Consider the following 57,108-nt stretch of genomic DNA (forward strand, 5'->3'; position numbering starts at 1 on the left):
AGAAAGCAAAGCCGTGGAATTCCTGCACACCGGCATTACATTCCTGGAACCGTACATCCAGCAATATGGGCTCTATGCGATCTTCGTTATCATATATCTGGAATCCTTCGGCGCGCCGCTTCCCGGTGAAAGTGCGCTCGTCGCTTCGTCGCTTCTCGCGGTGCGTGGCGATCTCTCGGTAACCGACCTGTTTTTCACCGTCTGGATTGCCGCCGTGCTTGGCGACGGCACCGGCTATGCAATCGGCCACTTTGGCGGACGCCCCCTGCTGCGGCGATATGGCTGGCTCGTCAAACTCACCCCCGAACGTCTGGAAAAGCTGGAAGACCTTTTCCGTCGCCGTGGGCCGATCATCGTTGTCGGCGCACGCTTTGTCGTTGTCCTGCGGCAATTGAATGGACTGGTTGCCGGCTCGGTCGGGATGCCGTGGCACAGTTTCTTTCTGGCAAACCTCGTTGGGGCCGCTCTATGGGCGACCGTCTGGAGCTTTGGTCCCTACTATTTCGGCGGATTATTCCACACGTTCTGGCGCTAGATCACTTTTGCGGTACGTATTTTCGCCAGTCGTGCTCCTCGTGGAAACCCAGCACTTCGCGCGTCTTGCGATTGGAAAGCGGTGCTTCAAATTCGCCGAGCTCGCGCCTGATAGGCGTGTCGGGACAATATTTCTCGAGGAATTCCCGCGTTGGGAGGTTCGCGGTGATCGTGTCGTTGACGGCGTTGAATACCTGGAAGCCAAGGCCATCCTTGCGGATCGCCAGATCGACGATCTGTCCGAGGTCGCGCGCATCGATATAGCTCCAAGCATTGCGCTTGCGCGACATCGGGTCGGCGAGGAAAGCCGGAAAACGGTCGTACTCGTGCGGTTCGATGACATTGCCGATGCGCAGAGCGTAGATATCGGCGCCATAGCGCATGACAAAGGCGCGCGCGGTCTTCTCGTTCAGCACCTTGGAGAGCCCGTAGCTGTCCATCGGGTCGGTATCGTAGTCTTCCTCGAGCGGGAAATGATGGAAATCCTTGTCGCCTTCGGCAAAGCAGACGCCATAGGTCGTCTCGCTCGACGCGACGATGATCTTCTTGATCCCGAGCTTCACCGCGGCCTCGATGACATTATAGGTTCCGATCGTATTGATGCGGAACGTCTCGTTGTCCGGCCTGATCAACACGCGCGGCACCGCTGCAAAATGCACGACCGCATCGATCGGCGCCGGACCCTTGCCGGTCTCGAAACCCTCGAAACCAAAGTGGCTGGAGAGTACGTCGAACATCTGGCCGCTGTCGGCGATGTCGGCATTGATGGTGTTGACGCCGGGATAGTCGAGCGGGGCGAGATCGACATTCAGGACCTCGTAACCCTTGTCGACGAGATAAGGAACCACGTGACGGCCGGCTTTACCGGTACCGCCTGTGAATACGATCCGCTTCGTCATTTTTGCATTCTCCTTAGGACTCAATCATTCACTCTGGCGGAATTTGCGAATCCGGTCGAACAGCACCGCGAACAGGATGGCGCCGCCAATGAAACAGCCTTGCCAGAAGGCATTGATGCCAAGCAATCCAAGACTGTTACGGATCACTTCGATCAACGCCGCCCCGACGATTGCCCCGAGGGCCGTGCCAACGCCGCCCGCGAGAGCCGCGCCGCCGATGACGGCTGCGGCAATAACCTGCAACTCGAGGCCGGTGCCGATATTGGTGGTGATCGCACCAAGCCAGCCGGTCTGGATAATCCCGGCAATACCTGCCGAAAGCGACGAGATCATATAGACCGCCACCTTGATCTGGCGAACCGGCACGCCGGTAAGGATTGCCGCATGCTCGTTGCCGCCAATGGCATAAATGTACCGTCCGAATCTCGTCCAACGCAAGATAAAGCCGGTAAGCAAGGCCAGCACGACCATGTAGACCACGGGGTTGGCGATACCGAAGAACCATGCACCGCCGCCAAGTGCCAGGAGTTTGTCGTGGTCCGGCCCGAACTGGAAAACAACCGTATTGCCGGAAGCGACCATGGCGAGACTGCGTGCGATCGACAGCGTCGCGAGCGTTACAACGAATGACGGCATGCCTATATAGGCGATAAGCAGACCATGACATGCGCCGATGACGAGAGCTGTAGCGATGGAAGCTGCTATACCGACCTCGATACTGTAACCGGCATGCATGACGACGCCGAGTATCATGCTGCAAAGGCAAAGCACCGAGCCAACGGACAGATCGATGCCGCCTGTGATGATGACCAGCGTCATACCAAGCGCGATGATCGCGACGAAGGTGACGTTGCGGGTGATGTTGTAGAGGTTTTTGGAGGTCGCGAAGGAATCAGTCGCGAACGACAAAAAGATGCACGCAAGAATGACGGCGACCAAAACCCAGAAAGTCTGGCTGCTCAGTTTTTCCGCAAGCCAGCTCTGCTGCTTGTGCGCAATGGTCTGGTCAAGTGTAATTGCCATGGTCGACCTTCTATTTCTTAATTCGCCGACATGCCGGCTACGCAACCTGTTCGATGGCGCCGGTGATGAGGCCGGTGACTTCTTCGGGCGAACTCGCCGCAATCCGCTTGTCGGCAACCTTGCGCCCTCGCCGCATGACGATGACCCGGTCGGCGACATCGAAAACATCCGGCATGCGGTGGCTGATGAGCACAACGGCAATACCCTGATCGCGCAGGTGGCGTATCAAATTCAGCACCTCGGCAACCTGACGCACGGAGATCGCCGCCGTCGGTTCGTCCATGAGCACGATCTTCGCCTCGGAAAGCCTCGTCCTTGCAATCGCCACCGCCTGCCGCTGCCCGCCGGACATCTGCTTGACGAGATCCCGAGGGCGGGTTTCGGATTTCAGCTCGGCGAAAATCTGTCCGGCGCGTTTGTACATCGACGCGTAGTCGAGGATGCGGAAAGGCCCGATGCCACGGCGAATCTCGCGACCAAGGAACACATTTGCAGCAGCGGTGAGGTTATCGCAGAGCGCCAGATCCTGGTGAACGATCTCGATGCCATGACGGCGCGCTTCGACCGGCTTGTTGAGGACCAACTCGGCGCCATCCATGCGCATGGTGCCATGGCTCGGGCTGAAATTGCCTGCGATCATTTTGACGAGCGTCGATTTACCCGCCCCATTGTCGCCCATGAGGCCAACGACTTCGCCGGCCTCGATGGAGAATGAAACATCATTGACGGCTTGAATGGCGCCGAAATGTTTTGAAATGTTGGTGAGTTCCAGAACTGCCACCAGCCGTATGCCTCCCGTGCATGTTGCTCGCACCGCCAAACGTTCCCTTGGAACACGAGGCTTTTTGCGATCCCGCCCTCCCCTCCCAGGAAGAGCCGTGAGGGGCATTTACGCAAACGCGGCGCGGGGCGTCAATCGACTTTCGGCCGATTCCGGTCACCATCTACACCAAAAGTCGTTTTATATGATAAATACCCATTGACGGACGAACTTTGCCAATATTAGCTGGTGCCCGGAGGAATGCCTTTGTCTGTAACGCAGCGGATAAAGTTGGAGGGGGTTCGGGATAAAGCAGGTTTAGCACCCGCGGTCGCTCATCCGATCAGCGGTTGAAGACTGAATGGCGGGCATTTCATGTCCGTTTTGTTTCCAGGGAGGAATAAATGAGAAAGTCACTATTGTTAGTCGCCGCGGCCGCTCTTGCACTTGGTGCGGGACCTGCTCTGGCAAAAAAACAGCTCGTCATCGTCGTTAAAGGTCTCGACAATCCGTTTTTCGAGGCAATCAATCAAGGTTGCCAGAAGTGGAACAGCGAGAATGCGAGTTCGGAGTATGAATGTTTCTACACCGGTCCCGCATCGACATCGGATGAAGCCGGCGAAGCGCAGATCGTCCAGGACATGCTCGGCAAGGCCGATACGGCCGCGATCGCGATCTCGCCTTCGAACGCCAAGCTGATTGCCCAGACGATCAAGACGGCCAATCCATCGGTCCCAGTGATGACGCTGGACGCTGATCTTGCCGCTGAAGATGCTGCGTTGCGCAAGACCTATCTCGGCACAGACAACTATCTGATGGGCTTCAAGATTGGCGAATACATCAAGAAGGGCAAGCCAAACGGCGGTACGATATGCACGATCGAGGGCAATACCGGCGCCGATAATATCCTTCGCCGGGCGCAAGGCATGCGCGACGCGCTGACTGGTCAGAAGGGCTTGGCCGCACTCAAGGGCGAAGGTGGCTGGACGGAAGTTCCGGGCTGCCCTGTCTTCACCAATGACGACGGCGCCAAGGGCGTTCAGGCTATGACGGACATCCTTGCGGCCAATCCGAAGCTCGACGCCTTCGGGATCATGGGCGGCTGGCCGCTGTTCGGCGCGCCACAGCCTTACCGTGACCTGTTTGGTCCCTACAAGGAAAAGATCGCCAGCAATGAGTTCGTCATCGGCGCCGCCGATACGATCGGCGATGAGGTGGCCATTGCCGGCGAAGGCCTGGTTACCGCACTCGTTGGTCAGCGGCCTTTCGAAATGGGCTATAAGGCACCTTCCGTCATGATCGATCTGATCGAAGGCAAGCCCGTTGAAGATCCAGTCTTTACCGGTCTCGACGAATGCACCAAGGATACGGTTGCGACCTGCATCCAGAAGTAAGTTTAACAATTGGGAGCGCCCGACATCAGGGCGCTTCCAAACACTAGAGCAAGGGACCTTGGCTCAGGGCCTCATCGAAGAATGTCGTCAGCCGCTTCCAGTGCCTCTCACCGCCCACGGCGTTGTAAACGCCATGATCCGGCACCGCCCAGCCATGCGCCATGCCGACATAATTCTCGATGATGTGATCGACTTCGGCGGTTCTCAACGCTTCGGCGAGACGTGCCGATTGCTCCGGCGGAAAGCTGCCGTCAACTCCTGCCACGCCCACATAGACACGGCCCTTGATCCCGCCTGCCAAACGATGCGGGCTGTCTTCGGCGTCGCTGGCGAGATTGCCACCATGAAAGCTCGCCGCTGCCGCGACCCTTTCCGGAAAGGCGCCTGCAGCGGTAACGGCTCGCCCACCGCCCATGCAATAACCGACGGTACCAATGGGTCCGGTCACGCCGGCTGCCACCAGCGTATCGAGAAACGAAGCCGTATCGCGTCTGGTCATTTCCTGGCTTGTGCCGCGGACCATGATCATGATCTGTGCTTTGGCAGTTTCGTCGGAAAACGCCGTTCCGGTAGAGGGGCCATAGGTTCCGAACCGATAGAAGAGATCTGGCAGAAGAACCACATAGCCGAGATCCGCAAGACGTTGAGCCATGCCATCCAGTGCAGGCCTCGGACCCATCGCATCCATGTAGAACACCACACCGCGCCCGGCACTGCTTATCTTTGATACCGCCGCCGAGGGATCAGCGCGAAAGATAGCGGCTTTGGCCGTGCCGTCGGCCGTCTTGATTTCAATGCTCTGTTTCATGGATCTGTCCTGTCGTTACGGTTCGGACGCATGCAATGATGCGAGGCGCCGGCTTCTCAATACCGAGCATCGACAGCCGGGCACAAACACATCACTTGAATGCATGGCATTCAGGAATTGTTTTCAGAAATATTATCAGTGTTTGGAGAATGCATCTATCAAGGCGTCGCAGGTCTGCTTGAGCCTCTGTTGCGGGCCTTCGATACCGATGCTCTGACCACAGACCCGCGCGCCCTCGACCAGAAGTACGAGAGCCTGAGCGAGCTGTTCGTATTGCTGAACGCCCGCCATTCGGCAAAGTTCGACCAAATGCTGCACATGCGCTTTTTTAGCGTCCATGATGACTTTTTGGGCGGGGTGACCGGCCTCTTTTATTTCAACCGCCGCATTGACGAGATCGCAGCCGCGCAAATCATTGAAGATACGCTGGGCAGCTTCATCGACCCAACCCCGCAATTGCTTTGCCGGGTCGCCGGGATAGGCGTTCTCCAGATCGGTCCAGATACGTTCCTTTTCGCTCGACACCTGTTTCAGGCACTCGCAAACCAGATCGTCCTTGCAGCCAAAGTGACGATAGAGCGTCATCTTGTTGGAGCCGGCAGCCTCGGCAATGGCATCGACACCGACGCCTTTGATCCCGTGTTGGCGAAACAGCTCTATGGCGCTCTTCACGATCCGCTCACGAGGACGTTCCAGCGTGGTCACGAGCTTGTCAGAATTATCTGCTATTGCTTCCAAAGGGGTACTTGACATTGATGTTACCGCTTAGTAACTATTGGGACGTTACTGACCGGTAACACACATTGAATGCCGAAGTCAATTCACTCGTTCGCCACCCTGCCCGTAACCCCCAACGCCGTAATTTTGATCCAATACAGTTTTACTGGTCATCGAGAAGGAGACCAATATGTCCCAGTTTTATTCCGACCTCACCCAGTCACAAGTCCTTTCGGACCCGCTGATCAACGCTGTGATGCGTGCCGATCGCGTCAGCCGAAAAGAGCTCGAGCTCCTTATGACGACAGTCGCGACCAAGAATTTCAGTCATGAGACGGCCAGCGAATGGCGCCGTCCGCTACCAGCTTTCGTCTCGGCGCAGCCGCTGAAAGGCAGCACGGACCTTTCGAGTAAAATGTGCCAAGGGTCCGCCTGCTAACGAGTGATCAAGACGCGATAAAAACTGCGGCTCTTCCCGGAAGAGCCGCAGTTTTTCTTTAAACTCCACCTGAAAATCCACTGGCGCCGGTTGTTTTCTCGTCGATCAGTTGCAGGCGTTCCGCCATTCGAGCGGCTTGCGGACGGTGAATGTCAGAGATGGCAAGCGGCGGTGTGTCCGTAGCTGATCGGCTGGCTCATGCCACAGCATCTAGCGACGAAAACTGACCACGGATGACCTCGCATCACAACAGGAACGGTGTTTTAGGATAATATTCCCTTGCAAAGCGGTGGACCGTTAGAAATCTGAATGTTACGTTTCGTTGTGGGAGGATAGTCCGCATCCGATGAGGAGGCCGGATACGCAAGTTGGAGAGAATTCGATGAGCAGAACTATCCTGAACGCCGTGGGTGTACCGTTGTACTATAGCGGAAGCTCAACGGCATGGTTTTCCGCAACTGGATCCGGTCCCGAACTTCACGGAACGAATGGCAATGATTCCCTGTGGGGAGACGCCGCCGTCAACGTCACCATGATGGGCGGGATGGGCGACGACATTTACTATCGCTATTCAAGCATCAATCGTGTGTTTGAGGCAGCCGACCAAGGTGTTGATACCGTAAACACATGGATGAGTACCACGCTGCGGGAAAATTTTGAAAACCTGACAGTCACAGGCGATGGGCGTTACGCCTTTGGCAACGATGCCGATAACATAATTACAGGTGGCTCCGGCAGCCAGACCATCGATGGTCGCGAAGGGAACGACGTTCTGACCGGCGCCGGTGGTGCCGATACCTTCATCGTGACGAAGGGCAACGGGAGCGATCTGCTCACCGATTTCGGTTCCAACGATGTAGTGCGCCTCGATGGTTACGGGCTGACCTCTTTCGAGCAGGTTCGCAACAGCCTCACCCAGGAAGGGGACGATCTCAGGCTTTCTCTTGGAACAGGTGAAAGTCTGGTTTTTAACGACACAACCGCGGACGAACTCCGGGCGGACCAGTTTGAACTGAGTCTTGATCGTTCCACTTTGACCCGCACGTTTTCCGACGATTTCAATTCGCTCCAGCTTCATGACGGGGATACCGGTACATGGGAGGCGAAATATTGGTGGGCGCCCGAACAGGGAGGAACGCTGTCAGGCAACGGCGAGCTTCAATGGTATGTCAACCCTTCCTACCAGCCCACAGCCTCGGTCAATCCATTTTCCGTGCACGATGGTGTCTTGACCATCACCGCGGAACAGACGCCGGAGGCGATAAAATCCGAAGTCGATGGTTACGACTATACGTCTGGAATGCTGACGACTCATCCCTCCTTTGCCCAGACCTACGGCTATTTCGAAATCCGCGCCGACATGCCGGACGATCAGGGTACATGGCCTGCCTTCTGGCTGCTTCCAGAAGACGGTTCCTGGCCCCCTGAACTCGACGTCGTGGAAATGACCGGACAGGATCCGAACACCATCCACGCCACCGTCCATTCGAACGAGACTGGCGAACAGACTTCGGAGACAACTGCCGTGAAGGTCGGCGATACCGACGGATTTCACGACTACGGCGTGTTATGGCAGGAAGATGAGATTGTCTGGTATTTCGATGATGTTGCCGTCGCGCATGCGGATACCCCATCAGACATGCACGATCCGATGTACATGCTCGTCAACCTCGCCGTCGGAGGCATAGCGGGCACGCCAACGGACGGTCTGGCGGATGGTTCTGAAATGAAAATCGATTACATCAGGGCCTATTCCCTCGAAGACCTGGGTGTTGACGCGGGCACCGATGCGCTGTCCTCACAAACTTCCGACTGGCATATTTAAGGCGCGCGTGTTGGTCCGCTCTACGCTTTATGCATCGATTTCGCGCTTCAGCGGATGCCATTTGTGGTTCTCAGTGCTGCACATGGTGGCGTCCGTTAGTTGCAATGGTGTTTCGCTCGCCGCATGACGTGAAGCTGACACGGATTCTGCAAACAAACCGGAATTGCCGTAACCTCCTTGTATTGTTGCAATCAGGACGGCACAGAGCGCGACACTGACGATATACTTGTGGCCGAGATCGTTCGTCTTCTCGATTCGGTCGTGGACATATTCAGGAACACGATCAGTCTCTTGCATGGTCAACTCCTGTTTGCTCCGGATGATGTCTGAACCGGCAGCCCGGGCAATACTTTGTCCAGGGTGACCGGAAACTCGCGAACGCGCACTCCGGTGGCATTGAAGATCGCGTTGGCAACGGCAGCGCCTGCACCGCAAACGCCCAATTCTCCTATTCCCTTGCTTCCGAAGACATTTGTATTGCCATCGGGCTCCTCCAGAAAAACCACGTCAAGATCAGGAACATCCGCATTTACCGGGACATGGTATTCAGCGAGATCGTGATTGACGAAGTGACCGTATCTCGGGTCAAGAACGCTCTCTTCCATGAGCGCAGCACCGATGCCCCAAACCATGCCGCCGATAATTTGCGAACGCGCTGTTTTGGGATTGAGGATGCGACCTGCACCAATAACACTGAGCATGCGGCGGACCCGCATTTCAGCGGTATCCATATCGACTTCTATCTCGACGAAATGTGCACCATAGGCATGCTGGGAATAGTTTCGGTAGTTCTCACCGGCTGCCTCTACCGCGCCTTGGGCATCCAGTCCTTGCGGCGCTACACGATTCATGAGGTTGGCAAGGTTTTCCGAACGATCCCCTATTCTGATTTCTCCGTTCGTGAACTCGGTTCGATCGGGATTCGAGCCATAAAACGGCGATCCCCTCACCTCTTGTGAAACCTTCGCTATTTTTTGCTTCAACGCTTCGCAGGCATTGTGGACGGCGGAGCCGGCGCTTGCCGCTCCCCACGACCCGCCGGATCCCGCGGTGCGCGGAAAATGGCTGTCGCCGAGTTGAACCTCGATTGCGGAAAGGGGAAGGCCAAGACTGGTGGCTGCGATCTGTGCCAGAATGGTGTAGGTGCCCGTGCCGATATCGGTCATATCGAGCTGAACTTTCACCCGGCCGGTCCCGTCGATGCCTATCCGGGCTGCCGCCGCCCCAAGGTAGTTGGGCCGGATCGCAGCCGCCATGCCATGGCCGATCAGCTTGCGTCCTTCTCGCACCGTACCCGGCTTCGCCTGTCTTTGCTCCCATCCAAAGCGACGCGCGCCCTCTTGCATACAGGCGACAAGGTTGCGTGTGGAAAACGGAACGTTGCGCTCCGGATCTACCTCGGGCTCATTGCGGATACGCAATTCGATCGGATCAATACCGATCTGATAAGCCAACTCGTCCATGGCACATTCAAATGCGAGCATGCCTGGCGCTTCGCCTGGCGACCGCATCCACTCACCGCGGTTTGTGTCCAGACCAACCAAACGATGCCTCGTGATCCGGTTTGGAGCCGCATAGAGGGATCGCGCAAACACCGCAGTCTGTTCGCAGTATTCTTCGAAGCGGGAGGTCGCCGAACAGACATCATGGGCGATACCGGTGAGCTTGCCATCGCGGTCGGCGCTCAGCCGGACCGACTGGATCATTTTTGCGCGGTGACCCGCATTTGCAAACATCTGTTGCCGCGTCAGCGCAATCTTGACCGGGCGTTGAAGTTCCCTGGCGGCGAGCGCAGCAAGAATAGTATCGGCATGCACGATCAATTTCGAGCCAAATCCGCCTCCGATGAAGCGACTGACGAGATGCACCTTGTCCGGCGGGATTTGCAACGTGTTGGCGATAGCAGCCTGGAAATTCGCAAGGGTCTGGGCACTCGTGTAAATTGTCACTTCATCGCCGGACCAGGCCGCGAGTGTGGCATGCGGTTCCATCGGATTGTGATGCTCGTAGGGTGTCGTATAGATTGCATCGACCTTGAAGTCGCTAGCAGCAAACGCTGCCTCGAAGTCGCCTACAAGCGAGTCCGTTTGAAAACCGGCATTGGTACGCTGTGGCGCATAGGCATCCGCAAGGTGCCTGCTCAGATCATACGCACCGCGCTCGTCTTCGTAGTCGATCGCAATAAGTCCGGCAGCACCTCGCGCCGCCTCAAACGTTTCTGCCACGACCAGGGCAATTGGTTCGTCATAGTAGCGAACGCGGTCCGTCGAGAGGACGGGTCGAGGACGGGTAAAGACCTCACGCACCGCTGGCGTGACAGCCGGACCAAATACAGGTTGTGCCGGTGCATTCGTATGCGTCATCACACGGATGACACCCGGCATTGCCTCGGCCTTTGTCGTATCGATCGCAGAGATACGGCCACGCGCGATGCCAGCCCCCAGAATGTAACCATAGGCAACCGGATTATCTGCCCTATGCTCATAAGCGTAGACCGCTTGCCCCGTTACCTTCAGCGCGCCGTCGACACGATCGACCGGCTGGCCAATCCAGTTTCCGGTGTCTGCTATTGGTGTTGAATTGGACATGATCTTCCTCATCCGCGCTGTGAAGCAGCAGCAAGCGCCTGTTGTATCGTCCGCTTTGCCAAGGGGATTTTAAAGTCGTTGCCGCCACGACCAATGGCATTTGCCAAGGCGATGTCTGCAGCCCGTTCGAACATTTCGGTCGAAACCTTCTCGCCGAGCAGGATTGCTTCGGCTTCGGGAACGCGCCATGGTTTGGCCGCGACGCCGCCTAACGCAAATCGCGCCCCTGCAATCGTATCGCCTGCCACATGGACAATTGCTGCAACCGATACGAGTGCAAATGCATAGGATGCCCGGTCACGAACCTTGCGGTAGAGCTGCCGCCCGGGCTGGACCGGCGGCAGGATAACCGCCGTTATCATTTCCCCAAGCTTGAGCTGTGTTTCGATATCGGGCGTTGTTCCGGGCAGTCGGTGTAGATCGCCGATAGGGATTTGTCTTGTAACGCCTTCGGTGTCCATCGTCTCCACAGATGCATCGAGCACCGTCATGGCAACCGCCATATCCGACGGATGCACGGCAATACAGGCGTCGCTTGATCCAAGCACCGCGTGCATACGGTTGAAGCCGTGCAGCGCTGCACACCCGGAACCAGGCTTGCGCTTGTTGCAAGGCATATTGCGATCATAGAAGTAGTAACAACGCGTCCTCTGCAGCAGGTTGCCACCCGTCGACGCTTTGTTGCGGATTTGCGCAGAAGCGCCCGCAAGCAGTGCCTGTGCCAGAACCGGATAGTTAGATCTTATGCGTGGATCAGCGGCGAGCGTGCTGTTGCGCACTTGTGCACCGATGCGCAGGCCGCCTTCTGCTGTTTCTTCAATTGCGTTAAAGGGCAAATGGTTGATGTCGATCAGATGGGCCGGCCGTTCGATTTCCAGCTTCATGAGGTCGAGCAAATTCGTGCCGCCACTAATGAATTTGGCGTTGGGTGTGCCAGCAGCACCTGCCAATGCATCGCGGAGTTCGCCTGCCCTTTGATAGGTGAAAGGTTTCATGTTTCAAACCTCTCCGGCCGCGTCGCGGATCGCAGCGACAATATTGGGGTATGCGGAACAACGACAGATATTTCCGCTCATGCGCTCGCGTATCTCCGCATCGGTCAAGGAGACGCTCGGGCTGGAAAGTGTTTCGCTGACATGGCTTGGCCAGCCGGCTGCCGCTTCTTGCAGCATGCCGACAGCCGAGCAAATCTGGCCGGGTGTGCAGTAACCGCACTGAAATCCGTCATGTTCAATGAACGCAGCTTGCATGGGATGGAGATCGGCGCCTTTCGCAAGACCCTCGATGGTCGTGATCGTGTCACCGTCATGCATGACGGCCAGCGTGAGACAGGAATTGATCCGTTGGCCGTCGACCAGTACGGTGCATGCTCCGCACTGTCCATGATCGCAACCTTTCTTGGAGCCGGTCAGATCAAGATGATTGCGCAACGCATCGAGCAAGGTCGTGCGGGGATCGACGACAACAGAATAGTTGCGCAAGTTGACGTTCAGGGTGAATTCCGCCGGGTCAACGACCCTTGTGCCGGCATCGTCATCGTGGTCCCTGGCGGTCGGCATTTGTTGGCCCGCCGCTGGTAATCCCGTCGCGAGGAAGAATCCAGCTGCTGCACCGGATTCCAGAACGACTCGGCGTGTCGGACCCGTTTTTTGAGACTCTTCATTCATTGCTTGCACTCCTGGAGATGACAACGATCAAGGGAACCGTGCCGGCGAAACATGGCCCGCCGGCACGAGCTTCTCGACATCGGAGTTCAGGACCAAATCATCAGCCCGGCTGCTGCTTCGTATCGGAGCTTGATGGCGTTTGCGGAGCCTGCTCTGTCTGCGTATTGGCGGAGTTGAGCTTCTGGCACGCAAGCGCAGTTCCAGCTGAGAACGCAATACCCACTGTTGCGATGGCAGCGATCAGATATTTGTTCATGACAATCTCGCTTTCTGTTGAGTTGATGGGACTTCTCCCATTGACATCAGACAGCGTATTTGCGGGTTGTCGCAGAGTTGTGCCGTACCAAGGGCAGAGTTGTCGCAAAGTATCGCAGGATTGCGTGACGGGACATTTCGCTACAAATTACCAGCATCAACACGACGGCCAGGTAGCCGACCCGATATGACTTGACAAACTTTGATACAATTTTCCGGATACCGAAAAACTACTTCGAGTGATATTTCACGCGTGTGCATTAAAGTCAGGGATGTGCCCGATGGAATCCGTACCCCATATCGCAGTCGTCGACGATCACCGGGATATCCGCGATCTTGTTGGCAAATATCTCACTCAGCAAGGATATCGCATCAGCGTGGCTGAAAGCGGGTCTGCACTGAGACGACTGCTCGAACGCAACGCCCCGGACCTTATCATTCTTGATATAATGATGCCCGGGGAAGACGGCTTGTCCGTTTGCCGGCAGTTGCGGCGTTCGACGGAGCTGCCGATTATTTTCCTGACTGCCATGGCCGACGACACCGACCGCATTATTGGTCTGGAGCTTGGAGCCGACGACTATCTCATCAAGCCCTTTAATCCACGTGAGCTGCTCGCGCGGATCAGGGCAGTCTTGCGGCGGGTCAACAGCCTGCCGCCACAGCGCGAAATGCCCAAGGCAAAGACGATCAGTTTCGAGCGCTGGAGCCTGGATGTCGGACGCCGGGAACTACTTGGAGGGGACGGCGTCGGCGTCCCGCTCAGTACGGCGGAATTTCGGCTACTAAAGGCCTTTCTCGAACATCCCGGAATGGTGCTCAGCCGCGATCAGCTCATGGACCTGACCGTCGGTCGCAGTGCCGATTCATTTGACCGGAGCATAGACAACCAGGTCAGCCGGTTACGCAAGAAAGTCGAGGTCGATCCCAAGAATCCTTCAATTATCAAGACACACTGGGGCGGTGGCTACAGTCTTTGCGCAGAGGTGGAGCGGGCATGAAACGGTGGTGGAAGCGCAGTCTTGCCGCACAATTCATAGGCTTGATGCTGCTCGCGCTCGCGCTTTCCCAGGCACTCAGTTTCTTCGTGTCGTGGGACGAGCGGGGTAAAGCACTGCAGGCGGCCGCGAAGGCAGAGTTTTTCAGCCGAACGGCTTCCCTTGCGACGCTGCTCGAAACCATACCAACGACGTTTCGCAACGATGTCCTGGATGCAAGCGGCACAGGCTACAGCCGGTTCTGGATATCCTCTCAAGCTCCGGTGGACGCAAACGCGTGGCGGCGCGAGGCATGGGCGCAATTGTCAAAACCCATGCCAAATCTAAAAGCCTTGAAGTTCAAAATGCCCGGAGCAGCGACATCAACCGCCGCAGAAACCGCGCGTCCCGAACCCTCGCCCTTCCAGGCGCTGGCTGCGCAATCCGATTCATGGACCAAGCTTGGTCCGCATGTCTGGACGATACCGCAGCCAGCAAAATTCATCTATCTCGGCCATTCAAACGGAATGGGGCTAACCGTTGAATTGAGCGATGGCACCTGGCTGAACACGGCCTACGCCAAATCGGTTCCAAATTCCATTTGGAATGTCCAGACCCTGTCGTCCCTTGCTATAACAGCTGCAATTCTTTCGCTGATCGGTGTCATCGTGGCCAGGCAGATCGCAAGTCCGATGCGCCGACTTGCCATGGCAGCCGAAGCTCTGGGGCGAGGCGAAAGTATACAACCGCTTCCGGAAGCGGGACCTGACGATATCCGCCAGACTGCTGAAGCATTCAATCGTATGCAAGGCCGTTTGCATCGTTTTGTCGAGGACCGGACCCGGATGCTGGCCGCCATTGGTCATGATATGCGAACGCCGCTTACATCACTCCGTCTGAGGGCGGAATTTGTCACGGAACCGGACGTGCAGCAGAAGATGCTTGCGACCATAGACGAGATACAAACGATGACGGAAGCGGCCCTGGCGTTTGCGCGCGAGGAAGGCACGGTTGAAAACACACGTGCCATGAATATTTCCGCCCTGGTCGAGAGCATTTGCGACGACATGGCGGAGCTCGGTCAAGACGTCAAGTTCCTTGAAGGCGAGAAGATCGTTTACCGATGCCGGCCCGACGCTCTGCGGCGTGCCTTCCGCAACTTAATCGAAAATGCTGTCCGCTACGGCGAAAGGGCGCGCGTCAGCGTCGAAAAGCGGCACGAGGGCATCAACATCACTATCGAGGACGATGGACCAGGCATACCTGAAACCGCATTCGAAGACGTATTCGCTCCGTTTTTCCGCCTGGAGCAATCCCGCAACCGGGAAACCGGCGGGGTCGGTCTAGGCTTGTCGATTGCCCGGGCAATCATTCACCACCACGGGGGGGAAATCGCTCTTCACAATGGCGGTAGCGGATTCAGAGTGGTTGTCGCACTTCCCGCTGCTCCACGAATTTCCTGAAATATATGTATCGAAATGTAGCAAGGTACCCAATCGTTGCGGGTAGGGTCAAAAACGGGTGTCTTCCGGCAAACCTCTGCGACATCTCGGGCGCAATATAAATCTTATGAAAGTCTCTTGCGCGTTCACAAACGAGGATGTCAAAATGTTAGGCGTCGAAAATCTCGCTAGCCACAGCAATTATCCGATCGCTTTCGAAATGGGTGCCAACCGCGATGCGAAACTGGTTTTCGCTTCTGTGGTTTTTGCAGATATCAAAGGCTTCACACGTTTTTGCCAGGCCGTCGATTTACCCTCGGCATTCCACACTCTTTCAGCATTTCATCGGCGAATGACACAGGTCGTCTCAGAATTTTCTGCGACAGTAATCACGAATACAGGCGACGAAGTCATGGCGGCGTGGTGCGGCACACCCTCCTTTGTATCCTCGAAGGCGCTCCGATGCGGATTTGCTATGCTTGAGTCAGTGGAGGCCTGGAACCGCGAAGATAGTTCCTTGAGACCGGATCTGAATATTGGTGTGGGCATTCACGCTGGACCAGTCGTTCTGGGCCAGATCCCGGGTTTGTCAGAAAGTCGAATGAGCGTGTTCGGCGATACGGTAAATACTGCCAGCCGCCTCGAGCAGATGACGAGAGCCTATTCGACTGATCTGATCGCCTCCGACGAATTGGTGCGGCTGGCATCCGCAACCGCATCAGCAGAAAATGGAGCCAATCGCCTTCATTCAGCGATAACCGCAAAGGTTCGCGATCGGGCCGGATTGCTTTCAATCCGCATCTCTAGGTGAGGTCCACGTCGCCTCACGCTAAAGTCGCGGAAGCTAATCCACTGGAAGTTTACGTGCTGGCCAATCGCTTCGCGGTACCGGGTTGCCAATCCCGAAACTGAAGGAAACGACTTCCATCGCCGCCGCATCGACCTGGCATTTGAAGTCCAGATTGTACCAGTTGGACCTGTTTCGAAATGCCCCTTCCCGGGAACTCAATGTACCGCTCGCGATGGTTCGACCGGACGGGCTATACGCCAGCAAGTCGGCCTCAGGCCTTTGGTTGCGAACCTGTTGCATTGCCTCGCTGCCGCACAATTGCAAGATGCGCCGGTCTCGGGGCAGATTCCCTATAGCCTGTCTCACCCTCGGGTCCGACAAGGCATTAGGTGAAAACAGTTTCTTCGCTTGGGTAAGTCTAAGCGGCTTTTGCCTGCTGCTTTTCGGCTCCGCCGGCTTCTTCTGTGCAGGTGCCTTCTCACTTTGCGCTGCTGCCGCTTTTGCATCCGCTACTTGTTGCGCCGTAGGAGCTTCGTCCTTGCGCGGTACATCGCCCCTATCCGTCACGGGAAGATCAAGCTTGGGCAGGTCCGTCTTGGTGCTCGAGGCTGCCTTCTCTGCAGGCGGCTCCGTCTCCGGCTTTGCCGGAGATGCATCCTGCAGCGTTGAATTGGCGCTTTTAGGCGCATCCTGCTCCTCGGGAGTTGGCTGGGGCTCAGTCACCTTCTCGTCGGTTTTGGCCATAGCGGATTCGAATGCCTGGGCCGCCGCGGGCGGAGATGGCGGCGGCGCCGGTTGCGGCTTGCTCTCGGCTGGCTTGTCTCGCGTCTTCTCTGGCGGCTTGGGAGGCGGGGGCGGTACAACCTCTACCTTGATATTCTCTTCCGGTGGCTTCGGCAGCGCCTCGGCCAAGCGGAACAGCAACAGAAATGCCACCGACAGATGCAAGGCAACAGACGCCAGTGCGCCCCATCCGCTCCACGGCTTCTTATAGTGTTGCATTGCTCAGACGATACCGGACCCGCATTTATAAAACCTAGGCTTTAGGAGGGTCGGCAACAAGGGGCCATAATCCAATAGTCGAAATGCCGGCGGCGCAATGCGCCACCGGCAAATCAATCAGACGCTGGCGTATGCGAAGACCTCATTGGCTCCGCGATAGATCATCTCCAGTGACACGTAGAGAATGATCAGAAGACCAACATAGGCGATCCAGCGGTGACGCTGGAGCAAACGCGCAATGAAGCTTGCAGCAATACCCATGAGCGCGATCGACAGGATCAAGCCAAAGACAAGGATTTCAATGTGGTCACGCGCCGCGCCGGCCACAGCCAGCACATTGTCGAGCGACATCGAAACGTCGGCGATGACGATCTGCCATGCGGCTTGAGCGAAAGTCTTGCGCGGAGCACCCGCGGCAACTTGCCCGTCACCATCAATATCCCCTCGTAAAAGCGCCTCGTTGGCCGCGGTCTCCTCGGCATGGCTGGTGCGAAGCTCCCGCCACATTTTCCAGCAAACCCAAAGCAGGAGGATACCGCCCGCAAGCAAGAGACCGATGATCTGCAGCAGCTGGGTGGTGGCGATCGCAAAAATGATACGAAGCACCGTGGCTGCGATAATACCGAGAAGAATGGCTTTGGCGCGCTGATCCTTTGGCAGACCAGCGGCGGCAAGGCCGATGACGATTGCGTTGTCGCCAGCCAGGACCAGATCCATCATGATGACCTGGAGAAGGGCTGAAAGTGCGCTGGCACTGAGAAGTTCGCTCATGTGGTACCCGTTTTCCATAATTGGGGGCGCCCAAATTCCGTGAAATATCCGAAATCACAAAGCAACGGCAATCTGCACTTTCATTTGGAATGCGGACTGAACTGTGAAAAATTACGGTCGATTGTATTCCAGGAACACCAGGCCATCCAAGTTGAACACTCAGTCCGACATCGCAGCTCCAAGAACTGCCAGAGGGGCCCGGCCTGATGCCTCATTCCTATTCGAATCGCGCCGCGAACTCAAGGGGGCAATATCCGGAATCGAAATGTGGCCGAGGTTTGATCCGACTCACACGCAGTATTGCCGCGGCGCAATGAGCGACTTTTCGTCCGCTGGACCGGCACGGACGATGCCGATAGCTTCTGCCTGCAATCGAGAGGGAAGCACATGACTGATATTTGGTTTCGTACGGGTGAAGCAACGGTTCTGGCTGCGGAGGGTCAGGTGACCGACGCCATGCCGGAGGTTGTCATCGGCTCGGTCAGGGGTCCGGTCGGGCAGGCATTTGCGTCGATGATGGGGCAGGTCAAGGGTCACACACGTATGTTCGTGGTGCGGGATCTCAACCAGGCGGTACGGCCGGCCACGATGATGACTACAAAGGTCACAATCAAGAACATGGTATATGCGGAACTGCTTGGCGGGGTCGTACAGGCGGCGATGGGCGATGCGATCGTCGACTGTCTCATCGAAGATATTCTTCCCCGCGATCAAGCCGATGAGCTCTGCATGATCATTACCGTCTGGCTCGATCCTCGCTGCGCCGATGACGAAAATCTCGACCACAAGGACCTTTACCGCACCAACTACGAAGCGACGAAGCTCGCAATTTCCCGGGCGATGACGGGGAGGCCCACGGTCGAAGAATTGATCGCCAACCGCAAGACCGTCAAACATTACGCGCTTGAAGGCATCATCGATTATTGATCGCCTGTTCGCATGCGGCAAATCCCGAACGGGTTCTGTTAATAGGTCACCGTCACGACGATTGTATCGCTGTAGAGGCCGGGCGTCGGTGTAGTCTGAGGCGGAATGCGTGCATAGACAGGCAGGTTTTGCGTCACACCAGTCCCGGTACCGCCAAGCGTATTGGTGCCCGAAGTATCTCCCCAAGGCAAGGCGCGTGCCACGTCCCGGTAAAGACCATAGGTGACGAATTCGGCACCTTTGGTCATGCGTCTTGCTGTCGGTCCAGCATTCGCACCGCCTGGACCAAGCGCCACGACATACGGTGTGTTCGGTGAACAGTTGACCGACACCTGACCATTCTGGTCGATATTGGCGCTCAATACGCCGCGATTGCCGAAATCGATATTCTGCGCCGACACCAGGCAATCTTTTACGGTTTGCAGGCTGACGGTAAAGTTGGTGGTTCCTGATGCCCCGGAGAGACTGGCGCATCCTGCCCCGTCGTCAAAACGATAACGGAACGTCGTCTGGGCGCCGGAAAAGTTCGATGAATAGCTCCCGACCGGCGCCGTTGCCTGATTGGGGAAGATTTGCCCATACATTGTAACAGTTGTCGACCCGGATCCTAGCAGCGCGGGTATATCGACAAAAAACTGCGGGGGTCTGGCGGGAAACGCCCACGTCCATGATCCCCAGACGGTTTGCCGGGCCGGATCCTGGTAGAGTTGATAGTTGAGCGCTATCGGGCCGGTCATCAATCGCGCCGCTGAAGTTGCGCCGCCGGTGCCTGCATTGAGGTTGGGACAAATCAGGACGCGGCGAAATAGACCGAGTGCCGCCGAACAGTTTGCCGTGAGGCTCGTTGTCCCGTTGATCGCGGCGCCGGATAATGGGCTTCCGGAAAATATCATATTGGAGGTACTGAATGTGCAGGACTGGGCGTGTATTTGTGTCGGCAACATCTGCAGGCAAATGAACAGCAGAAAACCGGTCAGCAAACGTTTCACGAGCAAACCACACTCTTGATCTTGACCTGCACCCCCTGCTTTGCCTGATACGGAAAACGCGCCCGGCAACTCTTGCCATCCTCAAGGTCGACAACAATGTCGTTCTGTGCTCCAAGCGCGGAAATATAGGCTTCGCCGTCATATCCGATCACAAATTCTTTGCCTGTCCTTTCCACATGGCCACGCAGGCCGGCTTCCAGGGCCTTACCGCTCGCATCAAGAAGCGTGACAAGCGCAGAAGCGGTCGTTTCTTCCACGTCGAAGTTAATAACGACGCCGCTGCGATCTGCGGGCACAACCACGTTGCGCGTCGAGCCGACGCTTGCGTCGACGGGCAGATTTTTCGGATCGATGGCCACGATATTCGGCTCATACGATCTGAGATTTGGCACCAGTATCCGTCCGCTCCGGTTTGTACGCCCAACCGGGCGGTTCTCGAATGAAACGTCGATATCCGGCGCGCCGACATCCACGACCGCGAAGGCATCGTCTATGCGGTTGGTGGCAAAGACGCCTCCTGAAGCGACGGCAATCGCCCCATCAACCTGCGCATTGGCGCGAACCGTATCGTTGAATTGCTGCACGCTACCTTCGATCCTTGCATAGCGCGCCCGGTAACTCGCGGACGCGGAACGGTCCGGGTTGCTGCCTTCGCTGGTTCTCAGGCGCCATCCATAGCTGCCCTCCTCCTGCCTTTCCGATTTCGCCACATCGATAAAACCCGCTGGTCCGTCGGCGGTCTGCTCGTAACCGGTCGAAACATTGATGTCATTGTCGAACGGGATGGTGAGCCCGGCAAAGACACCGAAACTCTCGCTGTCTTCCAAGTCTGTAAAGGCAGTGGCGTAGAATGAACTGCTCTTGAACAATGACTAGCTGAAGGATGCCCCGATGATCTTGCTGTCATCGCCTTTGTCGAGGTCGAGCTGCGTATAGGAGAAGTTCAGATTGCTGCGATCGAATGGTCCCGGCGTTGACAGGGTGACCTGCGCCAGCGACCGTGGTACGCGCGGGCTGAAGACGCTGACGCCGCTCGGATCAAAAATCGGATCGAGTTCATCGTCTGCAGACACAGAGGCGATGTCGTCGTAGCTACCAAAAGCCTGTTGCAAGCGCGCGAACAAGGTGTAGTTGCCATGCGTGACTTCCACAGACCCGTTGAGGATCATGCCGGCGTCGCCATCATGACTACTTCCAGCGGCAGCGACCGAGGCTACTCCATAGGCGCCTAGTGGAAACGCCGCCCCAATGCCGCCGTTGAGTAGATCCACCCCGCCTTCGAAATGCCCTTCCAGGGTCAGCCAATTGGTGAGACCATAACGGAAGGTGGCGACGCCCATCGGAGCACCGTCATAGTCGTTGGACTCGGTACCGTAGTTTCGGCGCGGAAAGCCGAGATCCGCAGAAAAATCGATCAGCCCTTTTTGCAGCAACAGGCTCGACGAATAAAATGGCAGCGTCGTTCGCGTCTCGCGCCCCAATGTATCCCGCAGGACAATCTGCGCCTCGCCCTGTCCGGAAAAAACTGGAAAGTTTGTCACCTCGAATGGTCCGGAAGGCACTGCCCCGCTATAGGTCCTGACATTCTGCGTATAGACCTCAAGCGTCGAGGGCACCGCCGCAGTGCCCGAAAGAATGGGCACGGGCAACGTTACGAGATCTGGACGCAGGGAAAAATTGCGCTGCACCTGCATGCCGCCCAGAAAGACCGGCCGTGTCCACGGCAGGCCTCCCGAGATGAAATCTCCGGCGCGGTAGGTGATCAGCCGTTCGGCATCGGAGTAACTCCACGTGGTATTTAGCCTTTTCACTCCCTCGAGCTCGCCATCCGACATGTTTGCCGTAAAGGATTGATTCAGCGTTCCATAGGGGCTGAAGAACCGCGCATCGAACCCGCCGGAGATTCCCTGGAATGGTTTGACATTGCCATCCATAAGGTCATTGCTACCCGCGAAAAGCGAATAATTTAGCACGGCGCCGTAACTCGACTGGGGTTTTTGCGCCTTGTCGTCCGTTGTTACCTTGGGACTTATGTCAATGACCTTCGCCGCACGAGCGCTGTCATCAATTGTGACGTAGAGCCGTTGCGTGGCGGCATCTATCCGGTAGTCGAGACCAGGGACATCCTCGAGCCTTACGGAGCCGTTGGGCCCGCGAACCTTGGTGTTGGCCTTCAACCCGACTTCATGCAATTCCTGCGGCGTGGCCGACAGACCGCCATCGGCAAGTTGTCTGAAAGCGCCAATCATTTCAGTCGAGGTATCATTGATAAAAACCTCCAGATAAAGATCTCCTGCCTCAACGCTCTGAGATATGTTCTGATCAGGTATCGGTGGACCTTGGTTCTGGGCTCGACCAGATGAGAGCGTGCAGAGGCCCGTGCAGAAAATCGCCAGCGCTCTACCGGCCGCTGATAGAAACATCGGCATTGAGCGGTCCGAAATCGCTTTGCGCTTTCAGGTCGGCCGACCCGGAGGAAACCGATTTGCCCGAAGCGATAGGCCACTCCATGCTCGATTCGCCAAGAACATAGCCGACCAGTCCCTTGCGATTGCCGAGCACGCGGCCACCTTGACTTAGTTGCACGTCGGCAAGCCTCAACCTTGTATCGCCTGTGTTGCGCGCTCTCAGCATCAGCGCGCCCTTCGATTTCACGAGTCCCCAAGCCACCTTCGGCGGCGAGGCGTCCTCATCCTTGAAGAAGACGGGGATCGAATAGCGAACGACAAGCGCGACAGTGCCTGCTCGTTTGCGCGATGGATCGGGTAGTTCGTCAACGATGACGCGGTAGCCTTCCTCACCTGCAACCGGCTTTTTCGTAACCCGCACGACACGAACGGCATACTCTTTGGCGCTGGGCAGGGTCGTGGACGGAGGACTGACGATGACGTCGTTCGTCGGCTCAAGCTGTTCCACGCCATTTATCTGCGTCCAGCGGAACACACGGATCTGCACATTGATCGGCCGCTTGGCCTCGTTCGTCAACGTGAGAACACCGGCACTGCCTGGCGCGATCATCTCGAGATTGGTCGGCGAAACACGTAAGGAAGCACTCTGGGCCACACCGGAAAAGAGCATGAAGAGGCTCATCGCGCCGATGCTATATAGCATGGTCCGCATTCGGTTCTCCTTGAAAGAGGATCAGTAAGTAACGGTTACTGCAACTGTGTCGCTATAGGCCCCCGCACCGGGCGTGGATTGGGGCGGAACGCGCCCAAACACCGTAATCGGCTGCACGGCCCCATTTCCCGTGCCCGATACCGTGTCCGTCAACACCGTAGTCCCCCAGACATTCGTATGGTTGACATCGCGGTAGAGATTGTAGCTGACGGTGGCGGCGCCTGGTCCGGTCATCAAGCGGGCGGTAAGCGAAGCTCCGCTTCCTGTACCCAGCCCGATACCCACATTATAGGGGGTACCGGTCGTGCACTGCACGCTGATGGTGCTGGTCGAGTCGAGATTGGCATCAATGACACCATGTGATCCAAAATCCAGATCGGAGGCAGATACCAGCTTGCACTCGGTCGTTATCGTGATCCTGACAGCAAAACTCCCCGTTGCTGTCGCTGCCAAGGCGGGACTTGTGAGGCAGGTTAAAACGGCAAAACCTGCGGTAACCAAACCTCGTACCAAAATGCCAAAATTCATTTATCCTCCTCCAGGTGTCGGCGCCGATAGCAACCGCCTCCAGTTCACTACAAACGAATCAGTATTATGGCCCCCTATTATGATTCTAAAGTCGTAACCTTTTCAAGTTACTTATGCAAGCGCCAGCTTTCCATTGTCGATAATATTCTTGTCTTTTCAACGACTTAGTCATGTTTCTATGCAAAAATTCAACGCGACGCTCTATCCGATACTATTTTGTATCAAACTAGTATATTAAAAAACCAGTGTAATGGGTCAACATTGCTGGCTCAATATTTTGCGTAATTTTAATACTTTTGGTTGTACTTTGGAACGAATGTTCGCGCAGGTCACGTATTTGTCCACGGTAGGCACCCAGGCGGGCCTGACTGCTCGCCTTAGAACCCAAACGATTTCTGCGCCGGTTGCGGTGATCTCGAAATGGACGCCCTCCAGCTCGAGCATGCGCGCCTTGGCGACGGAGCCCCCAGGTGCAGAGAAACCACCGACTTTGCCCCCGGCTGCCAGTACCCGATGGCAGGGAATAATCAACGGCACCGGGTTCCTGGCCATGGCTTGGCCAACATCACGCGCGGCTTCCGGTCCTGCACCAAGTTGCTTGGCCAATGCCCCGTAGGTCGTCGTATGGCCCCAACCCAACTGCCGTGCCGCAGCATATATCTGCTCGAAAAATCCGTCCTGCTCGCCCAAATCAAGTTTAAAGCCGAAAAAATCGATCTCTTCACCCTCGAAATAGCGCTTTGCCGCAGCCACCGCTTGAAGCACTTGCTCGGAGGGTTGGCCGGGTTCAGCGTCAGGTAGCCTGCGAAGCAGCAACCGTTCTGTCGCGTCGGCACTTTTGGTCGGTAACTGAAAACGTGTGATCCCGATATCGCTCCAGGCGATACCGCAGAAGCCACCCGCGGTTTCGAAAATAAGATAATGATGCACTGTCTGGCCCATCGCACGGCCCTCACATTTCAACTGCCATAAAAATCGTGCAATCGGCTCGTGAATTCAACCCGATTCCTGCTTCATGCAACCGCTCGGTTGTTCGAGGTCGTCAAAAAGATGCGCGGGAGCAGCATCTAATTATTTTGGCTTAATAACTTGACTCGTTTTATCATATTATTTTATAGCTATCTCCGCAACCTCGCTGGCAATTTTACTCGGGCATTTTAAATAAAAATGCCCGAATAAAAGCCGTTTTATACCTCATTACAATCATCTATCAAGAAGATATCCAAATGAGAAAAGAAATAAATCTTTACGATGGCAATGCTCTTGTTGATGTATTGATACAATATAAGCCAAAGCTCATGAAAATTGCTGAAAGCGTACTGCATTCTCGCACGCAATCGGAAGATATATTTCATGATGCTGTTCTCAAGGCATGTACCATGCGGCCAAGCTGCATTCGCTGCCCGGTTGGCTATGCTTGCCGCATGGTCTACAATCTGGCCTTGGACGAGGCCCGCAGGCGGTCCTATGAAAAGCTCAACATGACACCCGTCGACGGTATGGAATCAATCCCTGCCCCGAGCGTCAGCGCGCTCGACTGTCTGGTGACCACAGAAACCTTGTGGGAAGTGCTGAACTCATTGAACAATCTGCCGAAACGCACCCAGGACGCATTTGTCCGCCATCGTGTAGACGGTATTCCGCAGAAGGATATCGCGGAAGAACTGGGGGTATCCAGAACCCTCGTCAATTTCATGATCAGAGATGGGCACCGCGCGTGCCAGCAAACCCTTAGTGCAGCTTAGACAAGCGGCGGCCGCGGATAAGCAGCAGCGCAAACACCGGTCCGCCCAGCAGCGTAGCGACAAGCCCTGTCGGCAACTGCCACGGGAAATAGGCGGTACGACCGATGAAGTCGGCTGTTGCCATGAGCAGCGCTCCGCATAGTGCCGAACCCATCAGATGTGGCAAGCCGCGCGTCAGCCCAAGCCGCTGCGCCAGATGCGGAGCCATCAGCCCGACGAAGCTCAACGGACCCACTATCAGAGTGGCCATGGCTGTCAGCAGCGCGGCTACGGCAAGGATAAGTATCTGCAGCTTCTTCACATCAACGCCGTGTGAATGTGCCGACAGATCACCCAAAGCGAATTGCTGCAGCGGTCGAACGAGGAGCATAACCGTGATGATGCCGACGATTGCCAATGCCGAGATGATCAATGACATGGCACTGCTCACCCCGTAGGTCGAGCCCGCCATCCAGCTGATCAGTGACAGGGCTCGCGGGTCACCTGAGGCGAGGACGACGGAGATCAATGCGGTCAGAAATGCTCCCAGCGATACGCCAAACATCAGAAACTGGTTCCCGGAGTGCGCCGCGCGGCTCATCGCGAAGAGGATAGCGAGAACTGTCCCGGCACCCAAAAAGCCGCCGATAAGTCGATGGGTGATGGTCGGTTCTGATACAACGAACAGGATACAAAGCAATCCGAACGCTGTTCCGGCACTGACGCCCAGAACCTCCGGACTTGCCATGGCGTTGCCGGTCAGACGCTGCAACAGACTGCCGGCAAGCGCCAGCATGATACCCGCGGAAGTTGCGGCCACGAGTCGAGGAAGCCGCCATGGCAACAGGGATTTCAGTGTCGCGCCGGTACTGCTTATCCACGATCCGTCGACGCCCCTGCCGACAAATATCGCGACCATTGCGACGGCCAGAACGAGACCGGCAAGCGTCGCTATCAGTATCAGGGGCCGGCTGCTTGCGGCGGGGGACGATCCACTGTGAATCGCCGTTTGCAGCGAACCGCCACGCTTCAACATCACGAACAGAAGTACCGGCACTCCGATCAGCGCAGTCGCCGCACCGGTCGGAACATAGCTTCCTGTTTTTGCGGTATAAATTTGCATGATCTGATCAACGATGATCAACAAGGCAGCGCCGATGAGCGGAGCAACAATGAGCCTTGTATTGATCCGCCGGGCGCCAATAGCCCTCGCGATCGCGGGCGCAGCGAGGCCGAGAAAGCCGATCACACCCACTGCGCTGACCGTGAACGTCGTCAGGGCCACGGCGACAAACAACGCAGCAGCCCGGACAAATTGCAGTTTGATTCCAAGTCCTTTCGCTGCCTCACCAAGCGTCAGGACACTCAACTGCCGGACAAGCAGCAGCGCAAGTACGGTAAAGCCGACGACTTTCGGGAGAAGTCCGGCAACCGAGCGCCAGTCGTTCTGGTTCAACGATCCGCCACCCCAGACGAATAGACCTGACAGATAGTGGTCGTTCATCAGCGTCAGCAGCGTAACGATTGCCGTACAGTAGAGGCCCATAACCAGGCCTGTCAGGATGACGGCAATCGGCTGGAATTTGAATCGCCATGCGACGGCAAAGACGACGGCCATCGCGGCGAAGCCACCGAAAGCCGTTGCCGTGTCGCGGCTCCAGCCGAGAAGTGCCGGAAACCAAAGCATTGCGATACCGAGTGCGAGCTGCGCTCCTGCCTCTACGCCCAAGGTTGAAGGTGAAGCGAGCGGGTTGCGCAGCACATGCTGGAAGAGCATGCCCGATAGTCCAAGGGCGAAGCCGCCGACACAAGACATCGCAAGCCGCGGCAATACGCTGTAATGCAGCAGGACTGCCTGGCTGTCACCGGCTGACGGCAGCGAAAAGACAGCACGTACTCCGGCGCCGCCGATCAAAGGACCGAGGTTGAACGCAGCGATGGCGGCGGCGATACACCACAACAAGCCGGTGGCTAACCATGGACGGGCAGCAATATGTTTCATGCGCTGCCTTCGACGAGCAATCGGGCAAAACGGGTTGCCGCAGGCAGTGTGCCAAACATCAGCACGCTTGCCATGCGCTGGACATGCCCTGACTGAACAAATGGCATACTCTGCCAGAGCGGACTACCCGGCAAGTTTGCCAGCACATCCGGTGGAACCGGATCCATGTAAAAGAGACGCGCGTCGCCAATATCAAACAGATCGGCCATACCTATATCGCCAAATCCCCATTCGTTGGTTGGCCGCGTCCAGGCATTTTCCAGCCCAAGACGGTCGAACACATCCTGAAAAATGCCGCCGGGTCCATATATCCGGATATTGCGTTCGTCGATGAAGGTAATCACTGCGACCTTGCCGAGATGGCTGGTCGCCGCCCGTGCTGCACGCAATTCCATCTCCGAGCGATCGATCAGCGCTTCCGCTTCGGCCGTGCGGCCGAGCACGCGGCCGAGTTCCCGCGTCGCGTCAATGATATGGGGAAACGGTGATGACCCGAGTGCGTGTATCGGGAACGATTTGACCGGCGCGATCTGCTCCAGCTGTGGCCTGACCCATTCAAGATACGGCGTCGACACGATCAGATCGGGTCTCAACAGCTGTAACAGCTCCATGTTGATTTCATGGGAGGAGCCGAGATTGGCCACGTCTGGCGGCAAAGCCGGTTCCACAGTCCAGTTCGCCCATCCCGTCGTGTCCACCAGTCCAATTGGCGGCACACCGAGCTCAATCAATGTCTGTGCAAGACCATAGTCGAGCGAAACAATTCTCGGGGCGGAACTTGCCACCGGAGCGCTCATCGGCCAACAACCAAGCGTTGCCGCCGCACCAAACAGAAAGTCGCGTCTGCGTATCGGGGACATCGGCTTAGAGGACGTAACTGATGGGTGCTTGCGTTTCCGGATGCCGGAATATTCCCATGCGCACGCCATAGATCGCATCGAGCCTGTCCGCAGTAATCAGCGTTTCGGTCTCGTCGTGAGCCACGAGCTTGCCGCCGGAAAGTGCAATCAGCCGGTCGCAATAGCGCGCTGCCATGTTGATGTCATGCAGAACGATGAGCACGGACCGACCATGGTCGTGTGCCAGCATCTGGATGAGGCGCATAACTTCGATCTGATGATTGATGTCGAGCGCCGAGATCGGCTCGTCAAGAAGCAGACACTCGGTGTCCTGGGCAACCAGCATCGCCAGGAAGGCACGTTGGCGTTCGCCGCCGGACAGCGTATCGACAATGCGATCAGCCATCGCTGTCATGGAAGTCAGCTCCAGTGCTTCGCCAACCTTGGCCCTGTCGTTGCTGGAGAAACGTCCAAGCGCGCCGTGCCAGGGATAGCGGCCGAGAGCAACGACTTCCTTTACGGTCATGCCGTCGGTGTCGGGGGTTTGTTGCGGCAGATAGGCGACCTTCCTGGCATATTCCTTGGACCGGAACGAGCCCAGCGCCTGCCCCAGACATTCGACGCGGCCGTGCGTTGGCGACTGAAAACGCGCCAATATCTTCAGCAGCGTGGATTTTCCGGACCCGTTGTGGCCAAGGATACCGACCACCTCGCCCTGCGGAATGTCCAGCGTCAATGGATGGAGCAGTGTCCGTCCATCAACGTCGTATCCGATACCATTCAACGAAAAGGCGTATCCGTTCATCACATACTCGCTAGAACTTGGCCGAAAGCGTCGCTTTGATGGCCCGCCCTTCGCCATAGATACAACTGGTATTGCTACTGTCACCGGCGCAGGTCGAGTAATACTCTTTGTCGAACACATTGTTGGCCTTGAGCGATCCCTTCCAGCCGTTTTTCTCATAGCTGATGGCTGCATCCACCAGGGTATAGGAGCCGACCTCGATCTGATTGGCGTTATCGCCAAATGAACTGCCGACGTAGCGGACACCGGAACCGACATTCAGGCCTTCAAGAACACCGGTTTCGAAGGTGTATTTCGCCCAGAGCGACGCCTGATGTTCCGGCACGAGCGCCGGCCGATTGCCAAGTTCACCATCGACGTTGCTCGATGTGATTTCCGCATCAAGATAGGTGTAGCTGCCTGTCAGGCTGACGCCGTGGAAGAGGTTCACGACGGTCTCGAGCTCGAAGCCGCGATGGCGCACCTCGCCCGTCTGAACGTCGAATCCTAGATTATCGGGGTCCGGCGTCAGCACGTTTGACTTGGTGATCTCGAAAACCGAGCCGGTGACCGTTCCCGGGAAATAGTCCGGCTCATACTTCACGCCCGCCTCGTACTGCTGACCCTCGGAAGGCGAAAATGCCTGACCGGAGAAGCCTTGACCGATAGTTGGTGTGAAGGATTCGGAATAGCTGATGTAAGGCGTCAGGCCGTTATCGAACAAATACCCAAGACCCACCTTCCCCGAAAACGCGTTATCGGATTGCTTGGTGGATGGTTCATCAGGCATGCGATTATGGGTCTTGTCTTCCACCCAGGACTGGCGCCCTCCCAGAGTAAGCAACCAGCGATCGTCGAATTTGGTCTGGGTTTGAGCGTAAAGTCCGATCTGATCGACGGTCTGGCGGCGATCGACATAAATTGGCGGAGAAGGAACATCGATGCCATAGACGGGGTCATTGATATCGAGGCTCGGCCCGGTATCGAAGCCGTTCTGACCATCAACTGTCTGGCGGTCGTATGACAGGCCCATCAGCAACGTGTTCTTGATGCGTTTTCCTTCATAATCATACTGAACACCATTATCGATGCTGAACAGCGTCGCCGTTTCGTCAACCGTGAAGGCCGTGCGGCCCATCGTGGCGTCGTCGATCATGCTCGAATAATAGAGGTGCCTGTAATCCGTATTTTGCCGCGAGTAGCGGACATTCTGCCAGACCTTCCACTCATCATTGAAACTGTGCTCGAACTCGTAGCCGATGGAGCCATGATCTGCATCGAACCGGTCGAAATTCGGATCGGATGTAGTGAAGCTGCGCGAGAATTTTGGAATGTTCGGAAAGGTTGAATTGGGGATCGGCAGGAACGTATTGGGCGTCAGTTCATCCCACTGGTAATTGGCAAGGATCGTCAGCGACGTGTCGGCGCTGGGTGACCAGGTGATAGCGGGTGCAATGAACACCCGGTTGTTTTTGGAAAAATCCGTTTGGGTCTGCCCATCGCGGAAAAGACCTGTCAGGCGATAGGTCCACACGCCTTCCTTGTCGAGCGGACCGCCCAGATCAATCCCCGTCTCATAGGTGTTGAAGGATCCGTAGCTGGCATATGCGCTGTAAAGCGGGTCCTGGGTCGGCCGCTTGGTCACGAGGTTGACGATGCCGCCCACCTCGTTCGAGCCATAGAGGACGGAAGCCGGTCCCTTGAGCACTTCCACCCTCTCCAGGCCGTATGGCTCGGCTTTGAAACCGGAGAAGTCGATGGCCTTTTGCGGCAGGCCGTCGCGATAGACGGCGTAGGGGCCAATGTCAAAGCCACGGATCAGGAATTGATCGAAGCGATCATCAACGCCCCAGGGTGAGGCCGTGACGCCGGAAGTGTAGGCAATCGTATCCTCGATTTGCTCTGAAAACCGGTCATCCATCTGCTCGCGGGTAACAACAGAAATGGATTGGGGGATTTCACGGATCGGCGTGTCAGTCTTGGCACCTGTCATCGTATTCTTGGCGATATAGCCTTTGTCCGGACCAACAGGGCTGGTATCGCCATCGATGACGATAGTGTTCAGCTGGATTGAGGGCGCTTCCTGGGCAACCGCGATATTTGCCATCATCAACCCGGCAATCGACGTCGTCACCAGCAATCGGGCATGGCGCTGCCGCCTTGATGAACTGACTTCGGTCCAAATCACTGCCCTGCATCCCCGCATGACACACCCCTTGTAAAAGCTTGACTCTGCTTGATAAATTACATGAGTTCTGCACTCATGTTTAAAGATGACTACATTTGTCATCTTATGTGAGTCAAGGCGCGATCGGTAAAATGCCGATTTTTTTGACGCGCCCTGCCCAATCAGCAAGAGGCTGTGACCTCAATGCTACAGACGCGCACCATGCAGCGCTTGCTGGATATCGCTCCAGATCACTTCCGGCTCCTCGAGACCGACCGCAAAACGTATGGTTTGCGGATTGACGCCGAAACGAACGAAGGAGGTCATGCGGTCAGGAATTTGCAACGCAGCCTTTGCTGGAACCACAAGCGTTTCCGGTCCGCCCCAGCTGACACCAAGCCGGATATGGCGCAAAGCGTTGACGAAACGCGCCACATCAATATCGGGGCTTAGATCGAACGCGAACAGACCGGAAAAACCCGTCAGCGTTTTCTTGCCCGGATGATCAGAGAAGGCGGGATGACGGACGAGCGCAATGTCCGGATGTTGCTGCAGATGCTTGGCGAGCACGAGCCCGTTATGCATATGTTCCTTCAGCCGCACCTTCAATGTCCGCATACCGCGCAGGAGCAGCCAGGCTTCGAAGGGTGAAAGCTTTGCACCGATGTACGGGTAGGTCGAACTGTTGATCTTGGCGATCAGATCACGCGGACCTACAACCACGCCGGCAACCGTATCACTGTGGCCACCAAGATATTTCGACGCAGCGTGAATGACGATATCGACGCCATGCTGGATCGGCTTTTGGAACAGCGGGGTTGCCCAGGAATTGTCGATGACAGTCGTAACGCCATATTCCTTCGCCATCGTCGTCAAGGCTTCAATGTCCTGCAATTCGAAAACCATCGAGGTCGGGTTTTCCAGGTAGAGCAGCTTCGCACCGGGCAAGGCAGCACGGACCTCGTCATGGTTGGACGGATCGACGAAGTCCACCGTGACGCCGAAACGAGCAAGCAGTTTGACGAACAGCCGGTAGATATCATTGTAGAGATGTTGGACCGCGACAACCCGGTCACCAGCTTCAACAAGGCTCAGGATCGTTGCTGTTATCGCTGCGGTGCCGCTGGAAAACCCGCGTCCATCCTCGGCACCCTCCAGCCGGGCTGTCAACAATTCGAACTCCCGCACCGTAGGATTATCGCCGCGCGAATAGATATAGTTGCGGGACCGCCCGGCAAAGACATCCTCCATGGCTTCATAGGTGTCATAGGTGAACAGCGAGGTCTGAAATATCGGCGGCGAAACCGCATTGAACGCAGCGTTATCGACTGGTGAAAACAGATCGTCCGGCATTTCGGCATTGAATTCTTGCGGTGGCATGGCTTTGTTCATGAGGCCCTCTCAGACGCGATGCTGTTGAAACTGGTGATCGGATTGGATGACGAATGGTCACGGAGCTGGCGCAGGGTCATGACGAGAATAGCCAATGACATGAGTGCAGTCAGAGCCGGCGCAAGAAAGAGGCTGGCCAGAACTCCCTCGAATTCAAACCAGTGTGGCAGGATGAAGAGGAGCGGCAGGAGAAAGTAACCGTTCTGCGCAACGCTGATGAACCCCGCCAGACGCGCCCGGCCCTGCGCCTGCAGGAGTACCAGCAGGATCTGCCTCGCACCGAAGAAAACGAACGGAATGTGTGTGACGACGAGCGTCTTTGCCGCAATGTCCGCGATTTCGACGTCATTTGTGAAGATCGCGGCGACAGGATAGCGCAGCAGTACGGCACCAAGACCGTATAGGACGGCAAATGTAGACGTGAGCGCCAGCAGCGTTCGGGACGCCGCGAGCAGGCGAGCGGGATTTTTCGAGCCCCAAGCGAAGCTCAACACCGCCTGCCCGCCGAGCGAGAGGCCAACAATCGGCAGCATGCCGAGGGTCAGGACACGCATCGCGATGCCGACCCCGGCAATGCCGTCATCCCCACGATAGAAGCCGGCGAAAGTGAACAGCACAGCAAAACTGATGCTGCTCAACATGCTTGTGAGCGTTACCGGAAATCCAATGAGAAGGACCGGCCTCAGAACATCGATGCGCAGTGCCATGAACCGCGCAGCTAGGTGCAAGGTGCCAATCCGCCGGCGGAAGTAGATGAAATAAGCGGCAAGCGCAGCAATCTGCGACAAGATGGTCGCGACTGCTGCACCGGCCAGCCCGAAATCGAACCAGAAGATCATGATTGGATCGAGTACGATGTTGAGGGCGAAACAGCCCATCAGCGTCCACATGCTGAATCGCGTGTTGCCCTCTGAAATGGCGATAAAATCCGAAAGTATCTGCAGCATGGTCAGCGTCACCGAAAAGGCTACGATCGCAAGATAGTGCTCGGCCAATGGCAGGATGGCTTCGCTGGCGCCAAAGAGGACGAGCAGCTCCCGCTTGAAGAGGAGAATTGCAACCGTCAGCGCGAGCCCGAGCGGTATCGCCAGCATGACAAGTGTTGACGCCGTCGTGCTGCCCCGCTGCGGATCGCCGGCACCGAGCGCACGACCGACGGCGGTGGCAACACCAACGCCCAGCCCCTCGCCAATCGCTCCGACCATCATCAGGATTGGCAGGACAACGGTGATCGCCGCGATCTCATGACTGCCGATCATGCCGACGAAGACCATATTGATCGTGTGATGCACGGCGTTGATCGACAGACCTGCAACCGCAGGCATCCCCAGCCGGAAGATCAAACGTGTCAGTGCCGGATCGTTCAGATCATCAGGTGCAAAATAGGCCCGCTTCGGCTTCACCGTCATGGTGCCGGAACCCAGAAACGATCGTCAAAGAAGCGTTCCCGGGTCAACATTACCAGCAACGCCCGCTTGTGCGGGAAGTCGAAGTGCTTGACCTTGGCAAATCCCGAGCGGTCGAGATTGCGGATCTGCTGCTCGTGGCTGGCGCGCGGCTCGCCGACAATGCGCTGGGTACGCGGATCATCGAGAAAGATGAAATGCATCAATGACGGGAGCCAGGCGGTGATCCACTGCTTGCCGCGATAGGCCGGCTCGCCGATAGCGACATGCCAGCCGCGGTCATAGTCCTGCGCATCATAATAGGGCCCGAGGCGGTTCTCCTTGGCCCAGTAGACCTCGAAATATCCAAATGGCACACCGTCGAAGCAGCCGATCAGCGCGAGCATGTGCGGGTCGCTCAGGCGCTCTTCGAGAATAGCCGCGTGCTTGCGCCTGTCACCGCCATCCTCCCAGATCGCGTTAACCTGTTCGTCGTTCATCCAGCGATGGAAATGCTCGAGATCGGCCTTGGGGTCGGCGATCAGAAAAGACAGGCTCTGGTCGAGCCATGGAATATAACGGTCGTAGATAACGCCTGCCGGCTTTCGGGACCGTTTCGGATGATATTGTCCATTACTCAAGACATACACTTGCGGATGTGGATAAGCCGGCTTTGCAATCCATGGTGCCGGCCATTGCCAGAATGATCGCGGGTCAATCAAAAGGCGATCGCCGTCAAATGTGCCGAGCGGGAAGTCGGATGCTGGCGTGTTGTCGATCTCGATCATCCCGGTTTCGCGCGACTGAGAGGTCATGAATTCGATGGCGGACGACAGAACCGGGATTGCGTCGACCTCCTTGAGATCCGGCAAACCAAGTTTCAACCCGCCCGGTGTCTTCTGCACCGAGACAGTGTGAGCGCCGCTGGTTGTGGAAACCCGCAATGTCTCCGGCGTTGGCTGTACGGCGGTTTTCAGGAAGCGGAATGAGACGGGGAACCGCTCAAGGCGTGTTTCGTCGGCAAGGTTGGATATGAAGGTCATGGCACACTCCGCAGCATCGCGCCGCGGGTGTTAGGCGCGGCTTTGCTACAGAGACGTAATAAGCCGGCGTCGATTTAGGCCAATCTTTGAAAAATTTTTCTCCATTCTCGCTTAAATTGCAGGTGACCTCGTCCGTCTCTTGATCATGTTTATCTGTTTAGGAGTCTGCACGATGTCTGCAGGAGAACTATTGCCGGAAACCTGGCCCGAGACCTGGAGTGTTGTTCGCGACCGCGAAGATCGCCATTCCGTCTGGGCCGACGACAAGGCACTGCCTGTCGGTTGGAGCAAGGAACCGGTCAGCGGCACGCGTGACGAGTGCCTGCAAAAGATCAAGGAAATCTGGGTTGACCCAAGGCCGCTTGGCTTGCAGCAGGCAATGGCCTGAGCCCCACGCTCACAATTCAGATAATGGACCGGTGAAAATATGAACAAGCTATTCGCACCAAATCAGGCCAACGATACCGTCACGGTGGATGACGTTTCCCGCAGTGCCTCCGACAGCTTTCCTTTGAGCCTTGCGCAAAAACGCATCTGGTCGCTCGAGCAGATCGGCAACAGCACCGTTTTCCCCTTGCAGGTTCTCACCTTACGCTGGAACAACTCCGTTACACTCGATCAGCTGCAGCACGCACTGGCGCAACTGGCAAAACGTCATAGTGCCTTGCGCACACGCTTTCGCCGTTTCGCCGGCGGTCGTATCGAGCAATTTTCAGACGCGCGCGAGGCTCCTCCGGTCGAGACTCTTGGAAGCGACAGCAACCCACTGACGGCAGTGGAAACGGAAAGACACGAGGCCGAGTTTATCTCCCGGCCCTTCGATTTGCTCAGCGGCGTGTCATCCCGCGGCCAGTTGATCGTGACGGCGCAAGGCTCGCTCAACTCGACCATCGTCGTGCATCCGATTGTCTGCGACGATGCCGCTCTCTCGATCCTGCAACGGGATCTGATCGCGCTCATCAATAATGAGGCACTGGCCTCGGTCATTGACGACAACCTGTTGCGCGGTGCCCGCGAAGAGGAGTGGCTGGAGACGAACGATTTCACCACCGCGCTCGCCCATTGGCGCAATCTTTTCGGCGAGGAATACACGGCGACAACTTTGCCGACACGTTTCAACGCAAGTGGTTATGCGGGTGCCAAACGTCGCCACCTGCCATTCCAACTCGACGCAACACTGTGGACCAGCGTCAAGCTTTATGCGAAGCAGCACAATGTGAAGGCAGATCTCCTGCTGTCCGCAGCATTTGCAATTCTCCTCGCCCGCTATAGCGGCAACTACAACTTGCAGCATGGCATCCTTTTATCAAACCGTGACACAGATGGACGTCGACAAACCGTCGGCCGCGTTGAACAGATTTTGCCGCTCAGGCTTGAGCTCACCTCAAGGGCACGCGTGCTCGATGTTTGCCGTGCAGTGGACTCCGCAATTGCAGCTGGCACGCACAATCTGGTCCCGTTTGAACGCCTGGTACAGGAAATCCAGACACATGAGGAGCGGGAGCAGGATGCGATAGTCAAATCGCTGTTCGAGTTCCGCCAACCCCGCGTTCATTTCGATCTTGCGCCGGTGACATTGCCCACCCTCGCCCCCCGTTCCGATGTCGAGCTTGCGCTCGTTGTTTCACCTAATGAATCGGGTGGGCTGGATGGGTTGTTCGACTATGCGGAGGATATCTACGAACCGGGCCTGATCGAGCGGGCCTCTCTCCATTATGGCCGGATCTTGGCCCAGGCCATCAGTGGGACGAACATCCGGATCAAGGATATCCAGTTCATTGCCGAGGACGAACTCGATATCCTGTCCGCTCCCTATGACGATGATGGCGTCAATGACGATCGCCCCGTGCACGAACACATCGCCGCCCATGCGGCACGCACGCCGGACAAGACAGCCATCATCTATGCCGACGAAGTCTGGAGCCATGCCAGGTTAGACCAAAGCGCCAACAGACTTGCACATCGTTTGATCAAGCTCGGCGTTGGGGCCGATATAAGCGTTGCCATCGCGGTGAAGCGCTCGCCGGAGGCCATTGTCGGCATCCTTGCGACGCTGAAAGCAGGCGGTGCTTATATTCCGGTCGAGCCTGACCATCCGACAACGCGTAATCATCATATTCTGCATGATGGCGGGGTGAAGGTAATCCTGACCAATAGCTGGCTGCTCGATCGCATTCCCGACGGACTTGATGCCATCATTCTGGAGCTGGACAAACTTGACCTCGACCAGGAACCCGGCACAGCCCCTGATGTGCATGTTCACAAGAACCAGCTCGCCTATATCATGTATACGTCCGGTTCGACCGGACTGCCGAAGGGAGTGGCCGTCGAACACGGTCCCCTGACCCACCACATGCAGAATACTTCCCGTGTCTATGGCATGAGCGAGCTATCGCGCGAATTGCCGTTTTTGCCCTTCAGTTCCGATGGCGGGCACGAACGATGGATGAATCCGCTTATGGAAGGCGGCAGTATTATCCTTCCCGACCAGCCACTCTGGACACCGGAAGAAACGTTGACAGCGATGCGCAAGCACGGTGCCAACAATGCCAGCATTCCGACGACCTACCTCCAGCAGCTGGCCGAATGGGCTGATCTCACCGACAGCGCGCCCCCGATGCGGCTCTATTCATTCGGCGGCGAGGGTCTGGCCCAGCAGACTTTCGATCTTTTGTCGAAAGCGTTGAAGTCGGAATGGCTGATCAACGGCTATGGTCCCACCGAAACCATCATGACGCCGATGGTCTGGAAAGTACGCGCTGGGCAGAAATTCGAAGGGACTTACGCGCCGATCGGCCGCGCGGTTGGCAATCGCCGTGTCTATGTGCTCGACCCCGATTTGAACCCCTGCCCCATCGGAGTGACCGGTGAACTTTACATCGCCGGCGAAGGCATGGCCCGTGGCTATATCGGCAAGCCTGACATTACCGCCGACCGCTTCATTCCCGATCCGTTTTCAAAGGAAGGCGGGCGCCTTTACCGTTCCGGCGATCTCACTCGCTGGCGCGAGGACGGCACGGTGGAATTTGTCGGTCGCGTCGATCATCAGGTGAAACTGCGGGGCTACCGCATCGAACTTGGCGAGATCGAAGCTGCCCTGCTGCAACAGGATGGCGTTGGCGAAGCGCTCGTCGTCCTGCGTGACGATGAAGCCACCAAGCAGAAGATGCTCGTCGCCTATGTCGTGCCGAAACAGGGACGGGAACTGGAGATCGCCGAGATTCATTCGGCGCTCGAGCGCGCCCTGCCCGCCTATATGGTTCCCACTGCGATCGTTCCGCTTACGAGCATGCCGATCAATCCGAACAGCAAGCTTGATCGCTTCGCACTGCCTGCGCCAACGCCGCTCAGGCGGACGATCATCGAGCCTCAAAACGCGATGGAAGCAGATGTTCTCGATATCTGGCAACAGATCCTGAATGTCAGCCCAATCAGCGTCGAGGACAATTTCTTTGCCATCGGCGGCAATTCGCTGGGCGCCATCCGGATTCTTTCCGCGTTGCGTCAGCGCAAGCCGCAGAACCGCACGACAATTGCCGATCTCTTCAACAACCCGACGATCCGCTCCTTCGCCAAAGTCATTGAGGCGGGCAACGATCAGGCTGGAAGCGAGGTCATCGTGCTGCGCGCTTCCGGCACAAAGCCCATGCTCTATTGCTTCCCCGGCCTGCTGGTCAGCACGCGCGAATATGTCAAGCTGGTCGATTATCTTGGAGCGGACCAGCCTGCGACCGGCTTCATCTGCTATTCGCTCTCCGAGCAGAAGCAGATCGGTGCGTCGGTCGATGAGATCATCGAGAGTTATGTCGACTACATCAGAAGCCACAGCAAAGGCCAGCCTTGCTATTTCCTCGGCTGGTCATGGGGCGGATTGCTGGCCTATGAGGCAGCGCGCAGGCTAGGCGACGAGATCGATCTGCGTCTGATCACCATGGTCGACGTCTGCGACCTCGGAACCGAATTCGCCATTGGCTCAACGCCGCGATTCAAACCGGGTGAGCGCGACCAGTTGCACCGGATGGTGCAGGAGTGGCTATCGCAGACCGCGATGCGCACGGAATGGGACCGGTTGCTCGGTGTCATGGACGCGGATACCTATGACCAGTTCCTGCGTTTCGTCGGCGACGAGAAGGATGAACTTCCGACCGATGGTCCCGATATCAGCAGTCGCGAACACACATTCTGGATCCTCATCGACAATGCCCTGATCTTCCGGCGTCATCAATTGCAGCCTCACAATGTCCCCATCCACTCCTGGGCGGCCGACGACAGTCTGAACCGGGGCCTCAATCTCATCGACTGGCGCCGCTATTCCCCTCGAGCCAACCCTGCGGAAATCATCTCCGGCACCAACCATCTGCACGTGATCGGCTCCCAGGCGTTTCACAGCCGGCTGGCACACCGGCTGAACGAAGCTCTTTGACCAACGCGTCACCGAAAGGAATTCTGATGACTGCGATGTTTGCAAACAATGATCGGACCAGTCCTGCAAGCGAGGCCCTGGATCTGGCCGGCATCGGTATCGGACCTTCGAATCTCAGCCTGGCATCGCTCCTTGACGGCGTCGGGAATGTCAGGGCGCATTTCTACGAGAGCCGCGCAAGTTTCGATTGGCATCCCGGCATGATGCTGCCGGATGTCGAACTGCAATCTTCCTATCTGAAAGACCTGGTCACCCCAGTCATGCCGACCAGCCCATGGTCGTTCATCTCCTACCTTGTCGCGCACAAGCGGCTCTATGCCTTTCTCAACGCCCAGTATGATGCGGTGCCCCGTCGTGAATTCGCCCGGTATCTGGAGTGGGTCGCTAGCCAGCTAAAGAGCCTCAGTTTCAGCTCTACCGTACGAGAAGTCAAATTCGACAAGGACAAATTTCATGTCCAATTTGATAGCGGTGCGGTAACCGCCAGAAATCTCGTGCTCGGTACGGGTACTACACCATCCGTACCGTCCTGGGCGACACCCTTCCTCGGTGAAAGATGTTTCCACAATTCGGAGGCAAAGCATCGCCTGCCCGGTCTCAATGCGTCTCGCATCGCGGTCATTGGCGGTGGACAGAGTGGCGGCGAAGTTGTGGAAGCGCTGCTGAACGCAAAGTCGACGCTAAAGGAACTCAACTGGTTCAGCCGCCGGCATAATTTCGAGCCAATCAACGACACAGCGTTTTCCAATCAGGTCTTCTCGCCGGAATATGTCTACGCCTATCTCAATCTCAACAGTGACCAGAAGCTGGACGCACTGAAAGCTTCGATCCTCACAAGCGACGGGCTGTCTATTTCGACAATCAACGCCATTTACCGGCGGCTTTACAGCCTGCGCTATCTGGAAAATCGGAACATCGATGCGAAACTTTCACCCAACCGTGACGTCATCCAGGTCGAAAGCGACAAGGATGGCTACCGCCTGATCGTACGCAATCGTTTCGACGGTGGCGTCGAGGTCGCCCATGCCGATGCAATTGTCCTGGCAACGGGATATCAATTCAGGCTTCCCGACGCATTTGCCGGATTATCGGACCGCATTCAGTTCGACCGCCATAATCGCCCCGTTCTGGACGACAGATACTGCCTCAACTGGAATGGCCCAAAACAGAACCGGATTTTCGCGCAGAATGCCGGGAGGTACAGTCACGGGATTGCCGACTCGCAGTTGAGCCTCATGGCGTGGCGCAGCGCGCATATCATCAATTCGCTGGTGGGCCGGCCACACTTCGATCTGGAGCCACACGACTCGCAGGTGAACTGGCTGTCGAGCGGACACGACGCTTTGGGTCAGAACATCGCCGTCGACTATTAGTCCAATTCACGCTGACGAAAGAGCAGTTCCTCTCTTTGCGACTGTGCTGAAACTGCAATCAAATGACCGGAAGGTGCGAGAAAAAGGCGGTGATGCCACAAGGCGTCATCGCCACTTGGCGTTTTGTCCATAAGAATAGCGTTCGTCCCGCGGTCCAGCCGGATGTTCAGTTGTTCCGGCGCTGCCGTCAGGCCGGTGCCTGTCGCCTTGAGGTAACTCTCCTTCAAGGTCCAATAGCTCAGAAGCCGCGACTGACGCGCCGGGCCGCGCAGCACCGAGAGCATCTCGGACTCTGCTACCGAGCAGAACAATGAAGCTGTCTCGGGTTCAATTACTGTCGTGAGGGCTTCGACGTCGATACCCAGTGCCACGGCGTCCCGGCTGATCGCAAAGGCCGCGAACCCTTCCGTGTTGGACAGATTGAAGGCAATTCCGTCGGACTGCCCGGCAAGAGCTGGTTTGCCGTGCAATCCGGAGACGATATTCAGATCGGCCATTGGCAGACCTGTATAAAACGACAGGACCGACCGCTGCAAATACCGCCCCGCCATGAAAGCCCAGGCATCTTTCTCAAAATGGAAGTCCGTAGCTCGCGCTCGCTCGTCAGGGACAAGTGCAAAACGTATTCGGCTCCAGTCCGTATCGAGCGAATAGGCCCACCACCAGATATCAACGCCGGATTCCATTTGATCGATGCGAACACCCGGCAAGTCCGGCAGGGGATCGCACGGCAGCGTCATCATCACAGTCTAACGGCGAATGCATTCTGGATCGCACGATTGACGGCAACCGGCAGCAATGACATGTGATTCTCACCGGGATGAATTTCAAATTGCGCCCGTATCGGCCGGCCCGGCAGGCTGTTCAGCCGCTCCACCAGTTCCATGGCATTCACATCGTTCAGCGTGACTTTCTTCTGCTCGAGCCTCTCCGCCTCGTCGGTCGCACCAAGCTGAAACGGCGCCAGTTTGTCGGTTTCATACTCGCCGCAGGCGAGGAACAGCCTTGCGTTCTCCCTCGTCTTCGGAGCGGTAGCAAACGACGGATAGAATTGATCGATGACCCGGTCTTCCCAATAGATCGACGGACTGGCGGCGATCCAGGTCGTAAAGGCTGAAGGCCGGGTGAAGAGACTGTAGAGCACGAAAAGACCGCCGAAGGAGTGGCCGAAGAGCGCTTGACGGCTCCGGTCAATCGGATGTGTTGCCTCGACAAGCGGCTTTATCTGTTCCTCGATAAATCCCAGGAACTCTTCGGCACCGCCGGTTTTCACTACCGGGCTGTTTTCGTAGAATGGCGGATAGGTCTGACCGGGCGGCGGGCTAAGATCCCAGGAGCGGCGGAGGGGATCATATGCAGCGTCGAGGGGATAGCCGATGGACACGACGACTCCATGTCCGACATTGGTACCACTCGGATAGCTCGCCTGCGCCCGCATGACATCGACTGCTGTGCCGATCACCGCATTGCCGTCCGTCATGTAAAGTACCGGCCAGCCCTGCTCGGGTGCATCACCGGGCGGGCGATAGATAAATATCCGGTAGACCGCGCCGTTTCGATCGGAAATCACATCGTGAAATGTTGTGTGTCCGACAAGGGCGGGCGATGAATTCGGAAATGTTTGCATATATCCATCGCTATGGGATTTCGGTGCAGGTTCGCTCTGGTGGAGCAGAGCTTGCCGTCTGAGTATAAAACATGACTAACTCAGTCAATATTTAATTTCGTCGTTGATATGCGAATAAAAAGGCCGGTGCGAACACCGGCCTTTGCTGTTGGTCGCAATGGTTCAGGCTATCTTCTCCCGAACCGGGAGTTTCCAGCCAGGCCGGATGAAGTGGCACGTATAGCCGTTCGGAATGCGCTCGAGATAATCCTGATGCTCGGGCTCGGCTTCCCAGAAATCCCCGGCCGGCGCAACTTCAGTCACCACCTTGGCAGGCCACAGGCCGGAAGCGTCGACATCCTCGATGGTGTCTTTTGCAATCCGCTCCTGCTCTTCGGAGGTGTAGAAGATCGCCGAACGATAGCTCAGTCCAACGTCGTTGCCTTGGCGGTTACGCGTGCTTGGATCGTGGATCTGAAAGAAGAATTCGAGAATTTGCCGGTAGCTGATCCGGTGGGGATCAAAGACAATCTCGATGGCCTCCGCATGGGTTCCATGGTTACGGTAGGTCGCATTCGGCACGTCACCGCCGGAGTAGCCGACACGTGTCGAGATGACACCGTCGTAGCGCCGGAAGAGGTCTTGCATCCCCCAGAAACAACCGCCGGCCAGCACTGCCCGTTCTTTTGTCATTGGATGTCCTCCATTCATTGTGATGGAATTTGCAGTAGTTTATGCCTGTGAGGCACACTCTGTCACTGCATTGTTTCGGTTGAGATGTCGGGATTGCGGCTTGAGAATTCAATCCCGGCAGCCGCAAGTTGGGGATCGCCCTGCGTAATCAATGCGGCCAGAGGCGACGGTTCTCGAGGGTCGGTGTCATAGACGCATGGCGAGATCAGCACCGCCATGCCGATCAGGGATAAAACGGCAAATCGCATGATATGTCTCCTTAAAAGTTTTGGCCGCGGGCCTGACGCCCGAGGCATATCCATCTTCGGTCAGCCCTGCTTTGCAATCGGAGCCGGCACAGTCTTGGCCGCCTGTTGGCCTTTCGCCTCGGCAAGCAAATCCTGAATGACCTTTTCCGACTCCTCATAGTCGCCTTCGCCGAAATGGTGGTACCTGATCTGGCCCTTGGCATCGATGAAGTAGTGGGCCGGCCAATAGCTGTTGTCGAATGCCTTCCAGATTTCGAAGTTGTTGTCGATTGCAACCGGATAGCCTATCTTGAATTCGCCTATGGCCTTCTTGACGTTTTCAATCTTGCGTTCGAAAGCGAATTCCGGCGCGTGCACGCCAATCACGACCAAGCCCTGATCCTTGTACTTTTCCGCCCAGGCCCGAACATAGGGCACGGTGTGGATGCAGTTGATACAAGCGAACGTCCAGAAATCGACCAGCACGACCTTACCGCGAAGCTGCTCTGTCGTGAGCGGCGGCGAGTTCAGCCACTCGACTGCTCCATCGAGTGAAGGAAACTGTCCCTCAACCGGCAGATCGCTGCGGAATGCTTCGCTAGCGTTGAGCGCAAGCTGAGGACCGTCAGTTGTGATCGCTGCAGTAGCTGAAGCTGGCTTCTTGGTATGTAATGCATCGAGCAGCGCCTGTTCGATCTTTCCCGTCCCAACGGTTGAAAGCCGCGCAAGCAAACCCGTATCGGCGCCAAGACCAATCGCGACGACACCTGCAAGTACGGCAACGCCGAGTCCGCGGCGGACCCATTCACCCGCACCGAGCGATTGTTTCATCGCCGTGAACACCCGCCCGCCGATGAGCAGGGCCAAGCCCAGCGAAGTTGCGGCACCCGCCGAATAGGCAAGCAGAAGCAAGGTTGTCTGAACGTTCGCACCCTGAAGCGCAGCGCCTGTCAGAACCAGACCGAGGATCGGTCCTGCACAAGGCGCCCAGAGCAGGCCCGTTGCAACACCGAGAACCAGCGAACTGCCGGCCGTCGGCACCGAACGTGGTCCACCGGTCGAATTCAACAGCCTGTTGGCAAACGCAACGACCGGCCGTGTCAGGATTGTCGCAAGCTGTGTCGAGACAAGCGTCAAGCCGAAGATCGCAAGCAGCCCGATTGCAGCGTAGCGGCCATATTCATTGGCGTGAACCGCCCAGCTGCCGCCGACCGCCGCCAGCGTCGCAACCAGAGCAAAAGTGATCGCCATGCCCGCGAGCATCGGCAGCGTGCTTTTAACGAACGGCTGTTCTGCACGCGCGAAAACGAATGGCAGGACGGGCAGGATGCACGGACTGAGGATTGTCAGTACACCAGCAAGGTAAGCAATAACCGGAAGGGTCATCATCGTATCCTTTGGATAGTTGAAGGAGCGCCGAAGCGCAGCGGCCGAAGTTCAGCCGTTGCGGGGGACAAGATGCCTGCGACGTATCCCGCATGTGTCTCAACCAGCCAAAATTGTGGGCCAATGTATCCAGGCGCAACGCGGATACATTGGCTTACAATTTTCCGACAGACCCTCGCCCGCGCGCGAAAAATGCCTGCTAAAGTAGCGCGGCTATATAAATGGAAGGCATTGCGCGATGGATCACATCGACCACGTTCTGATCGTCGATGACGATCGCGAAATAAGGGAACTCATTTCGGGGTACCTCAAGAAGAATGGCCTGCGCGTCACCGTGGCCGCAGACGGTCGCCACATGCGATCATTTCTTGAGACGGACTCCGTCGATCTCATCGTTCTCGATATAATGATGCCGGGCGATGACGGCCTGGTGTTGTGCCGCGAACTTCGCGCCGGCAAGCACAAGGCAACGCCAATCCTTATGCTGACGGCCCGAACCGACGAAACCGACCGCATTGTCGGCCTGGAAATGGGCGCAGATGACTATCTGGCAAAACCCTTTTCCGCCCGGGAGCTGCTGGCCCGCATCAAGGCGGTTCTGCGCCGGACGCGCATGCTTCCGCCCAATCTCCAGATAACCGAGGTCGGGCAGTTATTGACCTTTGGTGATTGGCAACTCGACACCACCGGCCGGCATCTGCTCGATCGGGAGGGAACGGCAATAGCGCTTAGCGGTGCCGAATACCGCCTGCTTCGCGTGTTTGTCGATCATCCGCAGCGCGTGCTCAATCGGGATCAATTGTTGAACCTCACCCAAGGACGCGAGGCTGAATTGTTCGACAGGTCTATCGACCTTCTGGTAAGCCGGCTTCGCCAGCGCCTTGGCGATGATGCGCGCGAACCTGCCTATATCAAGACCGTTCGCAGCGAGGGCTACGTCCTCGCAATGCCGGTCGAGATCTCCGAGGTACGCCAATGAGCATCGGTGCCGTGCTTCGGCCGTTGCGGCTATGGCCCCGCACTCTGGGATCGAGGCTTTTCCTGATCCTGCTCGCTGGTTTGCTGCTCGCGCAAGGGCTCACCTTCAGTGTCCAGTTTATCGAACGCTACATGGCCGCCAAAGCGGTGATGCTCAACACACTCGAGAACGATGTCGCGACGTCGGTCGCGATTTTCGATCGCCTGCCGGCGTCCGAGCGAGCGGATTGGCTTCAGCGCCTCGACCGGGGAACCTATCGATTTGAGTTGGGCGCCGGACTTCCCGGCATCGACACCCTGACCGACCAGGGCGCCGGTATCGCGGCGAAGATCAGGCAAGCCGTCGATCCGCGCTTCCCGATAACATTTCAGTCGATCCCGGGCGATGGCAAACGCCTGCAAGCTCATCTGACCCTGAGTGACGGAAATCCGCTGACAATCGATGTAAATCCGGCACCGATCATGCCGCTGGCACAATGGCTGCCATATGTTCTCATCGCACAGCTGCTTCTCCTCATTCTTTGCGCATGGCTTGCTGTTCGGCTGGCGATCCGCCCTCTCGTCAATCTTGCAAATGCAGCTGACGCGCTCGACCCGAACAAGAAAACACCGCGGCTGAGCGAGACGGGCCCGAGCGAGGTCGCCTATGCAGCAACGGCATTCAATGCCATGCGAGATCGTATCGCGCACTACCTTGAAGAGCGCGTACAAATCCTTGCGGCTATCTCGCACGATCTTCAAACGCCGATAACCCGCATGAAGCTTCGTGCGGAGTTTGCCGAAGAGTCGGTTGAAAAGGACAAACTGGTTCAGGATCTGGCCGAGATCGAGCGCCTGGTCCACGAAGGCGTTGCCTATGCGCGCAGCGCTCATGGAAATACGGAAAAAGCCTCCCGTCTGGATGTGGACTCTTTTATGGAAAGCCTCGTTTATGACTATCAGGATACCGGCAAGGCAGTGACCTTGAACGGAAAGATCGAAACTGCAATCGTTACCCGGCCTCACGCCCTGCGCCGCATCCTTACCAACCTGATCGACAATGCTCTGAAATTCGGCGGAAGCGCCGAAGTCACCCTTGAGAAGGACCGTCAAGGGACAGTCATCATAAAAGTGCTCGATCGTGGCCCAGGCATTCCGGAAGATCAGCTCAAGGCAGTCCTCCAGCCATTTTTCAGGCTGGAACAGTCTCGCAACAGAGGAACCGGCGGCACAGGGCTGGGATTGGCAATCGCGCAGGAACTGACGCTCGCTATTGACGGTATGCTTGACCTGGCAAACAGACCCGGTGGGGGTCTTTCCGCCGAGATAATATTGCCTCAAAAGCCCCGTCTTAACTAGCAGCATCAATCGGACCGGCAAACGCATCGCAGAAGATGGACCGTCAATTGTATCTCAATGTACTGACCTCGCTTCCTTACACAATTCGTTTCAATTCCCGCCACCTCTGACACATTGGGGATACGTCGCCGGCGCCTTATGTGAGCAATGACTGAATTCAGTCATTGCTTGAAGCAAATCAACCGTTCAAAAAGGACCAATAGAATGACCCAAGTCGAAAAAGTGCTCTACACAGCCAAAACCCACACCACCGGCGGCCGGGATGGTGGCTCGGGCGAAAGCGATGACGGCCATCTCGACGTCAAATTCTCGACACCCGGCACCGCAGGCAGCGGCACCAATCCGGAACAGATGTTTGCTGCCGGCTGGTCGGCCTGCTTCATCGGTGCCATGGGCCTTGCTGCACGCAAGATGAAAGTGACCATGCCGGCAGACACTGCTGTCGATGCCGAAGTGGATTTGTGCCATGTAGATGGCGCCTATTTCCTTCAGGCTCGACTCAACGTCAGCCTTCCAGGTCTTGAGCGTGACGTTGCGCAGGCGATAGTCGAGGGTGCACACCAGACATGCCCGTACTCCAAGGCCACACGCGGCAACGTCGACGTAGTGCTCATCGTCGTCTAGAGCACTAAGGCCTGCTAGCATCAGCTTGAATCAACTTCAGCAATGGACACGATAAAAATGTCGCAAGTAATCGACCATCGCCGCCGGGGGCTTCTCGGCATAGCGGCCGCAACTATTGCTGCCGCGCCACTCATCCAGTCCGCCAGGGCGAACGCGCAGAGCGGCACGACGAAATCGGCGGCTCTGCCGACCATCAAGCCGGGGACGAACACCTCCTTGGGTCCCATCAAGCAGATCGACGCCGGCGTCCTCAACGTCGGATATGCCGAAGCTGGCCCTGCCGATGGCTACCCGGTTATTCTTCTGCATGGATGGCCATACGATATCTATAGCTTCGCCGATGTTGCTCCTTTGCTTGCCGGCGCAGGCTACCGCGTGATCATGCCTTATCTGCGCGGCTACGGCACCACGCAATTCCTTTCGGGCGATACTGTCCGGAATGGCCAGCAGGCCGTTGTCGCTGTCGACATCATCGCCTTGATGGATGCACTGAAGATACAAAAGGCAATCATTGCCGGCTTTGACTGGGGTGCGCGCACGGCCAACGTTATTGCGGCCCTATGGCCAGAGCGCTGCAAAGCTCTGGTCTCGGTAAGCGGCTATCTGATTGGCAGTCAGGAGGCGAACAAGAAACCATTGCCACCGAAGGCCGAGCTTGCCTGGTGGTATCAGTACTACTTCGCAACCGAACGCGGCCGCCAGGGTTACGACAGCAACCGGCACGATTTCTCCAAGCTCATCTGGCAGCTCGCATCGCCGAAATGGAACTTCGACGACGCAACATTTGACCGGTCGGCCGAAGCGTTCAACAACCCCGATCACGTCGCGATCGTCGTCCATAACTATCGCTGGCGCTTGAGCCTGGTGGAAGGCGAGCCACAATATGACGATCTGGAGAAGCGGCTGGCGACATTCCCGGTGATCGCAGTTCCGACGATAACCCTTGAAGGCGACGCCAATGGCGCGCCGCACCCGGATCCCGCAGCCTATCGCAGCAAGTTCTCGGGAAAATACGAGCACCGGACGAGTAGCGGCGGTATTGGCCACAATCTGCCACAGGAAGCACCGCGCGACTTCGCTCAAGCCGTCCTCGACGTCGATGGCTTTTAAGGGAGACTGCGGACTCGCCCAGGCGTGTCCGCAGTATCAATTCAGTCGGGGACAGAACCGCCCGCCAATTCACGAGAAATCCTGATCGTTCGCGTGACGCAGGTCACGAGAGTGCCGATCGTTATGATGGCCAACGCCACAAGGAGTGACCAGTGGCTCCCAAAGAGCCACATCTCGATACTTTGCGCCACGAGCGCCGCCGTGAGAACTGCCATGCGGCGCTGTTTCGCCATGATGCCGCTGAAATCCTGAGCCAATCCCAACGATCCGCCGAAAACCCTGATATAGGCGGTCAGGGCGGCGAGCAGCGCGCATAGCCAGCCAAGCCAAGGATAGCCCACGGCATATCCAACCGGGACAAGAAACAGCGTATCGCAGATCCGGTCGGGAAATTCGTTGTAGAGAGGTCCGTTCGATGTTTTCTTGCCGCCTTCGATCGCGACCATTCCGTCGAGAAGGTTGCAGATCAGTCTCATCTGCACGCAGGCAGCCGCGCAAAGCCAAGCGATTGGATGGGCCCAAAACGCGATGAGCGCACCCCCGATGACCGCAAACACAATCGACAGCAGCGAAATGCAGTTGGCGGTGACGCCCGCTTGCGCCAGATGTTTGCTGAGCCTGATGGCCCAGGGAGACGACCGGCTGGAAATCGGGCGGCGCGCGACTTCCTCCTGCAGTTTACTCATTCACTTCCCCCGCCTGGCGACTACCGTTGCCGAGATTGCCCTTCCGCAATCGAAATTGAAAGTGCATGCCGGTATTTTTACTGCGCCAATGCGTTGCCGGTTGTACAGTATGCGGATGCTGGGCCGTTTTCATTAAGCGGAACCCGCGTTCGAGATGCGCGTTGCACATTGCTCAAGCTTTGAAAGATGCCGCCATGATGCAGATGCTTGCGGGACTGATTTTGGCTTTTGCAGTGGCAGAAGCTGCACGTGCCGACGAAGCGGCGTTTCTCCAATCCCTCGAAGGCAAATGGGCAGGTAACGGCGCGGTACGCATACGCACGAATCTACCGTCGATGACGGTTTCCTGTACCTTCGACTCGGCGACCACACCTTCATCGCTGGCGCTGGAGGGGAATTGCACCGGCTTGATGGTCATGTCCCGTGCTGTTGCCGTCAACTTGACATCGAGCGGCGGCAGATACACCGGCTCCTACACCGGATCAGCCACCGGCGTAGCTCGCCTCTCTGGAACGCGGCGCGGAAACGCCATTAACCTCGGTATTCTCTGGGCCAAAAACGTCAATGGCGACCGCAAAGCACAGATAACCATGCGGAAAGTCGGCAATAACGGTATGGTGTTGACGACGACCGACATGGACCCTCGATCACGGACATCCGTTGTCACCAGTGAAATAAATCTCGTGCGCAACTAGCCAGGCGAAATATTCTCCATTCCACGACTGCGGCGTACCGTGTCACAATAATCGCGGGTCAAAAACGGCAGGCTGAAATGCTCGATAAATTTCTGTTCGACGGACCGCAGGATGCGCCGGTCACCATCCTTCTTGCCCATGGTGCAGGGGCGCCGATGGATTCAGCGTCGATGGAGGCCACAGCCAAGGCTCTTGCCGGGGCGGGCTTTCGCGTTGCGCGTTTCGAGTTCGGCTATATGGCGTCTCGTCGTACGTCAGGGATACGCAAACCTCCGCCCCGCGCCGAAAAACTCAACCCGGAATACGTTGCGGCGGTTGACGAACTTGGCGCAACAGGTAGGCTGATCATTGGTGGCAAGTCGATGGGGGGACGGGTCGCCAGCATGATCGCTGACGATCTCCATTCTGCCGGGAGAATAGCTGGTCTCCTCTGTCTTGGCTATCCGTTTCATCCGCCGGGCAAGCCGGACCAACTTCGTACGAAGCATCTCGCCGGGTTGATGACGCCTGCATTGATCTGCCAGGGCACACGCGACGAGTTCGGCACGCGAGACGAGGTCCAGAATTATTCTCTCTCTCACAAGATCGAACTTCTCTGGCTAGAGGACGGTGACCACGATCTCAAGCCTCGCAAGAGCGTATCCGGCTTCACGGCCGCCGATCATTTGAGGACTCTGACCACGGCGGCCACGGAGTGGACGGGTCGCCTGGCGCTTTGATCGGGCGTCCCGGATTCAAGCTTGATCATTAGTCACGAAACTTGCTTTGTCCCTATTCCTGTCCAATTTCTGCTGTAACAACTGCTACAAACTATAGCCATCCGCGCAAAGAGCGCAGCGATTTTCCACCATAATGTAACACGGAGCCACGATTTGTTCGGTACTCAGAAAGCTATTCTCACGCTTGTTTTAGCAGGCAGCATGACGACTGCGGCAATGGCGCAGGAACCAAAGATTGTTGGAACCTATGTCAACGAGTCTGGCGGCACGAAGGTCAGACTGAGCGAATGTAACGCCGGCGTTTGCGGCACGATTGTTTGGATGAAAAATCCGGTCAACGACGTCAACAATCCCGACGCCTCCAAACAGGACCGTCCGGTGGTGGGTCTTCAGGCAGTTACCCTGAAATCAACCGGGTCCGGATCCTATACGGGCTCTCTTTACGATACGGAAAGCGGCAAGACCTATGCGGGCAAGGCAAAATTTTCCGAAGCGAGCGTTCAACTCTCCGGCTGCGTCCTTGGCGGCCTCCTCTGCAAAACCCAGACCTGGCGGCGCGAATAGGTGACAGGTGCGGCAAAGACGATGATCTTTGCCGCACTTTGCGTTCTTTAGGCAGCGACCGAGATGTCGCTTTCGAGAGGAACCGAGGCGATGGTCTTGAGAATTTGGGAAGCTATCTGATAGGGGTCACCCTGTGAGTTCGGGCGGCGGTCCTCGAGATATCCACGGTAACCATTGTTTACAAAGCTATGCGGTACCCGGATGGATGCGCCACGATCAGCCACGCCGTAGCTGAACGTATGAATGGACTGCGTTTCGTGCTTGCCGGTCAGGCGCAGATGATTGTCGGGGCCATAGACGGCGATATGATCGGCCGTTGCACTCTGGAAGGCACTCATCAACTGCTCGAAATACTCTTTGCCGCCGATTTCCCGCATATACTGTGTGGAGAAATTGGCATGCATGCCCGATCCATTCCAATCGGTATCGCCGAGCGGCTTGCAATGATATTCAACGTCAATGCCATACTTTTCGGTCAAACGCTGCAATAGATAGCGGGCGAGCCATATCTCGTCGGCGGCCTTTCTGGAGCCTTTTCCGAAGATCTGGAATTCCCATTGGCCTTTGGCCACCTCGGCGTTGATGCCTTCGTGGTTGAGGCCCGCTGCCAGGCACACGTCGAGATGTTCTTCGACGATCTTGCGGGCGATATCGCCAACGCTGCTATAGCCAACGCCGGTGTAATACGGGCCCTGCGGAGCAGGATATCCAGCTTCCGGGAAGCCGAGTGGACGGCCATTTTTGAAAAAGAAATATTCCTGTTCGAATCCGAACCATGCATTCTCGTCATCCAGGATCGATGCGCGCTTGTTCGAAGGATGCGGTGTAACGCCATCCGGCATCATGACTTCGCACATGACAAGAGCACCGTTCTTGCGCTCGCTATCAGGATAGATGGCCACTGGCTTCAACACGCAATCCGAGCTTCTGCCTTCCGCCTGCATTGTGGAGCTGCCGTCGAGATCCCCACATTGGCAAATCCTCGAGTGCGGGAAAACTGTCGAACTCCTTGATCTGTGTCTTGCCGCGAAGATTAGGGACCGGCGTGTATCCATCCAGCCAAATATACTCGAGCTTGTATTTTGTCATTTTTTACCTTCCTTGTCTGAAGGCGTAGCGATCCAGGATATTCCGATGATCGAGTAACGCCAGCTTGCACCATGAGAACAAGAAGCATGTTCCATGCCAATTCGGCCGACCGGTTCGAATTCCCTCGCAAATCACCTCGCCAACCGGCAAAATCAAAGCGAATAGGGCCGCTGAAGAGAGAGAGGTTCTCGCCCCTTGGCGCAGCGACGAACCGAAACGCATTAAAAAACGTCACAGTGATTTTTATTTGAGCAATGCGCCGTTGAATTTGCTGCCGATATCGGCACTGACGAGTGCGGATTTCGCAGGTGGAACATCTGACAATCTAATACGTTGATATCAACGTTATAATGCCATAGACTTCTCTGTGGCAGGCTCATCCCTGCGACTGGGCCGCCGGATCGAATACACAACCACCCAAAGGATCGATCATGAACACCACCCATCCCCTGACACCAGCAGCGGAGCTCGTGAAGCAGAGCGAGGCGCACTTTCCAAACGAAACCAATGAATACCGGCAGGCGCGCAATGCGCTGTTGGCGGAAGAGATTGAATTGCGGCGCCATATCGAGCGTGTTGCCGAGCAACGCCGGGCATTGCCGCCTGGCGGCGAAGTCTCCAGAAACTACCGATTTGAAAGCGAGCACGGACCTGTGAGTTTCGCCGACCTTTTCAATGGCAAGCAGACACTCGTCGCTTATAGTTTTATGTTCGGGCCACAACGCAACCGCCCATGCCCGATGTGCACCTCGCAGCTCAGCGCCTGGGATGGCGAGGCTCGTGATGTTGAGCAGCGCGTTGCCCTGGCGGTGATCGCGCGCTCGCCGATCGACCGGCTTGTCGCCTTCAAAAAGGAACGCGGCTGGCACGGCCTCAAGCTCTATTCCGACATGAGCGGCGATTACACCCGCGACTATGTAAGCTCCGAGGACGAAGATAGATCCGCGTTCAACGTCTTCACTCGTCGCGACGGCACAATCCACCATTTCTGGAGCGAGGAAATGGGACCGGAAACCGCCGATCCCGGACAGGACCCGCGTGGCGCACCAGACCCCATGCCATTGTGGACCATTTTCGATGCAACTCCCGAAGGTCGTGGCAAGGATTGGTATCCGAAGCTTGAGTATTGAACAGAGCTGGTTCTGGATAAACAAGGCTTCCGATAGGGGCTGTTGAGATTCACGCTGTGAGGCGCCGAAAACGGTGGTTTTCGGGGTCGCCCTTTCCTACGAGCGTAGCGTAAAAGTACGCGAGTGCCAGAAGCGCGGAAAATCGCGTCAGATGACCGTCGCAGTGGAGTTTACGAACGGGCTCTCAGAAGTCGACACGCGGCGTATCCGGCATCGGATTATCAAAAAGCATCCAGAACGAAACGCCGTGAGCCTCCTCATACCAGGCCTCGAAGCGCTCAAGCGCATCATCGATGCCTGACGTTTCGCCAGGCATCTCCGCCCCGCCCGAAGCACGATGAAGCGCAATGACCACTGGCGCAAAATGCGTAAGGATTGCATCCCGCGCTTCACTTTCCGACGACCAGCCCAGCCTCGTTCGCAACAGCGCAAGCGCGCACGCGACGGCGATTTCCTCACCGCTCCGCTCGGCCGGATCACTATCGTCCCCCATTTGCGGCTTTGCCGCCTCGGCGACAGACCGCATCAGGTTCATCCGGCGAAAGGCGAAAGCACGTTCGCGCTCGAGTGCCGCTATGCGGATTACCACCTCCCGCCGATAGGCGGTCTCGGCCGATTGCGCCTTGTCGGCAGCTTGCTGCAGCCGCTCGATATAGGTGGTTACCGTCGTCATCGGGCGCTCCCGGAGTGGCCGGGCGATGGCGGAAGAGAGTGGGAGTCGAACCCACCAAAGACCGTCTCTCGGCCCCTCCCGGATTTGAAGTCCGGACGCCCCACCGGGGACGATTCTCCTCCAGAAACAGTATTTTCGCCGGTCACACCCTCTGTTGGATTCGCGAAGAGATCCAGACGGTTCCGGTTAACGCGGCGAAGGTCACCACGGCGCAATGTGATGCTATGATGATCGAAGAAATCAAGGATCTGGATTGCAACCTTGCGGCCATTTTCGACCCGGTCGCGAAATTGCGCGGCGGTAAACCAGCCTTCATCGGAAGCTGCGCTGATCTCGACGATAATGGCAACCATTTCCGCGACCGTGCCTCGCAGGAAGAAGTGGTCGTGCGCCACCTCATGCACCTTACCAATGCGGCTGCTCAGCTTCAGTAGTCGGCGCACCTGCGGCTCCGGCACAGCAAACAGCGCGGCGATATCGCGGACGCGCGGCGGACGGAATCGTTCGGCTCCGCCAAGTAGCGGCTCGATCGCATTCCACAGTCGCTCATCAGCCGGGGCCATCGTCACTTCGTGACCGGAAAGCCGGACCCAGGCTCCTTCCAGTGCGATCTCCCCGCCGCGGGCAAGACTATGCAAGGCTGAACGGAACGCAGGCACTGGCAGGCGCAAGGCAAGCTGGGTCCGCAGCCGTTCAATGCCGATCCCCGACAAATCCGGATTGTCGGCATGGAAAGTTTCCAGCCGGTCCAGAATATCCCGCTGGAATTTCTTCCACTGCCCAAACGATATGGCGACAACCGCAGCATCAACAGGCAACTGCACCGCGCCCATCAATTCTACCAGCGCATTGACGTCTTCCATCACCAAGGCCCTGTCACGCGCAAACGCCGTAATGTCCAGATAAAATGGCGGCACTGCAAGCAAGGCTTCCAACGCCCGATCCGGCTCGATCAATTCGTGCGCATCGAGCTGTGCTCTTCGCTCCGGAGTGCGGCGTTTGCGGGCCGGAGCACGCAAATCAAGGAAGCGGCCGCCACCAATCGTGCGGCGGGCAGACGTGTCGCGGATGACGTAACGATCGCCAACCGCTGCAGCGATCGACCGGTCAAGCACAAGTTGAACACGGGTGCGCGTGCCGGGAGCAACCGGTTCATCGGCCAGCAATGCGATGCGAGCGCCTGTCTCGGTCGACGCGTGATGCAACCGCACCGGGAACCAGTGACCGATCGGCTTGCGCTCAGAACCAAGCACACGCAATGTCGCGTCAATCCGGCTCGTCGGCGCGTGCAGGCTGGCGTCAAGCACCACGTCGCCGCGATTGATCGCTGCCTTCGTGATGTCCGCGCCGACAAGATTGAGAGCACAGCGATCACCAGCTCGGCCAACTTCACTCGGCCGGTTCTGTGCATGGATTGAACGGATGCGGGCGGAAAGGCCAGACGGGCTCACCATCACATGATCATCGACGGCAATCGTTCCCGAAAGGACAGTTCCGGTTACAACGGTGCCCGCCCCCTGGATTGTGAATGAACGATCGACCGCCAGCCGGAAGCGGCCAGTTGTGCGGCGACGGGCAAACCTGCGTGCAGCGTCAATGATTTCATCGCGCAATGCCGCGATGCCGCGATCCGAAACCGTTGAAACGGCAATGATCGGGGCATCGCGAAGCGCCGTTCCGGCAAATTCATTTCGTATTTCGATTTCAACCTCGGTGAGCCGTTCTTCCTGCACCAGATCCGCCTTGGTGAGAGCAACGACACCGCGTTCGATACCGAGCAAATCGATGATGGCGAGGTGTTCCCGTGTTTGCGGCATTACCCCGTCATCGGCAGCAACGACCAGCAGGGCAAAATCGATGCCGCTGGCGCCGGCAAGCATGGTGTGGATGAACTTCTCGTGTCCTGGCACATCGACGAAGCCGAGTATCTCTGCCCCTTCCACGGGCATATAGGCAAAGCCGAGATCGATCGAAATACCGCGGGCCTTTTCCTCTTTCAACCGGTCGGTGTCGACATTGGTCAGCGCCTTGACCAGCGATGTCTTGCCGTGATCGATATGCCCTGCGGTACCGACGATCATGGCTTGCCCACCTTGTCGATTTCCGGCCCCGTCGCGACACTCCACTTGCCCATATCAAAATTTGCGATACCGGCAATATTGTCCGCAAAACCCGCCTCGTCCTCAAGGCAGCGCAAATCCAGCACCAGCGCCCCCCGCTCGATACGGCCGATGACCGGCATCGGAAGCCGCCTGAGTCCAGCTGCGAGTGCAGCGAGCATGCTTCCACTGCCCTCGACCGGCGTCAGGGCCAAGCCGGCGCTCGGCACGGTGGAAAGCGGCAGGGCGCCCGACCCGATCTGGCTTTCGCATGCAATAACGGCAACGCTGAAAGCGCCTTTCAGCGCATGCTGCACTATGGGCGCCAATCGCTGCGCCTGCGCGTCAATGGCGTCCTGTGAACGGGTAAGCAGCCGCATGGTGGGCAAGCGCTCGCTCAGGCGATCCGGATCGCGATAGAGCTGCAATGTCGCTATCAGCGCCGCAAGGCGGATTTTGTCGACACGCAGCGCCCGTTTCATCGGGTTCTTGTTGATCGTCTCGATGAGTGACTTGCGCCCGACGATGAACCCGGCTTGCGGGCCGCCCAGCAGCTTGTCACCGGAAAAGGTCACGATGTCCGCACCCTCGGCGATCGCTTCGCGCACGGTCGGCTCGTGCGCAAGCCCGAAACGCGTGAGATCCGTCAGCGTGCCGGAACCAAGATCATTGACCAGGGGAATGTCCTTGCTGCGGGCGATGCCAGCCAGTTCGCGCGCACCCACCGCCTTGGTGAAGCCCTCGATGCGATAGTTGGAGGTATGGACTTTCAGTATCAGACCCGTATCGGGACCGATGGCATCGCGATAATCCCGGGCATGGGTGCGGTTCGTGGTACCGACCTCGACAAGACGCGTACCGGCGCGCGCCATTATGTCGGGCATGCGAAAAGCCCCGCCGATTT

The 57,108-nt window shown here is 57.1% G+C and carries 51 protein-coding genes, 1 tRNA gene and 4 pseudogenes (1 of these 56 running past the window's edge); 20 read left to right on the top strand and 36 right to left on the bottom strand.

Annotated elements, in window-relative coordinates:
- The first annotated feature begins 34 nt into the window (after nt 1-34).
- Nucleotides 35-535 (top strand): DedA family protein, encoded by a 501-nt coding sequence (locus tag N8E88_RS01425; RefSeq protein ID WP_262290628.1) that lies wholly within the window; start codon nt 35-37, stop codon nt 533-535.
- Between the two features lies 1 nt (nt 536).
- Here N8E88_RS01425 and N8E88_RS01430 read toward each other — a convergent pair whose 3' ends face one another.
- The 3 genes from N8E88_RS01430 to N8E88_RS01440 are packed head-to-tail and all read right to left on the bottom strand — an operon-like array spanning nt 537 to nt 3,237.
- A complete protein-coding gene (locus N8E88_RS01430; protein ID WP_262290397.1) occupies nt 537-1,433 on the bottom strand; it encodes an NAD-dependent epimerase/dehydratase family protein in 897 nt (298 codons plus the stop codon).
- Nucleotides 1,434-1,457: 24 nt separating this feature from the next.
- Nucleotides 1,458-2,456 (bottom strand): ABC transporter permease, encoded by a 999-nt coding sequence (locus N8E88_RS01435; protein ID WP_262290398.1) that lies wholly within the window; start codon nt 2,454-2,456, stop codon nt 1,458-1,460.
- A 37-nt stretch (nt 2,457-2,493) separates the two neighbouring features.
- The gene (locus N8E88_RS01440; protein WP_410010496.1) at nt 2,494-3,237 is read right to left on the bottom strand and encodes an ATP-binding cassette domain-containing protein; all 744 of its coding nucleotides are present in this window, start codon (nt 3,235-3,237) and stop codon (nt 2,494-2,496) included.
- A 383-nt stretch (nt 3,238-3,620) separates the two neighbouring features.
- Here N8E88_RS01440 and N8E88_RS01445 point away from each other — a divergent pair, with 383 nt between their 5' ends.
- Nucleotides 3,621-4,610 (top strand): substrate-binding domain-containing protein, encoded by a 990-nt coding sequence (locus N8E88_RS01445; protein WP_114430539.1) that lies wholly within the window; start codon nt 3,621-3,623, stop codon nt 4,608-4,610.
- 43 nt (nt 4,611-4,653) lie between these two features.
- Here N8E88_RS01445 and N8E88_RS01450 read toward each other — a convergent pair whose 3' ends face one another.
- Complete coding sequence (locus N8E88_RS01450) at nt 4,654-5,418, bottom strand: dienelactone hydrolase family protein (protein WP_262290400.1); 765 nt, start codon at nt 5,416-5,418, stop codon at nt 4,654-4,656.
- Nucleotides 5,419-5,553: 135 nt separating this feature from the next.
- Nucleotides 5,554-6,171: a TetR/AcrR family transcriptional regulator gene (locus N8E88_RS01455; RefSeq protein ID WP_262290401.1), complete on the bottom strand. Its 618-nt coding sequence runs from the start codon at nt 6,169-6,171 to the stop codon at nt 5,554-5,556.
- A gap of 154 nt (nt 6,172-6,325) precedes the next feature.
- Here N8E88_RS01455 and N8E88_RS01460 point away from each other — a divergent pair, with 154 nt between their 5' ends.
- Nucleotides 6,326-6,574 (top strand): hypothetical protein, encoded by a 249-nt coding sequence (locus N8E88_RS01460; RefSeq protein WP_262290402.1) that lies wholly within the window; start codon nt 6,326-6,328, stop codon nt 6,572-6,574.
- Between the two features lie 382 nt (nt 6,575-6,956).
- Nucleotides 6,957-8,399 carry an endo-1,3-1,4-beta-glycanase EglC gene (locus tag N8E88_RS01465; protein ID WP_262290403.1) on the top strand — a complete coding sequence of 481 codons (1,443 nt, stop codon included), beginning with the start codon at nt 6,957-6,959 and terminating at the stop codon, nt 8,397-8,399.
- A gap of 27 nt (nt 8,400-8,426) precedes the next feature.
- Here N8E88_RS01465 and N8E88_RS01470 read toward each other — a convergent pair whose 3' ends face one another.
- The 5 genes from N8E88_RS01470 to N8E88_RS01490 form a co-directional block, all read right to left on the bottom strand.
- Nucleotides 8,427-8,696, bottom strand: a complete 270-nt coding sequence (locus N8E88_RS01470; protein WP_262290404.1) for a hypothetical protein — start codon at nt 8,694-8,696, stop codon at nt 8,427-8,429.
- A 2-nt stretch (nt 8,697-8,698) separates the two neighbouring features.
- The gene (locus tag N8E88_RS01475; protein ID WP_262290405.1) at nt 8,699-10,987 is read right to left on the bottom strand and encodes a molybdopterin cofactor-binding domain-containing protein; all 2,289 of its coding nucleotides are present in this window, start codon (nt 10,985-10,987) and stop codon (nt 8,699-8,701) included.
- 8 nt (nt 10,988-10,995) lie between these two features.
- On the bottom strand, nt 10,996-11,982 hold the full coding sequence (locus tag N8E88_RS01480) for an FAD binding domain-containing protein (protein WP_262290406.1): 987 nt from the start codon (nt 11,980-11,982) through the stop codon (nt 10,996-10,998).
- 3 nt (nt 11,983-11,985) lie between these two features.
- A complete protein-coding gene (locus tag N8E88_RS01485; protein ID WP_262290407.1) occupies nt 11,986-12,654 on the bottom strand; it encodes a 2Fe-2S iron-sulfur cluster-binding protein in 669 nt (222 codons plus the stop codon).
- 100 nt (nt 12,655-12,754) lie between these two features.
- Nucleotides 12,755-12,910 carry a hypothetical protein gene (locus tag N8E88_RS01490; RefSeq protein WP_262290408.1) on the bottom strand — a complete coding sequence of 52 codons (156 nt, stop codon included), beginning with the start codon at nt 12,908-12,910 and terminating at the stop codon, nt 12,755-12,757.
- 280 nt (nt 12,911-13,190) lie between these two features.
- Between N8E88_RS01490 and N8E88_RS01495 the strand changes: the two genes are divergently transcribed.
- From N8E88_RS01495 to N8E88_RS01505, 3 genes are all read left to right on the top strand, one after another.
- Nucleotides 13,191-13,910, top strand: coding sequence for a response regulator (locus N8E88_RS01495; protein WP_112531118.1), 720 nt, complete (start codon nt 13,191-13,193; stop codon nt 13,908-13,910).
- Complete coding sequence (locus tag N8E88_RS01500; RefSeq protein WP_262290409.1) at nt 13,907-15,349, top strand: HAMP domain-containing sensor histidine kinase; 1,443 nt, start codon at nt 13,907-13,909, stop codon at nt 15,347-15,349. Before N8E88_RS01495 ends, N8E88_RS01500 begins: the two co-directional genes overlap by 4 nt.
- Nucleotides 15,350-15,494: 145 nt before the next feature.
- Entirely contained in the window at nt 15,495-16,139 is a 645-nt protein-coding gene (locus N8E88_RS01505; protein WP_262290410.1) for an adenylate/guanylate cyclase domain-containing protein, read from the top strand.
- Between the two features lie 33 nt (nt 16,140-16,172).
- Here the strand turns inward: N8E88_RS01505 and N8E88_RS01510 are convergent, their stop codons facing one another.
- Together N8E88_RS01510 and N8E88_RS01515 are read right to left on the bottom strand one after the other, a co-directional pair.
- On the bottom strand, nt 16,173-17,120 hold the full coding sequence (locus tag N8E88_RS01510) for a DUF930 domain-containing protein (protein WP_262290411.1): 948 nt from the start codon (nt 17,118-17,120) through the stop codon (nt 16,173-16,175).
- Between the two features lie 117 nt (nt 17,121-17,237).
- Entirely contained in the window at nt 17,238-17,891 is a 654-nt protein-coding gene (locus N8E88_RS01515; protein ID WP_262290412.1) for a TerC family protein, read from the bottom strand.
- A 387-nt stretch (nt 17,892-18,278) separates the two neighbouring features.
- Between N8E88_RS01515 and fae the strand changes: the two genes are divergently transcribed.
- Nucleotides 18,279-18,818 carry a formaldehyde-activating enzyme gene (gene fae / locus N8E88_RS01520; protein WP_262290413.1) on the top strand — a complete coding sequence of 180 codons (540 nt, stop codon included), beginning with the start codon at nt 18,279-18,281 and terminating at the stop codon, nt 18,816-18,818.
- Between the two features lie 38 nt (nt 18,819-18,856).
- Here the strand turns inward: fae and N8E88_RS01525 are convergent, their stop codons facing one another.
- The 6 genes and pseudogenes from N8E88_RS01525 to N8E88_RS01545 form a co-directional block, all read right to left on the bottom strand.
- Nucleotides 18,857-19,807, bottom strand: coding sequence for a Csu type fimbrial protein (locus N8E88_RS01525; RefSeq protein WP_262290414.1), 951 nt, complete (start codon nt 19,805-19,807; stop codon nt 18,857-18,859).
- Complete coding sequence (locus N8E88_RS31440; protein WP_315975182.1) at nt 19,804-20,676, bottom strand: fimbria/pilus outer membrane usher protein; 873 nt, start codon at nt 20,674-20,676, stop codon at nt 19,804-19,806. The genes N8E88_RS01525 and N8E88_RS31440 overlap by 4 nt, the downstream gene beginning before the upstream one ends.
- Nucleotides 20,677-20,679: 3 nt before the next feature.
- Nucleotides 20,680-22,056: a fimbria/pilus outer membrane usher protein gene (locus N8E88_RS31445; RefSeq protein ID WP_315975183.1), complete on the bottom strand. Its 1,377-nt coding sequence runs from the start codon at nt 22,054-22,056 to the stop codon at nt 20,680-20,682.
- A 151-nt stretch (nt 22,057-22,207) separates the two neighbouring features.
- Nucleotides 22,208-22,927 carry a fimbrial biogenesis chaperone gene (locus tag N8E88_RS01535; RefSeq protein WP_262290415.1) on the bottom strand — a complete coding sequence of 240 codons (720 nt, stop codon included), beginning with the start codon at nt 22,925-22,927 and terminating at the stop codon, nt 22,208-22,210.
- Between the two features lie 21 nt (nt 22,928-22,948).
- Nucleotides 22,949-23,455 (bottom strand): Csu type fimbrial protein, encoded by a 507-nt coding sequence (locus N8E88_RS01540; protein ID WP_262290416.1) that lies wholly within the window; start codon nt 23,453-23,455, stop codon nt 22,949-22,951.
- 377 nt (nt 23,456-23,832) lie between these two features.
- A pseudogene (locus N8E88_RS01545) lies at nt 23,833-24,397 on the bottom strand (methylated-DNA--[protein]-cysteine S-methyltransferase).
- Nucleotides 24,398-24,681: 284 nt separating this feature from the next.
- On the opposite strand from N8E88_RS01545, the gene N8E88_RS01550 reads away from it, so the two are divergent.
- Nucleotides 24,682-25,200: a sigma-70 family RNA polymerase sigma factor gene (locus N8E88_RS01550; RefSeq protein ID WP_262290417.1), complete on the top strand. Its 519-nt coding sequence runs from the start codon at nt 24,682-24,684 to the stop codon at nt 25,198-25,200.
- Here the strand turns inward: N8E88_RS01550 and fhuB are convergent.
- The 7 genes from fhuB to N8E88_RS01585 all read right to left on the bottom strand — a co-directional run bounded on the left by fhuB (nt 25,187) and on the right by N8E88_RS01585 (nt 34,791).
- Complete coding sequence (gene fhuB, locus N8E88_RS01555; protein WP_262290418.1) at nt 25,187-27,181, bottom strand: Fe(3+)-hydroxamate ABC transporter permease FhuB; 1,995 nt, start codon at nt 27,179-27,181, stop codon at nt 25,187-25,189. The two genes, N8E88_RS01550 and fhuB, sit on opposite strands and share 14 nt — an antisense overlap.
- Nucleotides 27,178-27,978 carry an iron-siderophore ABC transporter substrate-binding protein gene (locus N8E88_RS01560; protein ID WP_262290419.1) on the bottom strand — a complete coding sequence of 267 codons (801 nt, stop codon included), beginning with the start codon at nt 27,976-27,978 and terminating at the stop codon, nt 27,178-27,180. Before N8E88_RS01560 ends, fhuB begins: the two co-directional genes overlap by 4 nt.
- Before the next feature lie 67 nt (nt 27,979-28,045).
- Complete coding sequence (locus N8E88_RS01565) at nt 28,046-28,825, bottom strand: ATP-binding cassette domain-containing protein (protein ID WP_262290420.1); 780 nt, start codon at nt 28,823-28,825, stop codon at nt 28,046-28,048.
- A 10-nt stretch (nt 28,826-28,835) separates the two neighbouring features.
- Nucleotides 28,836-30,992 carry a TonB-dependent siderophore receptor gene (locus N8E88_RS01570; RefSeq protein WP_262290421.1) on the bottom strand — a complete coding sequence of 719 codons (2,157 nt, stop codon included), beginning with the start codon at nt 30,990-30,992 and terminating at the stop codon, nt 28,836-28,838.
- A gap of 186 nt (nt 30,993-31,178) precedes the next feature.
- Complete coding sequence (locus tag N8E88_RS01575; protein WP_262290422.1) at nt 31,179-32,363, bottom strand: PLP-dependent transferase; 1,185 nt, start codon at nt 32,361-32,363, stop codon at nt 31,179-31,181.
- Nucleotides 32,360-33,772, bottom strand: coding sequence for an MATE family efflux transporter (locus tag N8E88_RS01580; RefSeq protein ID WP_262290423.1), 1,413 nt, complete (start codon nt 33,770-33,772; stop codon nt 32,360-32,362). The genes N8E88_RS01575 and N8E88_RS01580 overlap by 4 nt, the downstream gene beginning before the upstream one ends.
- Nucleotides 33,769-34,791, bottom strand: a complete 1,023-nt coding sequence (locus tag N8E88_RS01585; RefSeq protein WP_262290424.1) for a GNAT family N-acetyltransferase — start codon at nt 34,789-34,791, stop codon at nt 33,769-33,771. The genes N8E88_RS01580 and N8E88_RS01585 overlap by 4 nt, the downstream gene beginning before the upstream one ends.
- A gap of 172 nt (nt 34,792-34,963) precedes the next feature.
- On the opposite strand from N8E88_RS01585, the gene N8E88_RS01590 reads away from it, so the two are divergent.
- Genes N8E88_RS01590 through N8E88_RS01600 form a run of 3 tightly spaced genes read left to right on the top strand, consistent with a single transcriptional unit; the run spans nt 34,964 to nt 40,587 of the window.
- On the top strand, nt 34,964-35,179 hold the full coding sequence (locus tag N8E88_RS01590; RefSeq protein WP_262290425.1) for an MbtH family NRPS accessory protein: 216 nt from the start codon (nt 34,964-34,966) through the stop codon (nt 35,177-35,179).
- Between the two features lie 39 nt (nt 35,180-35,218).
- Nucleotides 35,219-39,214: a non-ribosomal peptide synthetase gene (locus N8E88_RS01595; protein WP_262290426.1), complete on the top strand. Its 3,996-nt coding sequence runs from the start codon at nt 35,219-35,221 to the stop codon at nt 39,212-39,214.
- Between the two features lie 26 nt (nt 39,215-39,240).
- Nucleotides 39,241-40,587 carry a lysine N(6)-hydroxylase/L-ornithine N(5)-oxygenase family protein gene (locus N8E88_RS01600; protein ID WP_410010497.1) on the top strand — a complete coding sequence of 449 codons (1,347 nt, stop codon included), beginning with the start codon at nt 39,241-39,243 and terminating at the stop codon, nt 40,585-40,587.
- On the opposite strand, the gene N8E88_RS01605 is transcribed toward N8E88_RS01600, so the two are convergent.
- From N8E88_RS01605 to N8E88_RS01625, 5 genes and pseudogenes are all read right to left on the bottom strand, one after another.
- Nucleotides 40,584-41,330: a 4'-phosphopantetheinyl transferase family protein gene (locus N8E88_RS01605; protein WP_262290427.1), complete on the bottom strand. Its 747-nt coding sequence runs from the start codon at nt 41,328-41,330 to the stop codon at nt 40,584-40,586. The genes N8E88_RS01600 and N8E88_RS01605 overlap by 4 nt on opposite strands.
- A complete protein-coding gene (locus N8E88_RS01610) occupies nt 41,330-42,214 on the bottom strand; it encodes an alpha/beta hydrolase (RefSeq protein ID WP_262290428.1) in 885 nt (294 codons plus the stop codon). Before N8E88_RS01610 ends, N8E88_RS01605 begins: the two co-directional genes overlap by 1 nt.
- 162 nt (nt 42,215-42,376) lie before the next feature.
- Nucleotides 42,377-42,886 (bottom strand): peptide-methionine (S)-S-oxide reductase MsrA, encoded by a 510-nt coding sequence (gene msrA / locus N8E88_RS01615; RefSeq protein ID WP_262290429.1) that lies wholly within the window; start codon nt 42,884-42,886, stop codon nt 42,377-42,379.
- Nucleotides 42,887-42,948: 62 nt separating this feature from the next.
- The gene (locus N8E88_RS01620) at nt 42,949-43,134 is read right to left on the bottom strand and encodes a hypothetical protein (RefSeq protein WP_262290430.1); all 186 of its coding nucleotides are present in this window, start codon (nt 43,132-43,134) and stop codon (nt 42,949-42,951) included.
- 69 nt (nt 43,135-43,203) lie between these two features.
- Nucleotides 43,204-44,499, bottom strand: a pseudogene (locus tag N8E88_RS01625) (cytochrome c biogenesis protein DipZ); the annotation flags it as partial.
- 238 nt (nt 44,500-44,737) lie between these two features.
- Between N8E88_RS01625 and N8E88_RS01630 the strand changes: the two are divergent.
- The 4 genes from N8E88_RS01630 to N8E88_RS01645 all read left to right on the top strand — a co-directional run bounded on the left by N8E88_RS01630 (nt 44,738) and on the right by N8E88_RS01645 (nt 48,549).
- Nucleotides 44,738-45,478, top strand: a complete 741-nt coding sequence (locus N8E88_RS01630) for a response regulator (RefSeq protein WP_262290431.1) — start codon at nt 44,738-44,740, stop codon at nt 45,476-45,478.
- The gene (locus N8E88_RS01635; protein WP_262290432.1) at nt 45,475-46,815 is read left to right on the top strand and encodes an ATP-binding protein; all 1,341 of its coding nucleotides are present in this window, start codon (nt 45,475-45,477) and stop codon (nt 46,813-46,815) included. Before N8E88_RS01630 ends, N8E88_RS01635 begins: the two co-directional genes overlap by 4 nt.
- A gap of 204 nt (nt 46,816-47,019) precedes the next feature.
- Entirely contained in the window at nt 47,020-47,439 is a 420-nt protein-coding gene (locus N8E88_RS01640; protein WP_262290433.1) for an organic hydroperoxide resistance protein, read from the top strand.
- Nucleotides 47,440-47,496: 57 nt separating this feature from the next.
- The gene (locus N8E88_RS01645; RefSeq protein WP_262290434.1) at nt 47,497-48,549 is read left to right on the top strand and encodes an alpha/beta fold hydrolase; all 1,053 of its coding nucleotides are present in this window, start codon (nt 47,497-47,499) and stop codon (nt 48,547-48,549) included.
- A gap of 41 nt (nt 48,550-48,590) precedes the next feature.
- Here the strand turns inward: N8E88_RS01645 and N8E88_RS01650 are convergent, their stop codons facing one another.
- The gene (locus tag N8E88_RS01650) at nt 48,591-49,235 is read right to left on the bottom strand and encodes a CDP-alcohol phosphatidyltransferase family protein (protein WP_262290435.1); all 645 of its coding nucleotides are present in this window, start codon (nt 49,233-49,235) and stop codon (nt 48,591-48,593) included.
- A gap of 194 nt (nt 49,236-49,429) precedes the next feature.
- Between N8E88_RS01650 and N8E88_RS01655 the strand changes: the two genes are divergently transcribed.
- From N8E88_RS01655 to N8E88_RS01665, 3 genes are all read left to right on the top strand, one after another.
- Entirely contained in the window at nt 49,430-49,930 is a 501-nt protein-coding gene (locus tag N8E88_RS01655) for a hypothetical protein (RefSeq protein ID WP_262290436.1), read from the top strand.
- A 77-nt stretch (nt 49,931-50,007) separates the two neighbouring features.
- The gene (locus tag N8E88_RS01660) at nt 50,008-50,649 is read left to right on the top strand and encodes an alpha/beta hydrolase family protein (RefSeq protein WP_262290437.1); all 642 of its coding nucleotides are present in this window, start codon (nt 50,008-50,010) and stop codon (nt 50,647-50,649) included.
- 201 nt (nt 50,650-50,850) lie between these two features.
- Nucleotides 50,851-51,213: a DUF2147 domain-containing protein gene (locus N8E88_RS01665; protein WP_262290438.1), complete on the top strand. Its 363-nt coding sequence runs from the start codon at nt 50,851-50,853 to the stop codon at nt 51,211-51,213.
- A 47-nt stretch (nt 51,214-51,260) separates the two neighbouring features.
- Here N8E88_RS01665 and N8E88_RS01670 read toward each other — a convergent pair.
- Nucleotides 51,261-52,302: pseudogene (locus N8E88_RS01670) on the bottom strand (glutamine synthetase beta-grasp domain-containing protein).
- Between the two features lie 431 nt (nt 52,303-52,733).
- Between N8E88_RS01670 and N8E88_RS01675 the strand changes: the two are divergent.
- A complete protein-coding gene (locus N8E88_RS01675) occupies nt 52,734-53,432 on the top strand; it encodes a DUF899 family protein (protein ID WP_262290439.1) in 699 nt (232 codons plus the stop codon).
- A gap of 184 nt (nt 53,433-53,616) precedes the next feature.
- On the opposite strand, the gene N8E88_RS01680 is transcribed toward N8E88_RS01675, so the two are convergent.
- The 4 genes and pseudogenes from N8E88_RS01680 to selA form a co-directional block, all read right to left on the bottom strand.
- On the bottom strand, nt 53,617-54,105 hold the full coding sequence (locus N8E88_RS01680; protein ID WP_262290440.1) for a hypothetical protein: 489 nt from the start codon (nt 54,103-54,105) through the stop codon (nt 53,617-53,619).
- A gap of 26 nt (nt 54,106-54,131) precedes the next feature.
- Nucleotides 54,132-54,227: transfer RNA gene (locus N8E88_RS01685), tRNA-Sec, on the bottom strand.
- A gap of 126 nt (nt 54,228-54,353) precedes the next feature.
- Nucleotides 54,354-56,186: pseudogene (gene selB / locus N8E88_RS01690) on the bottom strand (selenocysteine-specific translation elongation factor); the annotation flags it as partial.
- Nucleotides 56,183-57,108 carry the 3' portion of an L-seryl-tRNA(Sec) selenium transferase gene (selA, locus tag N8E88_RS01695; RefSeq protein WP_262290441.1) on the bottom strand. Its footprint extends 526 nt past the window's final position, so the window shows 926 of its 1,452 coding nt (coding positions 527-1,452); the start codon falls outside the window, past its right edge — the gene reads right to left on this strand; it ends in the stop codon at nt 56,183-56,185. The gene selA and the pseudogene selB, both read right to left, overlap by 4 nt.

The organism is Phyllobacterium zundukense (assembly GCF_025452195.1).
GTDB classification, from domain to species: Bacteria; Pseudomonadota; Alphaproteobacteria; order Rhizobiales; family Rhizobiaceae; genus Phyllobacterium; species Phyllobacterium zundukense_A.

Excerpts from the sequence above, each read along its gene's own strand:
- N8E88_RS01535 (WP_262290415.1), bottom strand. The coding sequence starts at position 22,927 with ATGCGGACCATGCTATATAGCATCGGCGCGATGAGCCTCTTCATGCTC.
- N8E88_RS01575 (WP_262290422.1), bottom strand. The coding sequence starts at position 32,363 with ATGAACAAAGCCATGCCACCGCAAGAATTCAATGCCGAAATGCCGGAC.
- msrA (WP_262290429.1), bottom strand. The coding sequence starts at position 42,886 with ATGACAAAAGAACGGGCAGTGCTGGCCGGCGGTTGTTTCTGGGGGATG.
- N8E88_RS01485 (WP_262290407.1), bottom strand. The coding sequence starts at position 12,654 with ATGAATGAAGAGTCTCAAAAAACGGGTCCGACACGCCGAGTCGTTCTG.
- N8E88_RS01640 (WP_262290433.1), top strand. The coding sequence starts at position 47,020 with ATGACCCAAGTCGAAAAAGTGCTCTACACAGCCAAAACCCACACCACC.
- N8E88_RS01610 (WP_262290428.1), bottom strand. The coding sequence starts at position 42,214 with ATGCAAACATTTCCGAATTCATCGCCCGCCCTTGTCGGACACACAACA.
- N8E88_RS01470 (WP_262290404.1), bottom strand. The coding sequence starts at position 8,696 with ATGCAAGAGACTGATCGTGTTCCTGAATATGTCCACGACCGAATCGAG.
- fhuB (WP_262290418.1), bottom strand. The coding sequence starts at position 27,181 with ATGAAACATATTGCTGCCCGTCCATGGTTAGCCACCGGCTTGTTGTGG.
- N8E88_RS01565 (WP_262290420.1), bottom strand. The coding sequence starts at position 28,825 with ATGAACGGATACGCCTTTTCGTTGAATGGTATCGGATACGACGTTGAT.
- N8E88_RS01680 (WP_262290440.1), bottom strand. The coding sequence starts at position 54,105 with ATGACGACGGTAACCACCTATATCGAGCGGCTGCAGCAAGCTGCCGAC.
- N8E88_RS01675 (WP_262290439.1), top strand. The coding sequence starts at position 52,734 with ATGAACACCACCCATCCCCTGACACCAGCAGCGGAGCTCGTGAAGCAG.
- N8E88_RS01650 (WP_262290435.1), bottom strand. The coding sequence starts at position 49,235 with ATGAGTAAACTGCAGGAGGAAGTCGCGCGCCGCCCGATTTCCAGCCGG.
- N8E88_RS01540 (WP_262290416.1), bottom strand. The coding sequence starts at position 23,455 with ATGAATTTTGGCATTTTGGTACGAGGTTTGGTTACCGCAGGTTTTGCC.
- N8E88_RS01480 (WP_262290406.1), bottom strand. The coding sequence starts at position 11,982 with ATGAAACCTTTCACCTATCAAAGGGCAGGCGAACTCCGCGATGCATTG.
- fae (WP_262290413.1), top strand. The coding sequence starts at position 18,279 with ATGACTGATATTTGGTTTCGTACGGGTGAAGCAACGGTTCTGGCTGCG.
- N8E88_RS01630 (WP_262290431.1), top strand. The coding sequence starts at position 44,738 with ATGGATCACATCGACCACGTTCTGATCGTCGATGACGATCGCGAAATA.
- N8E88_RS01435 (WP_262290398.1), bottom strand. The coding sequence starts at position 2,456 with ATGGCAATTACACTTGACCAGACCATTGCGCACAAGCAGCAGAGCTGG.
- N8E88_RS01605 (WP_262290427.1), bottom strand. The coding sequence starts at position 41,330 with ATGATGACGCTGCCGTGCGATCCCCTGCCGGACTTGCCGGGTGTTCGC.
- N8E88_RS01665 (WP_262290438.1), top strand. The coding sequence starts at position 50,851 with ATGACGACTGCGGCAATGGCGCAGGAACCAAAGATTGTTGGAACCTAT.
- N8E88_RS01585 (WP_262290424.1), bottom strand. The coding sequence starts at position 34,791 with ATGACCTTCATATCCAACCTTGCCGACGAAACACGCCTTGAGCGGTTC.
- N8E88_RS01600 (WP_410010497.1), top strand. The coding sequence starts at position 39,241 with ATGACTGCGATGTTTGCAAACAATGATCGGACCAGTCCTGCAAGCGAG.
- N8E88_RS01490 (WP_262290408.1), bottom strand. The coding sequence starts at position 12,910 with ATGAACAAATATCTGATCGCTGCCATCGCAACAGTGGGTATTGCGTTC.
- N8E88_RS01475 (WP_262290405.1), bottom strand. The coding sequence starts at position 10,987 with ATGTCCAATTCAACACCAATAGCAGACACCGGAAACTGGATTGGCCAG.
- N8E88_RS01645 (WP_262290434.1), top strand. The coding sequence starts at position 47,497 with ATGTCGCAAGTAATCGACCATCGCCGCCGGGGGCTTCTCGGCATAGCG.
- N8E88_RS01460 (WP_262290402.1), top strand. The coding sequence starts at position 6,326 with ATGTCCCAGTTTTATTCCGACCTCACCCAGTCACAAGTCCTTTCGGAC.
- N8E88_RS01560 (WP_262290419.1), bottom strand. The coding sequence starts at position 27,978 with ATGAGCGCTCCGGTGGCAAGTTCCGCCCCGAGAATTGTTTCGCTCGAC.
- N8E88_RS01580 (WP_262290423.1), bottom strand. The coding sequence starts at position 33,772 with ATGACGGTGAAGCCGAAGCGGGCCTATTTTGCACCTGATGATCTGAAC.
- N8E88_RS01635 (WP_262290432.1), top strand. The coding sequence starts at position 45,475 with ATGAGCATCGGTGCCGTGCTTCGGCCGTTGCGGCTATGGCCCCGCACT.
- N8E88_RS01465 (WP_262290403.1), top strand. The coding sequence starts at position 6,957 with ATGAGCAGAACTATCCTGAACGCCGTGGGTGTACCGTTGTACTATAGC.
- N8E88_RS01660 (WP_262290437.1), top strand. The coding sequence starts at position 50,008 with ATGCTCGATAAATTTCTGTTCGACGGACCGCAGGATGCGCCGGTCACC.
- N8E88_RS01500 (WP_262290409.1), top strand. The coding sequence starts at position 13,907 with ATGAAACGGTGGTGGAAGCGCAGTCTTGCCGCACAATTCATAGGCTTG.
- N8E88_RS01655 (WP_262290436.1), top strand. The coding sequence starts at position 49,430 with ATGATGCAGATGCTTGCGGGACTGATTTTGGCTTTTGCAGTGGCAGAA.
- N8E88_RS01595 (WP_262290426.1), top strand. The coding sequence starts at position 35,219 with ATGAACAAGCTATTCGCACCAAATCAGGCCAACGATACCGTCACGGTG.
- N8E88_RS01505 (WP_262290410.1), top strand. The coding sequence starts at position 15,495 with ATGTTAGGCGTCGAAAATCTCGCTAGCCACAGCAATTATCCGATCGCT.
- N8E88_RS01620 (WP_262290430.1), bottom strand. The coding sequence starts at position 43,134 with ATGCGATTTGCCGTTTTATCCCTGATCGGCATGGCGGTGCTGATCTCG.
- N8E88_RS01550 (WP_262290417.1), top strand. The coding sequence starts at position 24,682 with ATGAGAAAAGAAATAAATCTTTACGATGGCAATGCTCTTGTTGATGTA.
- N8E88_RS01495 (WP_112531118.1), top strand. The coding sequence starts at position 13,191 with ATGGAATCCGTACCCCATATCGCAGTCGTCGACGATCACCGGGATATC.
- N8E88_RS01590 (WP_262290425.1), top strand. The coding sequence starts at position 34,964 with ATGTCTGCAGGAGAACTATTGCCGGAAACCTGGCCCGAGACCTGGAGT.
- N8E88_RS01510 (WP_262290411.1), bottom strand. The coding sequence starts at position 17,120 with ATGCAACACTATAAGAAGCCGTGGAGCGGATGGGGCGCACTGGCGTCT.
- N8E88_RS01455 (WP_262290401.1), bottom strand. The coding sequence starts at position 6,171 with ATGTCAAGTACCCCTTTGGAAGCAATAGCAGATAATTCTGACAAGCTC.
- N8E88_RS01450 (WP_262290400.1), bottom strand. The coding sequence starts at position 5,418 with ATGAAACAGAGCATTGAAATCAAGACGGCCGACGGCACGGCCAAAGCC.
- N8E88_RS31445 (WP_315975183.1), bottom strand. The coding sequence starts at position 22,056 with ATGATTGGCGCTTTCAGACAACTTGCCGATGGCGGTCTGTCGGCCACG.
- N8E88_RS01515 (WP_262290412.1), bottom strand. The coding sequence starts at position 17,891 with ATGAGCGAACTTCTCAGTGCCAGCGCACTTTCAGCCCTTCTCCAGGTC.
- N8E88_RS01430 (WP_262290397.1), bottom strand. The coding sequence starts at position 1,433 with ATGACGAAGCGGATCGTATTCACAGGCGGTACCGGTAAAGCCGGCCGT.
- N8E88_RS01445 (WP_114430539.1), top strand. The coding sequence starts at position 3,621 with ATGAGAAAGTCACTATTGTTAGTCGCCGCGGCCGCTCTTGCACTTGGT.